The sequence below is a fragment of the Rodentibacter sp. Ppn85 genome (genome assembly GCF_001999335.1).
Taxonomy (GTDB): Bacteria; Pseudomonadota; Gammaproteobacteria; order Enterobacterales; family Pasteurellaceae; genus Rodentibacter.
Genome location: NZ_MLHS01000012.1, coordinates 1 through 57,671, shown reverse-complemented (window position 1 = coordinate 57,671; position 57,671 = coordinate 1). Strand labels below are relative to the sequence as shown.

Annotated in this window: 57 protein-coding genes, 1 tRNA gene and 2 pseudogenes (1 of these 60 running past the window's edge); 33 read left to right on the top strand and 27 right to left on the bottom strand. The window is 40.1% G+C overall.

All coding sequences use genetic code 11. The features are described 5' to 3' along the window. Positions 1-441: the 5' portion of a 16S rRNA (cytidine(1402)-2'-O)-methyltransferase gene (gene rsmI, locus BKL51_RS01995; RefSeq protein ID WP_077465077.1), read on the bottom strand. The gene continues 408 nt to the left of window position 1, outside the view; the window shows 441 of its 849 coding nt (coding positions 1-441); it begins with the start codon at positions 439-441; the stop codon falls past the left edge of the window. Positions 442-516: 75 nt separating this feature from the next. Between rsmI and BKL51_RS01990 the strand changes: the two genes are divergently transcribed. The 16 genes and pseudogenes from BKL51_RS01990 (at position 517) to BKL51_RS01930 (ending at position 13,921) form a co-directional block, all read left to right on the top strand. After that, positions 517-2,238, top strand: coding sequence for a penicillin-binding protein activator (locus BKL51_RS01990; protein WP_077465076.1), 1,722 nt, complete (start codon positions 517-519; stop codon positions 2,236-2,238). 1 nt (position 2,239) lies between these two features. Beyond that, positions 2,240-2,599, top strand: a complete 360-nt coding sequence (locus tag BKL51_RS01985; protein ID WP_077465075.1) for a YraN family protein — start codon at positions 2,240-2,242, stop codon at positions 2,597-2,599. Between the two features lie 14 nt (positions 2,600-2,613). After that, the gene (locus BKL51_RS01980) at positions 2,614-3,198 is read left to right on the top strand and encodes an SIS domain-containing protein (protein WP_077465074.1); all 585 of its coding nucleotides are present in this window, start codon (positions 2,614-2,616) and stop codon (positions 3,196-3,198) included. A gap of 92 nt (positions 3,199-3,290) precedes the next feature. Further along, positions 3,291-3,872: a division/outer membrane stress-associated lipid-binding lipoprotein gene (gene dolP, locus BKL51_RS01975; protein WP_077465073.1), complete on the top strand. Its 582-nt coding sequence runs from the start codon at positions 3,291-3,293 to the stop codon at positions 3,870-3,872. 274 nt (positions 3,873-4,146) lie between these two features. Beyond that, on the top strand, positions 4,147-6,417 hold the full coding sequence (gene nrdA, locus BKL51_RS01970) for a class 1a ribonucleoside-diphosphate reductase subunit alpha (protein ID WP_077465072.1): 2,271 nt from the start codon (positions 4,147-4,149) through the stop codon (positions 6,415-6,417). Positions 6,418-6,432: 15 nt separating this feature from the next. After that, a complete protein-coding gene (locus BKL51_RS01965; RefSeq protein ID WP_077465071.1) occupies positions 6,433-7,287 on the top strand; it encodes a toll/interleukin-1 receptor domain-containing protein in 855 nt (284 codons plus the stop codon). A gap of 11 nt (positions 7,288-7,298) precedes the next feature. Further along, complete coding sequence (gene nrdB / locus BKL51_RS01960) at positions 7,299-8,429, top strand: class Ia ribonucleoside-diphosphate reductase subunit beta (protein ID WP_059366632.1); 1,131 nt, start codon at positions 7,299-7,301, stop codon at positions 8,427-8,429. Between the two features lie 319 nt (positions 8,430-8,748). Further along, complete coding sequence (locus tag BKL51_RS01955; protein ID WP_077465070.1) at positions 8,749-9,471, top strand: pirin family protein; 723 nt, start codon at positions 8,749-8,751, stop codon at positions 9,469-9,471. A 335-nt stretch (positions 9,472-9,806) separates the two neighbouring features. Continuing rightward, positions 9,807-10,067 (top strand): hypothetical protein, encoded by a 261-nt coding sequence (locus BKL51_RS12315; protein WP_369801902.1) that lies wholly within the window; start codon positions 9,807-9,809, stop codon positions 10,065-10,067. Then, positions 10,021-10,449 (top strand): annotated as a pseudogene (locus BKL51_RS12045) (sorbosone dehydrogenase family protein); the annotation flags it as partial. The gene BKL51_RS12315 and the pseudogene BKL51_RS12045, both read left to right, overlap by 47 nt. Positions 10,450-10,584: 135 nt before the next feature. Further along, positions 10,585-11,052: a PQQ-dependent sugar dehydrogenase gene (locus tag BKL51_RS12040; RefSeq protein WP_369801904.1), complete on the top strand. Its 468-nt coding sequence runs from the start codon at positions 10,585-10,587 to the stop codon at positions 11,050-11,052. 88 nt (positions 11,053-11,140) lie between these two features. Continuing rightward, a complete protein-coding gene (locus BKL51_RS11730; protein ID WP_143530487.1) occupies positions 11,141-11,491 on the top strand; it encodes a TonB-dependent receptor in 351 nt (116 codons plus the stop codon). Next, a pseudogene (locus BKL51_RS01945) lies at positions 11,422-12,678 on the top strand (TonB-dependent receptor domain-containing protein). The gene BKL51_RS11730 and the pseudogene BKL51_RS01945 overlap by 70 nt, the downstream one beginning before the upstream one ends. Before the next feature lie 4 nt (positions 12,679-12,682). Next, a complete protein-coding gene (locus BKL51_RS12035; protein ID WP_233127072.1) occupies positions 12,683-12,796 on the top strand; it encodes a TonB-dependent receptor in 114 nt (37 codons plus the stop codon). 15 nt (positions 12,797-12,811) lie between these two features. Continuing rightward, on the top strand, positions 12,812-13,195 hold the full coding sequence (locus BKL51_RS01935) for a TonB-dependent receptor domain-containing protein (protein WP_077465067.1): 384 nt from the start codon (positions 12,812-12,814) through the stop codon (positions 13,193-13,195). A gap of 144 nt (positions 13,196-13,339) precedes the next feature. Beyond that, complete coding sequence (locus BKL51_RS01930; RefSeq protein WP_077465066.1) at positions 13,340-13,921, top strand: NAD(P)H-dependent oxidoreductase; 582 nt, start codon at positions 13,340-13,342, stop codon at positions 13,919-13,921. Positions 13,922-14,116: 195 nt separating this feature from the next. Here the strand turns inward: BKL51_RS01930 and BKL51_RS12250 are convergent, their stop codons facing one another. Continuing rightward, positions 14,117-14,272, bottom strand: a complete 156-nt coding sequence (locus tag BKL51_RS12250; protein ID WP_255372285.1) for a 50S ribosomal protein L19 — start codon at positions 14,270-14,272, stop codon at positions 14,117-14,119. A 316-nt stretch (positions 14,273-14,588) separates the two neighbouring features. On the opposite strand from BKL51_RS12250, the gene BKL51_RS01920 reads away from it, so the two are divergent. Continuing rightward, positions 14,589-15,971, top strand: a complete 1,383-nt coding sequence (locus BKL51_RS01920; protein ID WP_077465065.1) for a DASS family sodium-coupled anion symporter — start codon at positions 14,589-14,591, stop codon at positions 15,969-15,971. A 66-nt stretch (positions 15,972-16,037) separates the two neighbouring features. Here BKL51_RS01920 and folE read toward each other — a convergent pair whose 3' ends face one another. After that, positions 16,038-16,694 (bottom strand): GTP cyclohydrolase I FolE, encoded by a 657-nt coding sequence (gene folE, locus BKL51_RS01915; RefSeq protein WP_077465064.1) that lies wholly within the window; start codon positions 16,692-16,694, stop codon positions 16,038-16,040. Positions 16,695-16,876: 182 nt separating this feature from the next. Between folE and moeA the strand changes: the two genes are divergently transcribed. The 4 genes from moeA (at position 16,877) to BKL51_RS01895 (ending at position 20,620) form a co-directional block, all read left to right on the top strand. After that, positions 16,877-18,094, top strand: coding sequence for a molybdopterin molybdotransferase MoeA (gene moeA / locus BKL51_RS01910; RefSeq protein ID WP_077465063.1), 1,218 nt, complete (start codon positions 16,877-16,879; stop codon positions 18,092-18,094). Further along, positions 18,094-18,825, top strand: a complete 732-nt coding sequence (gene moeB, locus BKL51_RS01905; RefSeq protein WP_077465062.1) for a molybdopterin-synthase adenylyltransferase MoeB — start codon at positions 18,094-18,096, stop codon at positions 18,823-18,825. The genes moeA and moeB overlap by 1 nt, the downstream gene beginning before the upstream one ends. A gap of 230 nt (positions 18,826-19,055) precedes the next feature. Beyond that, complete coding sequence (locus tag BKL51_RS01900; protein ID WP_077465061.1) at positions 19,056-20,126, top strand: MFS transporter; 1,071 nt, start codon at positions 19,056-19,058, stop codon at positions 20,124-20,126. A gap of 5 nt (positions 20,127-20,131) precedes the next feature. Continuing rightward, positions 20,132-20,620 carry a hypothetical protein gene (locus tag BKL51_RS01895; RefSeq protein ID WP_077465060.1) on the top strand — a complete coding sequence of 163 codons (489 nt, stop codon included), beginning with the start codon at positions 20,132-20,134 and terminating at the stop codon, positions 20,618-20,620. A gap of 71 nt (positions 20,621-20,691) precedes the next feature. Here the strand turns inward: BKL51_RS01895 and hpt are convergent, their stop codons facing one another. Together hpt and pmbA are read right to left on the bottom strand one after the other, a co-directional pair. Then, entirely contained in the window at positions 20,692-21,231 is a 540-nt protein-coding gene (gene hpt / locus BKL51_RS01890) for a hypoxanthine phosphoribosyltransferase (protein WP_077465059.1), read from the bottom strand. A gap of 212 nt (positions 21,232-21,443) precedes the next feature. Continuing rightward, positions 21,444-22,799 carry a metalloprotease PmbA gene (gene pmbA / locus BKL51_RS01885; protein WP_077465058.1) on the bottom strand — a complete coding sequence of 452 codons (1,356 nt, stop codon included), beginning with the start codon at positions 22,797-22,799 and terminating at the stop codon, positions 21,444-21,446. Between the two features lie 88 nt (positions 22,800-22,887). On the opposite strand from pmbA, the gene yjgA reads away from it, so the two are divergent. From yjgA to rapZ, 6 genes are all read left to right on the top strand, one after another. Beyond that, positions 22,888-23,421, top strand: a complete 534-nt coding sequence (yjgA, locus tag BKL51_RS01880; protein WP_077465057.1) for a ribosome biogenesis factor YjgA — start codon at positions 22,888-22,890, stop codon at positions 23,419-23,421. 89 nt (positions 23,422-23,510) lie between these two features. Then, positions 23,511-24,116, top strand: a complete 606-nt coding sequence (lptC, locus tag BKL51_RS01875; RefSeq protein WP_077465056.1) for an LPS export ABC transporter periplasmic protein LptC — start codon at positions 23,511-23,513, stop codon at positions 24,114-24,116. Continuing rightward, positions 24,097-24,612, top strand: coding sequence for a lipopolysaccharide transport periplasmic protein LptA (lptA, locus tag BKL51_RS01870; protein WP_077465055.1), 516 nt, complete (start codon positions 24,097-24,099; stop codon positions 24,610-24,612). The genes lptC and lptA overlap by 20 nt, the downstream gene beginning before the upstream one ends. Before the next feature lie 3 nt (positions 24,613-24,615). Further along, complete coding sequence (lptB, locus tag BKL51_RS01865; protein ID WP_059366665.1) at positions 24,616-25,341, top strand: LPS export ABC transporter ATP-binding protein; 726 nt, start codon at positions 24,616-24,618, stop codon at positions 25,339-25,341. A gap of 2 nt (positions 25,342-25,343) precedes the next feature. Next, on the top strand, positions 25,344-25,847 hold the full coding sequence (gene ptsN, locus BKL51_RS01860) for a PTS IIA-like nitrogen regulatory protein PtsN (RefSeq protein ID WP_077465054.1): 504 nt from the start codon (positions 25,344-25,346) through the stop codon (positions 25,845-25,847). Between the two features lie 19 nt (positions 25,848-25,866). Then, on the top strand, positions 25,867-26,721 hold the full coding sequence (rapZ, locus tag BKL51_RS01855; protein ID WP_077465053.1) for an RNase adapter RapZ: 855 nt from the start codon (positions 25,867-25,869) through the stop codon (positions 26,719-26,721). A gap of 203 nt (positions 26,722-26,924) precedes the next feature. Here rapZ and BKL51_RS01850 read toward each other — a convergent pair whose 3' ends face one another. The 8 genes from BKL51_RS01850 to BKL51_RS01815 all read right to left on the bottom strand — a co-directional run bounded on the left by BKL51_RS01850 (position 26,925) and on the right by BKL51_RS01815 (position 34,198). After that, positions 26,925-27,605, bottom strand: coding sequence for a M15 family metallopeptidase (locus BKL51_RS01850; RefSeq protein ID WP_077465052.1), 681 nt, complete (start codon positions 27,603-27,605; stop codon positions 26,925-26,927). A 2-nt stretch (positions 27,606-27,607) separates the two neighbouring features. Further along, a complete protein-coding gene (gene dapE / locus BKL51_RS01845; protein WP_077465051.1) occupies positions 27,608-28,741 on the bottom strand; it encodes a succinyl-diaminopimelate desuccinylase in 1,134 nt (377 codons plus the stop codon). Positions 28,742-28,768: 27 nt separating this feature from the next. After that, complete coding sequence (locus BKL51_RS01840) at positions 28,769-29,113, bottom strand: ArsC family reductase (protein WP_077465050.1); 345 nt, start codon at positions 29,111-29,113, stop codon at positions 28,769-28,771. A 65-nt stretch (positions 29,114-29,178) separates the two neighbouring features. Further along, positions 29,179-31,059: a molecular chaperone HtpG gene (gene htpG / locus BKL51_RS01835; RefSeq protein ID WP_077465049.1), complete on the bottom strand. Its 1,881-nt coding sequence runs from the start codon at positions 31,057-31,059 to the stop codon at positions 29,179-29,181. Positions 31,060-31,184: 125 nt separating this feature from the next. Beyond that, positions 31,185-31,772 carry an opacity family porin gene (locus tag BKL51_RS01830; RefSeq protein WP_077465048.1) on the bottom strand — a complete coding sequence of 196 codons (588 nt, stop codon included), beginning with the start codon at positions 31,770-31,772 and terminating at the stop codon, positions 31,185-31,187. 57 nt (positions 31,773-31,829) lie between these two features. Next, positions 31,830-32,339 (bottom strand): SprT family zinc-dependent metalloprotease, encoded by a 510-nt coding sequence (locus tag BKL51_RS01825; RefSeq protein WP_077465116.1) that lies wholly within the window; start codon positions 32,337-32,339, stop codon positions 31,830-31,832. A 56-nt stretch (positions 32,340-32,395) separates the two neighbouring features. Beyond that, positions 32,396-33,550: a methionine adenosyltransferase gene (gene metK, locus BKL51_RS01820; RefSeq protein WP_077465047.1), complete on the bottom strand. Its 1,155-nt coding sequence runs from the start codon at positions 33,548-33,550 to the stop codon at positions 32,396-32,398. 78 nt (positions 33,551-33,628) lie between these two features. Continuing rightward, complete coding sequence (locus BKL51_RS01815) at positions 33,629-34,198, bottom strand: anthranilate synthase component II (protein WP_077465046.1); 570 nt, start codon at positions 34,196-34,198, stop codon at positions 33,629-33,631. A 41-nt stretch (positions 34,199-34,239) separates the two neighbouring features. Here BKL51_RS01815 and BKL51_RS01810 point away from each other — a divergent pair, with 41 nt between their 5' ends. Continuing rightward, positions 34,240-35,241 carry an aminodeoxychorismate synthase component I gene (locus BKL51_RS01810; protein WP_143530485.1) on the top strand — a complete coding sequence of 334 codons (1,002 nt, stop codon included), beginning with the start codon at positions 34,240-34,242 and terminating at the stop codon, positions 35,239-35,241. Then, positions 35,241-35,807 (top strand): aminotransferase class IV family protein, encoded by a 567-nt coding sequence (locus BKL51_RS01805; protein WP_077465044.1) that lies wholly within the window; start codon positions 35,241-35,243, stop codon positions 35,805-35,807. The genes BKL51_RS01810 and BKL51_RS01805 overlap by 1 nt, the downstream gene beginning before the upstream one ends. Positions 35,808-35,837: 30 nt before the next feature. Here the strand turns inward: BKL51_RS01805 and rlmKL are convergent, their stop codons facing one another. From rlmKL to mltA, 4 genes are all read right to left on the bottom strand, one after another. Next, positions 35,838-37,976 carry a bifunctional 23S rRNA (guanine(2069)-N(7))-methyltransferase RlmK/23S rRNA (guanine(2445)-N(2))-methyltransferase RlmL gene (gene rlmKL / locus BKL51_RS01800; protein ID WP_077465043.1) on the bottom strand — a complete coding sequence of 713 codons (2,139 nt, stop codon included), beginning with the start codon at positions 37,974-37,976 and terminating at the stop codon, positions 35,838-35,840. Between the two features lie 123 nt (positions 37,977-38,099). Beyond that, entirely contained in the window at positions 38,100-39,068 is a 969-nt protein-coding gene (gene znuA, locus BKL51_RS01795; RefSeq protein WP_077465042.1) for a zinc ABC transporter substrate-binding protein ZnuA, read from the bottom strand. 177 nt (positions 39,069-39,245) lie between these two features. Beyond that, positions 39,246-40,010 (bottom strand): tRNA cyclic N6-threonylcarbamoyladenosine(37) synthase TcdA, encoded by a 765-nt coding sequence (tcdA, locus tag BKL51_RS01790; RefSeq protein WP_077465041.1) that lies wholly within the window; start codon positions 40,008-40,010, stop codon positions 39,246-39,248. Continuing rightward, positions 40,010-41,131 (bottom strand): murein transglycosylase A, encoded by a 1,122-nt coding sequence (mltA, locus tag BKL51_RS01785; RefSeq protein WP_077465040.1) that lies wholly within the window; start codon positions 41,129-41,131, stop codon positions 40,010-40,012. The genes tcdA and mltA overlap by 1 nt, the downstream gene beginning before the upstream one ends. Positions 41,132-41,325: 194 nt before the next feature. On the opposite strand from mltA, the gene BKL51_RS01780 reads away from it, so the two are divergent. Beyond that, positions 41,326-41,402: transfer RNA gene (locus BKL51_RS01780), tRNA-Met, on the top strand. A 79-nt stretch (positions 41,403-41,481) separates the two neighbouring features. On the opposite strand, the gene rlmM is transcribed toward BKL51_RS01780, so the two are convergent. Next, the gene (gene rlmM / locus BKL51_RS01775) at positions 41,482-42,570 is read right to left on the bottom strand and encodes a 23S rRNA (cytidine(2498)-2'-O)-methyltransferase RlmM (protein WP_077465039.1); all 1,089 of its coding nucleotides are present in this window, start codon (positions 42,568-42,570) and stop codon (positions 41,482-41,484) included. Continuing rightward, entirely contained in the window at positions 42,563-43,456 is an 894-nt protein-coding gene (locus BKL51_RS01770; protein ID WP_077465038.1) for a transcriptional regulator GcvA, read from the bottom strand. The genes rlmM and BKL51_RS01770 overlap by 8 nt, the downstream gene beginning before the upstream one ends. A 475-nt stretch (positions 43,457-43,931) precedes the next feature. Here BKL51_RS01770 and BKL51_RS01765 point away from each other — a divergent pair, with 475 nt between their 5' ends. Then, positions 43,932-44,963 carry a branched-chain amino acid aminotransferase gene (locus BKL51_RS01765; protein ID WP_077465037.1) on the top strand — a complete coding sequence of 344 codons (1,032 nt, stop codon included), beginning with the start codon at positions 43,932-43,934 and terminating at the stop codon, positions 44,961-44,963. A 50-nt stretch (positions 44,964-45,013) separates the two neighbouring features. Here BKL51_RS01765 and purF read toward each other — a convergent pair whose 3' ends face one another. The 3 genes from purF to yfbV all read right to left on the bottom strand — a co-directional run bounded on the left by purF (position 45,014) and on the right by yfbV (position 47,574). Then, on the bottom strand, positions 45,014-46,531 hold the full coding sequence (purF, locus tag BKL51_RS01760; RefSeq protein WP_077465036.1) for an amidophosphoribosyltransferase: 1,518 nt from the start codon (positions 46,529-46,531) through the stop codon (positions 45,014-45,016). 10 nt (positions 46,532-46,541) lie between these two features. Further along, positions 46,542-47,033: a CvpA family protein gene (locus BKL51_RS01755; RefSeq protein WP_077465035.1), complete on the bottom strand. Its 492-nt coding sequence runs from the start codon at positions 47,031-47,033 to the stop codon at positions 46,542-46,544. 97 nt (positions 47,034-47,130) lie between these two features. Then, positions 47,131-47,574 (bottom strand): terminus macrodomain insulation protein YfbV, encoded by a 444-nt coding sequence (gene yfbV / locus BKL51_RS01750; protein WP_077465034.1) that lies wholly within the window; start codon positions 47,572-47,574, stop codon positions 47,131-47,133. A gap of 219 nt (positions 47,575-47,793) precedes the next feature. Here yfbV and BKL51_RS01745 point away from each other — a divergent pair, with 219 nt between their 5' ends. Both BKL51_RS01745 and pta read left to right on the top strand, forming a co-directional pair. Next, entirely contained in the window at positions 47,794-48,999 is a 1,206-nt protein-coding gene (locus BKL51_RS01745) for an acetate kinase (RefSeq protein WP_077465033.1), read from the top strand. A gap of 67 nt (positions 49,000-49,066) precedes the next feature. Continuing rightward, a complete protein-coding gene (gene pta, locus BKL51_RS01740) occupies positions 49,067-51,205 on the top strand; it encodes a phosphate acetyltransferase (RefSeq protein WP_077465032.1) in 2,139 nt (712 codons plus the stop codon). A gap of 59 nt (positions 51,206-51,264) precedes the next feature. Here the strand turns inward: pta and rnd are convergent, their stop codons facing one another. The 5 genes from rnd to BKL51_RS01715 form a co-directional block, all read right to left on the bottom strand. Beyond that, positions 51,265-52,419: a ribonuclease D gene (rnd, locus tag BKL51_RS01735; RefSeq protein ID WP_077465031.1), complete on the bottom strand. Its 1,155-nt coding sequence runs from the start codon at positions 52,417-52,419 to the stop codon at positions 51,265-51,267. Positions 52,420-52,485: 66 nt separating this feature from the next. Beyond that, a complete protein-coding gene (fadD, locus tag BKL51_RS01730; protein ID WP_077465030.1) occupies positions 52,486-54,174 on the bottom strand; it encodes a long-chain-fatty-acid--CoA ligase FadD in 1,689 nt (562 codons plus the stop codon). A gap of 43 nt (positions 54,175-54,217) precedes the next feature. Then, positions 54,218-54,760: a Slp family lipoprotein gene (locus tag BKL51_RS01725; RefSeq protein ID WP_077465029.1), complete on the bottom strand. Its 543-nt coding sequence runs from the start codon at positions 54,758-54,760 to the stop codon at positions 54,218-54,220. Positions 54,761-54,785: 25 nt separating this feature from the next. Continuing rightward, positions 54,786-55,496, bottom strand: coding sequence for a tRNA (adenosine(37)-N6)-threonylcarbamoyltransferase complex dimerization subunit type 1 TsaB (tsaB, locus tag BKL51_RS01720; RefSeq protein ID WP_077465028.1), 711 nt, complete (start codon positions 55,494-55,496; stop codon positions 54,786-54,788). Positions 55,497-55,508: 12 nt separating this feature from the next. Beyond that, the gene (locus BKL51_RS01715; protein ID WP_233127071.1) at positions 55,509-57,419 is read right to left on the bottom strand and encodes an ATP-dependent DNA helicase; all 1,911 of its coding nucleotides are present in this window, start codon (positions 57,417-57,419) and stop codon (positions 55,509-55,511) included. Positions 57,420-57,671 lie beyond the last annotated feature (252 nt).

Below are 57,671 nucleotides of genomic sequence, written 5' to 3'. Positions count from 1 at the left end.
CTTGCGCGCTTTCGTTTTCGCCGGTAAAAAGCCTTCAAAACAAAAACGATCCGAAGCAATACCGGAAGCGCAAAGTGCGGTAATCGCAGCACAGGCGCCCGGCAAAGGAACCACTTTGATCCCTGCATCACGGCATTGACGCACTAAATGAAAACCGGGATCGCTAATTAAAGGCGTACCGGCATCAGATATTAACGCAATACTGCTTCCTTGTTTTAACTTTTCTACCAAAACAACGGCTTTTTCCTGTTCGTTATGATCATGCAACGCAAAAAACGGCTTTTTAATCCCATAGTGACTAAGTAATAAACCGCTATGGCGCGTGTCTTCCGCCGCAATTAAATCCACTTGTGAAAAAATATCCAGAGCACGTTGAGTAATATCTTGCAGATTGCCTATCGGTGTTGCCACGATATATAAAATTCCGGTTACATTATTCATTTTGTTTGCTTTTAAGGTTTGAGATAAGTAAGATCACTTCATTATTGACGCATTCATAATGGAGCAAAAGCGAATATGTCTATTCTATTACAAGGCACAGGTTTTAAAAAACGTTTAATGCCAATTTTATTATCCGTAGCGTTAGCCGGTTGTTCCAATTTATTCGGCAGTAGCTTCACCGAAACACTTCAACGTGATGCTAACGCCAGTTCTGAATTTTATATGAACAAATTGGCACAAACCCAAAATGTTGAGGATAAGGAAACCTATAAATTACTCGCTGCACGCGCATTCATCACAGAGAATAAAATTGCCCAATCTGAGGCAATATTATATGAATTAGGCGAATTAAATGATGCACAAAAACTTGACCGTTCACTAATTGAAGCCCGTCTTTCTTCTGCGAAAGGTGCAAATGAAGTGGCGGAAAGCCAATTACGTTTAATTGATTTAAATAAGCTGAGTGCTTCTCAAAAAGCCCGTTATTATGAAACGCAAGCGGCCATTTTTGAAAACCGTAAAGATGTGATTGAAGCAGTAAAAGCTCGTATAAAAATGGATAACAATCTTACCGATGTACAACGCCGCCAAAGCAATGTAGATAAAATTTGGGCATTACTACGTTCGGCAAATACGGGTGTGATCAATAATGCACCGGATGACGGCAATGCGGCATTAGGCGGTTGGCTTACTTTAATTAAAATCTATAACGACAATATTCGTCAGCCTGTGCAGTTAAGCCAAGCCCTACAACAGTGGAAAACTGCATATCCAAACCATGCCGCAGCCACTCTCTTTCCAAAAGAATTACAAAGCTTGTTGAACTTTCAACAAACCAATCTTGCACAAATCGGTTTAATCTTGCCGATTAGCGGAGACGGGCAAATTTTAGGCAATACTATTCTATCCGGTTTTAATGATGCCAAAGGAAATTCGACCATTCCCGTACAAATTTTTGATTCATCTACTTATTCCATTGACGATATTATCGCACAAGCAAAACAAGCCGGTGTGAAAGCCTTGGTGGGGCCTCTTTTAAAACAAAATGTGGATGCGATCATTAATAATCCGGCGTCTCTACAAGGGATTGATGTATTAGCCTTAAACTCAACACAAAATACCCTTGCCATTAACCAGATGTGCTACTACGGTTTATCGCCGGAAGATGAAGCCGAATCGGCCGCAACCAAAATGTGGAATGACGGAGTACGCAACCCTGTTGTTGCGATGCCGCAAAATGAATTAGGTCAGCGTGTCGGCAATGCCTTTAATGTTCGTTGGCAGCAATTAGCCTCAACGGATGCCAACATTCGCTACTATAATTTACCGGCTGATGTGCCTTATTTCTTGCAAGAAAACGGTACAAATTCGACTGCACTTTATGCAGTCGCCAATCCTGAAGAATTGGCAGAAATCAAAGGTTATCTTGCAAATAGCGCACCAAATTTAAAAATCTACGCAAGTTCGCGTTCTAATTCGGCAAGCAATTCCGCTGAATATGTAACGCAAATGAACGGCGTACAATTTAGCGATATTCCGTTTTTCAAAGAATCTACATCCGCGCAATATCAAAAAGTGGCGGGTTCAACCGGTGGTGAATATCAGCTAATGCGTTTGTATGCAATGGGTGCGGATGCTTGGTTATTAATCAATCATTTCAATGAATTACGACAAGTACCGGGCTATCAATTAAGCGGTTTAACAGGCATCTTAAGCGCAGGGCCAAACTGCAATGTAGAACGCGATATGACTTGGTTCCAATACCAAAACGGTCAAGTGGTACCGGTGGCTAACTAATATGTTTTCGTTAAAACGCCAACAAGGAGCGGGCTTTGAGCATCAAGCCCGCCTTTTTTTGGAATCAAAAGGATTGCATTTTATTGCAGCAAATCAGTATTTTAAATGTGGCGAATTAGATCTCATTATGCAAGACGGACAAACTATTGTGTTTGTGGAAGTACGCCAACGTTCAAATACACGCTTTGGCTCGGCTATTGATAGCGTTGATTGGAATAAACAGCAAAAATGGCTTGATGCCGCCAATCTGTGGCTTGCCAATCACAATCTTAGCTTAGAAGATGCTGATTGCCGTTTTGATCTCATCGCTTTCGGCAAAAACACACAAGATATTCAATGGATTCCTAATTTTCTCGACTAATTTTATTTTCAATTATGTTACAACAAGTTAAAGACATTTATAGCGAAAGTATTCAAATTCAAATTTCCGCTTCCAGTTTACTGACGGAAAATATAGCTAATGCAAGTCAAAAAGTTATTCAATGCTTACTTGGCGGCAATAAAGTGATTGCTTGCGGTATCGCGCGCTCTTACGCCAATGCACAATTTTTAGTTTCCAATCTGCTTAACCGCTATGATATTGAACGCCCAAGCTTTCCTTCTGTCCTGCTCAGCCTAGAAAGTGCGGTCGGATCCTCACTAGTTTTTGATCATTCTCCGGAAAATCTCTATCAACATCAATTTAACGCAATGGCAAAACCCGGCGATTTACTTATTGCGTTTGCTCCGCTTGGTGTGGAGAAAGCCGTACTAAACACCATTGCCAATGCGGTGAGTAAAGAAATTAATGTCATTGCGTTAACCGGTTCAAATAACGATACTATTCAAGGTCTATTAGCAGAACAAGATTTGGAAATTTCCATTCCTACCAATAAAGAAAGTCGTATTTTAGAAAATCATTTATTTGTGATTAATGCAGTTTGCGAATTAATTGATCAAACATTATTTCCAAGAGTTTGATAGAATACCCATCATCATTGGGAGCCGGCCCCTAAACTATTTCACTATTTATTTGACTAACTAACTGATTCATTTAAATAAAGGAGAAAGAAATGAAACTAACTTCATTAAAAAAATTGGTATTTATTATGAGTGTCTCCGTTCTACTACAAGGCTGTGTCGCCGCAGTACTCGGCGGAGCCGCAGCAGGCACAAAAGTAGCAACAGATCCGCGCACAATGGGTACACAAGTAGATGATGAAACCCTGGAATTTAAGGTAGAAAATGCCTTAGACAAAGATGAACAAATCAAATCCGAAGCACGTGTAAATGCCGTCTCTTACAGTGCGCGCGTATTATTAATCGGTCAAGTACCGAGTGAAAGTACAAAGGAAACCGCCACCGGCCTGGCAAAAGGTGTAGATGGCGTAGCCGATGTCTATAATGAGTTACGAGTGGGCTCTAAAATTACTATCGGGCAAATTAGCAAAGACAGTTGGATCACAACGCAAGTAAAATCCAAAATGTTAATAGATAATCGTGTAAAATCAACGGACGTAAAAGTCATCACTGAAAACGGTGAAGTATTCCTATTAGGTAATGTAACCCAAGCTCAAGCTGATGCGGCGGCAGAAATTGCCAGCAAAATTAACGGTGTGCAAAAAGTCGTTAAGGTATTCAAATATTTAAACTAATCTTCCTAAAATAAATCGTTTTACCCCTAAAAGTGCGGTCGAAAACAATGTAATTTTCGACCGCACTTTTTGTATTTTTTCAAGTAAAAATTCATATTTTTACCAATTATCAGAAAAGTATTTGTTTTTTAATAACAAATTTTTTGTCAATCGTTTTCAAGAAAAATTTATTGCTTGATCTGACCTAAGAAACACATTATCTTGTGCATCATTCTTTTTACAACACTATATATTGTGTTCAAAAAATATCATAGCAATTGCAGGGATCGTATTCATGAACAAGAGTTTAAAGGTTACCAAGCGTGACGGTTCGCAAGAACAAATCAATCTTGATAAAATTCACCGAGTGATTACTTGGGCGGCAGAAGGATTAGAAAATGTTTCCGTCTCTCAAGTGGAGTTACGTTCACATATTCAGTTTTACGAAGGCATTCGTACTTCCGATATTCACGAAACCATTATCAAAGCAGCAGCGGATTTAATCAGCAAGGATACGCCGGATTATCAATATCTTGCTGCTCGTTTAGCGATTTTCCATTTACGCAAAAAAGCTTACGGTCATTTCGATCCGCCCCGTTTATATGATCACGTCAAAAAACTCGTGCGTATGGGCAAATATGATCATGCCCTTTTAGACGATTACACCCGTGAAGAATGGGATGAAATGGACGGTTTTATCGATCACTGGCGTGATATGACCTTTTCTTATGCGGCAGTAAAACAACTGGAAGGGAAATATTTAGTGCAAAACCGTGTAACCGGTGAGATTTACGAATCGGCACAATTCCTTTATTTATTGGTCGCCGCGAGTTTGTTTTCAAAATATCCGCAAGAAACCCGCTTGGACTATATCAAGCGTTTCTACGATGCGACTTCTACATTCAAAATTTCCTTGCCAACCCCAATTATGGCGGGGGTGAGAACGCCAACCCGTCAGTTTAGTTCTTGCGTATTAATTGAATGTGGCGACAGCTTGGATTCCATTAATGCCACCGCTTCTGCCATTGTGAAATATGTTTCCCAACGGGCGGGAATCGGGATTAATGCCGGTGCAATTCGTGCCCTGGGCAGTGAAATTCGTGGCGGTGAGGCTTTCCATACCGGTTGTATTCCGTTCTATAAGTATTTTCAAACGGCGGTGAAATCTTGTTCTCAAGGCGGTGTACGTGGCGGTGCGGCAACGGTTTACTACCCGTTATGGCACTTAGAGGCTGAAAGCCTACTGGTATTGAAAAATAACCGTGGTGTGGAAGATAACCGTGTGCGCCACATGGACTACGGTGTGCAATTAAATAAATTAATGTATCAACGCTTAATTAAGGGTGGTGATATTACCTTATTCAGTCCTTCCGATGTACCGGGACTTTACGAAGCTTTCTTTGCCGATCAAGAGAAATTTGAGGAACTTTACCTCAAATACGAACAAGATCCGAACATTCGTAAGCGTTCCGTTAAAGCGGTTGAAATTTTCTCTTTGCTAATGCAAGAACGCGCCTCAACCGGTCGTATCTATATTCAAAATGTAGATCACTGTAATACGCATTCACCGTTTGATCCGCAAGTGGCACCGGTACGCCAATCTAACTTATGCTTAGAAATTGCCTTACCAACCAAACCATTAAATCATATTCATGATGAAAACGGTGAGATTGCCCTTTGTACTCTTTCCGCATTTAACTTAGGCAAAATTGAAAATCTTGATGAATTGGAAGAATTAGCGAATCTTGCCGTTCGTGCATTAGACGCCTTATTAGATTATCAAGACTACCCTGTCGCCGCAGCAAAACGCAGCTCCCTTGCCCGCCGTTCTCTCGGTATTGGTGTAATTAACTATGCCTATTACTTAGCGAAAAACGGCGTGCGTTATTCTGATGGCAGTGCCAATGATTTAACCCACCGCACTTTTGAAGCGATTCAATATTATTTATTAAAAGCCTCAATGAATTTAGCCAAAGAACAAGGTGCCTGCGAATATTTCAATCAAACCACCTACTCACAAGGTATTTTACCGATTGATACCTATAAAAAAGATTTGGATTCGCTCACACAAGAACCATTGCACTACGATTGGGAAAGTTTGCGTAAAGACATTCAAGAATTCGGCTTACGTAACTCGACCCTCACTGCATTAATGCCGTCAGAAACTTCATCACAGATTTCTAACGCAACCAATGGTATTGAACCACCGCGCGGTCATGTCAGTGTGAAAGCCTCAAAAGACGGGATCTTAAAACAAGTGGTGCCGGATTACGAAAACTTAAGCGACAATTACGAATTGCTGTGGGATATTCCAAACAATGATGGCTATCTCCACTTAGTCGGCATTATGCAAAAATTCGTGGATCAAGCAATTTCCGCTAACACTAACTACGATCCAAAACGTTTTGAAGACGGTAAAGTACCAATGAAAGTGCTATTAAAAGATTTATTAACCGCTTACAAATACGGCTTAAAAACTCTTTACTACCAAAACACCCGCGACGGCGCCGAAGATGCTCAAGAAGATCTTGATGACGGCTGTGCTGGTGGGGCGTGTAAGATTTAATGAGGAATAATACTAATGAACATTAATAGTATTCTAGAAAATTCTGTCAGTAGATATAAAGATCCCGAAGGTAATATTATGTGGAGCGATGTAATCCTAGATATCTATCAACAGAAAATTAAAGATCTGTATCCACACTATGTCCGTAAATGGCCCATAATTAATGGTATTAGTAGAGTTCAATCATTTGATCTACCTGGAGAATATATTGCTTTTTTATATGTAAATTCACCAATGGCTAATATATGTTTTAGTGGGGGAGGAACATTAACTTCGGACGATCTTGAACTAGACATAGTACAATCCAATAATCTAAATAAGGTAAGAGAATACTTCTATAACAATTTAAACTTAAATGAAGGTGATGGATTATTTATTGTAAATAAAAATTTAAGTAATTTACTTTCAGAAATAGAATTAAACATTGAAAAACATAAATTCTTTTTAGGATTAACACCAATGAAAATATTCCTAAGTCATAAAACAGCTGATAAGCCAAAAGTTAGAGAATTCAAAAGAATTCTAGACCAAATAGGATTTGATAGTTGGCTTGATGAAGAAGAGTTGACTGCAGGTGCTCACTTGGAAAAATCATTATTTAACGGTATGAAAAATTCATGTGCTGCCGTATTTTTCTTAACTGAAAATTATAGAGATACTAATTACTTAGAAAGTGAGATAACTTATGCAATAAAAAGGAAAAGAGAAGATCCAAAATTTGCTCTTATTGCATTAAAGTTAAGCCCTAATGCAACTGTTCCAGATTTGCTAACACCATATGTATATAAAGAACCAACTTCAGATTTAGAAGCATTATCTCAGATCATAAAAGCTATTCCAGCTAAAATTGGAAAAATAATATATCAGTAAAAGGACAAAAAATGGCATATACAACCTTCTCACAAACCAAAAACGACCAACTCAAAGAACCGATGTTCTTTGGTCAAAATGTAAACGTGGCACGTTACGATCAACAAAAATATGAGACTTTTGAAAAGCTCATTGAAAAACAACTTTCTTTCTTCTGGCGTCCGGAAGAAGTGGATGTGTCGCAAGATCGTATCGACTACGCTGCATTGCCGGAACATGAAAAACATATTTTCATCAGTAACTTAAAATATCAAACCTTGCTTGATTCTATTCAAGGAAGAAGCCCTAATGTGGCATTGTTGCCGTTGGTATCTATTCCGGAATTGGAAACTTGGATTGAAACTTGGACGTTTTCCGAAACCATTCACAGCCGTTCTTACACCCATATTATTCGTAATATTGTGAACGATCCCTCTATCGTCTTTGATGACATCGTCACCAACGAAGAAATTATCAAACGTGCGCGCGATATTTCCTCTTATTACGATGATTTAATCCGTGATAGCCAACTTTATAGTTTATACGGGGAAGGAACTTACACCGTAGATGGTAAAGAATGTGTCGTTACCTTACGCAACCTCAAAAGACAACTTTATCTTTGCTTAATGAGCGTGAATGCCCTTGAAGCCATTCGTTTTTATGTGTCTTTTGCCTGCTCTTTCGCCTTTGCGGAACGCCAATTAATGGAAGGTAACGCAAAAATTATTAAATTTATCGCCCGTGATGAAGCGCTACACCTAACCGGTACACAGCATATTTTAAACATTATGGCGGCGGGTCAGGACGATCCTGAAATGGCGGAAATTGCTGAAGAATGCAAACAGGAAGCCTATGATTTATTCCTTGCTGCGGCGGAACAGGAAAAAGAATGGGCGGATTATTTGTTTAAAGACGGTTCAATGATCGGCTTAAACAAAGATATTTTGGTGCAATATGTGGAATACATCACCAATATCCGTATGCAAGCCGTTGGCTTACCGTTACCGTTCCAAGCGCGTTCCAACCCAATCCCTTGGATTAATGCTTGGTTGGTTTCCGATAACGTACAAGTAGCGCCACAAGAAGTAGAAGTGAGTTCTTATCTTGTGGGTCAGATTGATTCTAAAGTGGATACCAAAGATTTTGGCGATTTCGATCTTTAATTAACTCAGTAGTTAAACATAAAAATTGCGAGGAATTATTTATTTTCTCATAGCAAAATAAAATCCATGCTTAAAATTCTGCCGAATTTCTCGCACACTTTTGAATTTAAGATGATAGATAAAAGAGCCGGTTTTGCCGGCTCTTTTTATATTCTAAATAATCGTAATCATTAAAAGACTAAAACCCTTCAATTATTCACTATTAGTAAATAATCTTTTAACAAAAATCGTCTTTTTCTTTTTTTAGGCGGATGTAATATACGCCACATCAAGAACGCACAGTAATGTGCAATTCATTGTAAAAAGTTAAGGAATATCTATGAAAACTGTATTTCATTCCGCAAATTCTCGTGGCAATGCAGATCACGGCTGGTTGAAAAGTCGTCATATTTTTAGTTTCGCCAATTATTACGCTCCTGATCGTATTCACTTCGGTGCATTACGAGTGATCAATGATGACTTTGTGGAAGGCGGACGCGGTTTCGGTACGCATCCACACGATAATATGGAAATTATTTCCATTCCGTTAAGCGGTGATTTAGCCCACCGTGACAGTATGGGTAACGGCAGTGTGATTCGCCACGGCGATATTCAAGTGATGTCGGCCGGTACAGGTATTACCCATAGCGAAATGAACCCGAACACGGATATACCGGTGAAATTTTTACAGATTTGGGTGTTCCCAAATAAACGTAATGTGACACCGCGTTATCAACAAATAAGTATTGCGGAGGGCGCAAAACCAAACGATTTCCAACAAATTTTATCGCCAAATGCGGATGATGAAGGGGTATGGATTCACCAAAATGCCTGGTTCAACTTGGCAAAATTTGACAAAGGTACGACGAAAGAATACCGCTTAAACGACACGAAAAATGCTGTATATATATTTGTGATTAAAGGTTCGGCAAAAGTAGCCGGTTTCGATCTTTCCGAGCGTGACGGCTTAGGCGTTTGGCATGTCGAGAACTTCAATGTGGAAGCAACGGATGATGCTGAAATTTTGTTGATGGAAGTACCGATGGAACTTGCCATGGAGTAAGACGGCAAAGCAGTAATGAGCGGTGATTGCCGCTCATTTTCAGTGCCTCTTGCCAACTACTTTAAAATCACTAAAATAACGTTTTTCATTTTAGTCGGTCGGTAAATTCAATATCCAAAATCCGTTGGATTTTCCGACCGCACTTTTACTCGACGATTTTATTAACCATAATCTTATTAGGAGATTTTTTTAATGAAAAAACAACACTTGCCCTTGCATTAGGCATATTATCGGTTACTAGTAGCAATCTTTATGCAAAAGCCGGCAATAAAGTAGATATTGCCGAACCGTTTAACGAAACAGTATTAATCGATGGCTTGGAAAGCCCTTGGGAAATGCTTTGGGGTAAGGATAACCAACTTTGGATTACCGAGCGTCAAGGCAAAAATATTGTTAAAATCGATCCAAAAAGCGGAAAACGTACCGTTTTATATCATTTTGAAAACACCTTCTCCGCTCCTCCACATCAAGGTGTATTAGGGTTAGCGCTTGCGCCGGAATTTTTATCCGGTAAAGGGGAAAACTATCTTTATACCGCCTATAAGTATAATGAAGGCGAAAAAATTCGCGCGCATTGTTCGTTTAACTTACGATGAAAAAGCCAATAAATTGGCAAATGAAACCATTGTGATGGATAAATTGCCGGCAAGTGGCGACCATAACTCCGGGCGTTTACGTTTTGGGTCGAACGGCAAATTATTCTACACCATTGGCGATCAGGGCTTCGGATAAGGTAAGCATGTTAATAAAGAAATCCAATCACAACACTTACCAACAGCTGAGCAGGTTGCAAACAAAGATTATTCACTTTATCCGGGTAAAATTCTACGCTTAAATGTGGACGGTTCGATTCCAGCGGATAACCCGGGATTAAACGGCGTAAAAAGCCACGTTTACGCTTACGGTTTCCGTAACTCACAAGGTTTAGCCTTTGTCGGTGATAAATTATTTGCAGTAGAACACGGCCCGTCTAGCGACGATGAATTAAACCGCATTGAAAAAGGCGATAACTATGGCTGGCCGAATGTTGCAGGTTATAAAGACAACGAAGCTTATGTTTACGCCGAATGGTTCAAAGCACCGAAAGAATTACAAGCGAAATTTGATTCTAATGTGATCCCTGAGGGCGTGCCGGTTCACCAAGAAAGCGAATTTAACGCACCAAACTTTAAAGCACCACAAAAAACCTTCTTTACCGTGCCGACAGGTTATAACTACTCCGATGAAAATTGCGGTAAGTTAGCATTTTTATGCTGGCCGACCATTGCTCCGTCAAGCATTATTTACTATCCGAAAGACGGTGCGATCAAAGAGTGGCAAAATTCCTTGTTAATCACTACCTTAAAAACCGGGGCGATTTACCACGTGAAATTAGACGGCAAATCAGAACAAATGCAAGACGATTTCAGCAAACACTTCAAAACCGATAACCGTTACCGTAATGCGGTGATCAGTCTTGATACGCGTAAAATCTACGTAGCGACCGATGCGGTCGGTTACGGTTTAGGCAAAAATGGTAAACCGAACACCGAAATGCAAAACAAAGGCGCAATTATCGTGTTCGAATACACCGGTAAATAACCCTAACTCTCACAAGCAATCGAATATCGACCAAAATTGTAAATATTTCAAGGCATCTTTAAAGATGCCTTTCTTTTAAAGGATGCAAATGAAGAAAACGGTTATCGCAACATTGATTGCCTCTAGTGCGGTCAATAGTTTTGCCAACAATGAAACAATATTAGATGAAATTACCGTAACCGCTATTTGCGCAAAAATAACCCCTTTTAGTACCCCGGCTTCCATTGATGTAATCGAAGGAAAGGATATACGCCAAAAAAGCGGAATGAATGTCAGCTTAAGCGAAGCCTTGCAAGGCATTGCCGGTTTGGTAGCCTTGGATCGGCACAATTATGCTCAGATATTAATCTTTCCACGCGCGGTTCTCGTATGGGAGTGCGTGGCGTGCGATTATATGTGGACGGCATTCCCGCCACAATGCCGAATGGTCAAGGGGTAACCAGTCATATTGATCTTAATTACCTCGGGCGTATTGAAATGCTCAAAGACCCTTTTTCATCGCTTTACGGCAATTCTTCGGCAGGCACGATTTTAGTACACAACCCAAAAGGGCAAAACCCACCGAGTATTGAAACCAGCGTGGACGGCGGGAGTAACGGTACATGGCATTACGGCTTCAAGGCGCAAGGCGGCAGCGACAATAAATATGTGCCAGCGTATATGTTGAGCGTCAATCGGTTCACTACCAAAGGCAAACGAGATCACAGCGCTGCACGCAAAAATCAGGTGAATTTCAAAGCGGATTGGACCATGGAAAATCAAGCGGAAGTGGGCATTACCTTCAACCATAGCGATATTAAAGCGCAAGATCCGGGAGCATTAAGCTACGAACAATGGAAAGCAAACCGCAATCAAGTTGCGACTAATCTTGAAATGTTTAACGCACGTAAAAACGTACGTCAAACTCAACTTGGCTTGAGTTATCGCCAAAAACTGGATGAAAAAAACCGTCTGAATTTGACTGCTTACCTTGGCGAACGCCGTCTTGAACAGTATTTGCCTATTCCCCGCATTACCCAAATCCGTAACGCCGGGCATGCCGGCGGCGTGATTGACTTCACTCGCTATTATGCCGGTACGGATATGCATTTACAGCACGATTTTGCCGACAACTTTAATGTGATCGCAGGTATTGCATTCGACTATATGCAAGACAAACGTAAAGGGTATGAGAATTTTAACGGTACGATCAATGGCGTGAAAGGTGCGTTACGCCGCGATGAAACCAACAAAATCTACAACCTTGATCCTTACCTTCAAACACAATGGACATTCCTGCCGGATTGGACAGTTCACGGCGGCTTGCGATACAGCACAACTACGTTTAAATCGAAGGATCACTATCTGCGTAACGGCGATGACAGCGGTCGTAAAAAAGATGAAAAATGGCTTCCAAGTATCGGGCTAAGTTGACAAGGGTTGGCAGATACCAATCTCTACGCCTCGTATAGCCGTGGCTTTGAAACAGGCACATTCTTAGAATTAAGCTACCGCCCAGACGGGCAATCCGGCTTGAATTTCGACCTTAAACCGCTTACCACGGATAATTATGAAATCGGGCTGAAACGAGGCTTAGGTGACAGTATGCTAACTATGGCACTATACCGTACCGACAAGCAAAGATGACATTGTGTCCGCCGGCACAATGGGCTGTCGGGCAACCTTCCGCAATGCCGGCAAAACCCGCCGACAAGGTGCTGAATTGGCTTGGAACGGTACGCTTTGGCAAGATTTTAAAATGTAATTAAGCTATACCTTTGTGGACGCGCGCTTCCGCCAAACTGTCGGAGCGAATATTACCCAAGGCAATCGTATTGCCGGCGTAGCAAAACATAACGCCTACGCAAGCCTCGGCTGGCACGATCAAAAAGGCTGGCGCATAGGTGCGGATGCACGCTATCAAGGCAAAGTAGCGGTCAATAACGCAAACAGCGAATACGCCCCAAGCTACACAGTAGTGGGCGCTTATGCAGGCTACTTGTGGGAAAAAGGCAACTGGCAGATTGATCACCACTTGCGCGTCAATAATCTATTTGATAAAGATTATGCCAATGTGGTCATCAATGACGCCAACGGTCGCTATTACGAGCCGGCGTTAAAACGCAATTTTAATATTGGAATGAATGTAAAATATGCATTCTAGCAACTAAAAGAGCGGTTAGTTTTGGAGAGGTTTTGGCACCATGTCGGAGATACACAAAATTGGCTATCTTAGGTATTGTGCCAACGCCAAACAATCGAAAAATCTAACCACTTAATCTATTATTAAACCTATCAGGAGAGCAAAATGAACATTTTATTATTAGACGGTGGAAAAACCTTTGGTCATTCTAACGGGCAATTAAACCATACCCTGCACGCCACGGCGCGAGAAGTGTTAACAGGCTTGGGGCATCAGGTGCAAGAAACTGTCATTGAGCAGGGCTATGATATTACGGCGGAAATCGAAAAATTTTTATGGATGGACGCGGTAATTTGGCAAATGCCCGGCTGGTGGATGGGCGAACCTTGGACGGTAAAAAAATACATTGACGAAGTGTTCACCGCAGGGCACGGCAAATTATATCAAAGCGACGGTCGTCACCGTGTTAATCCGACAGAAGGATACGGCACGGGCGGTTTATTGGGCGGTAAAAAACATATGCTTTCACTCACTTGGAATGCGCCGATTGAAGCCTTTACCCGTGAAGGCGATTTCTTTGAAGCACAAGGTGTGGACGGCGTTTATTTACATTTCCATAAAGCCAATGAGTTTATCGGCATTACCGAGCGATTACCGACATTTATATGTAATGATGTGATTAAATCGCCTGATGTGCCGAAATATATTGCAGATTACAAAGCACATTTAAATCGCGTGTTTGGTTAATTTAGTAAATATTTTGAACCGTTATTAAAGCCGACTGACAAAAAGTCGTTTTTGGGTATCGGTTAATATCGGTGTTCATCACTAAATCCAGACTTAACATCAAAAACTAAAAGGCTCGGGATCCCCCAAGCCTTTTTTACTTGATAAAAATTAACCGTCTAAACGTGCTTTGATACGAGCGGATTTATCCTAACATTAGCCTAAGTAATAAAATTTTGCTTTGTAAACCAAACCGTTACGTTTAACGACAATACTGTCGATTATCGGGCAGCATGCTTGGAATATGCACTCAGCACCTAGATTTTGTATCAGTTTTTGTTTTGTAAGTTTGCTACATAATGCCCAATCAATTTTACAAATTCATATAAAAATTTGACCGCTCTTTTTTGTTAAATATTTCCTCCTCTAAAAGACTATATCATCTGCAAATATTGTTTTTCTCTTATCATTTCGCCTAACTTACATTCTTCATTAACAAATTACATTTTCATCAATTAAACTTTTTATAAGATTATCCACAATATCAAAAAATTTTCGTTTTTTTACCTAACCTTTTAACCATCCATTATTTATTAAAATAATTTGATCTAAATTGTAGACTCTGTTAAAAGCCTAATTGTGAAAAATACAATTTAATAACAAAAAGCTTCATTTTGGAGGTTCTACAATGCAAAAAACAACATATTTTTCCAAATATAAGGGTTTAATTATACTCGCCTTAGATTTTATGCTAATGCTTGTTTTAATTAAGATTCTACCTTTCTCCTCACAAGAAAATCGTGGTCTTGCTTTACTGGTTTTTGTCGGGATTTTATGGCTAACCGAAGCATTTAATATTACTGTAACATCCCTTATGGTGCCGATCGTTGCCATTGGTTTAGGGTTGATTAATACACAAAAAGCATTAGCACCTTTTTCCACACCGATTATTTATATGTTTTTTGGCGGATTTGTTGTTGCCGCAGTTCTACAAATCCAAAATCTCGACAAAATTATCGCTAACTACATTATCCGCTTGGCGAAAGGTAATTTAAAGTTATCCGTCGCCTATCTGTTCGGCGTAACAATTTTTCTTTCTATGTGGATAAATAATACCGCCGTTGCCGCTATGATGTTGCCTCTAACTATGGGTATGTTAAAAGGCATTAATGCTCGGAAAAATTATCGCCTCTATTGTTTCGTATTACTCGGAATGGCATTTAGTGCGAATATCGGCGGCATCGGAACACTTGTCGGCAGTGCTCCTAACGCAATTTTAGCCTCTCAAATTCAGGTTACTTTTACAGAATGGTTATCCTATGGATTTCCTGTGATGCTACTCTTAATTCCGTCTATGATTTTTGCATTATGGGTTGTTTTACGTCCCGACTTTTCTGTCGATTTTTCACCGTCAATCGAAAAAGTTGAACTCAATCGGAAAAATATACTTACCCTTAGCATTTTTATTTTTATGACCGTTTTATTATTATTTGGATCGGTGATTAACCCATTGATCAGTCAATTCTTAGAACTACCGAAAAACATTGAAAATTTCGATACGGTAATTGCTCTTCTCGTCGTTATTTTAATTTGCGTTTCCGGTGTTGCCCGCTGGAAAGAAATTCAAGAACGTGTGGAATGGGGCGTGCTTTTACTATTTGGCGGCGGCTTAACGCTCAGCATTGTGATGAAAAATTCGGGGGCGAGTAAAATTATGGCGGATACTATCGTACAATTTGTACAGGAAAAACCGCTTTGGGTACTATGCTTTGCAATTGCCGGTTTTATTATCTTCTTAACGGAATTCACCTCTAACACGGCAAGTGCCGCATTAATTATTCCTATTGTTATTTCCGTTGCGCAATCTATGGAACTACCACCGATTGCACTTGCGGCAATTATTGCCTGCGGTGCCAGCTGTGCCTTTATGCTTCCTATCGCAACACCGCCTAATGCCATTGTTTTCTCGACAGGACATGTTAAACAAATTGATATGGCAAAAGTCGGCTTAATCCTGAATTTATTCTGTATCGCAGTGATTGGAGGATTCACCTATTTTATGTGGCTCTAAAATAAAATCACAAAAAATGACCGCACTTTGAGCGATTAAAGTGCGGTCATTTGTTTTCACATTCTTTTATTTTTGGATTGAGGCTAAAAACTCTTTACGGGTTTCACGATCTTCCAAAAATACACCGCCGTAAGCGGACGTCACCGTATAACTATTGGTATCTTTGACCCCACGGGCTTTTACACAAAAATGGGTCGCTTTCACATAAACGGCAACATCGTCAGTTTCCAAAATAGTTTGAAAAGCCGTTAAAAGTTGCTCGGTTAAACGTTCCTGTACTTGTGGGCGCTGTGCAAAAAAAGTAACGATTCGATTAATTTTAGAAAGCCCGATTACCCAATCTTTCGGGTAGTAAGCAACGGCAACGCTGCCATCAATAGTGACAAAATGATGTTCGCAAGTACTGGTGAGGGTAATATCATTAACTTGCACCATTTCACTGACTTTCATTTGATTTTTAATTTTTGTCATTTTAGGGAAGTTGGCATAATCCATTCCGCTAAAAATTTCATCAATGAACATTTTTGCCAAACGATTCGGCGTTTCTTCCAAACTATCATCCCCTAAATCCAGCCCGATCAGCTTCATCACTTCTCGCATATGGCCGGCAATACCGGAACGGCGTTCGTCTTTATTTTGGTTAGGGGTAATCATTGGAGTCTCAATGCCCTTAGCAATCAGGGCCTCATGCACATTTAGCGCATCTTGTGAAATATTACTCATTTACTTTCCGTTCCTAAAAAATAATGCGGCATTCTAGCAAAATATAAGTACATCGTAAAATGAGAAAAATCACCGATATTTATTGATCTCATTCATCATTTCAGAATTTAATCCTTAAATTAGAAACGATTTCACGATAAAATACCCGACAAATTTTCTCAACCGTTTACCCAGGATTTTTTATGCTTCCGTTAGATCAAGCTTTGAACCAAATGCTTAGCCAACTTCCTTTCCCGACACAACATGAAACGCTTTCTTTAACCGAAGCAATAAACCGTGTATGTGCCGAAGATGTAGTATCACCAATCAATGTTCCTTCCTTTGATAATTCGGCGATGGATGGCTATGCCGTGCGTCTGGCGGATTTGGCGCAATCATTAACCCTCTCCGTTGCCGGCAAGTCTTTTGCGGGCAATCCTTTCAAAGGTGAATGGATAGCACAAAGTGCAGTACGTATTATGACCGGCGCGATGATCTCTGAAGGTGCGGATGCGGTAGTTATGCAGGAACAAGTTGCCGTCAATGAGGACGGTACGATCACACTCAACGAATACCCGAAAGCCGGCCAAAACATTCGCCGTATTGGAGAGGATATAAAAAAAGGCGATATTGTCTTACAACAAGGGGATGTGCTGAATGCGGTATCCTTACCGTTACTTGCCTCACTCGGCATTGCTGAAGTAAAAGTTTATCCTCGTTTAAAAGTCGCAGTGCTTTCTACCGGAGATGAATTGGTCCAGGTCGGACAACCGTTAAAAGAGGGGCAAATCTACGATACAAACCGTTTCACCATAAAACTTATGCTGCAACAATTAAATTGCGAAGTATTGGATTTGGGTTTATTACCCGATAACGAAGTCGAATTTGAAAAGGCATTTATAGAAGCCCAACGCCACGCGGATCTACTCATTACCAGCGGTGGGGTTTCTGTGGGCGAAGCGGATTTCACCAAAGCCGTGTTAGAAAAAGTCGGTACGGTTAATTTCTGGAAAATAGCCATGAAACCGGGCAAACCTTTTGCCTTTGGAAAATTGTACAATGCTTGGTTCTGCGGATTGCCGGGCAATCCCGTTTCCGCTTTAGTCACGTTCTATCAGCTCGTACAACCGGCAATTTTGCAATTAAGCGGTCAAAAATATCCGAAAAAACAACCGCACTTTACCGCCATTGCAACAACCGACTTAAAAAAAACGCCGGGGCGTTTAGATTTCCAACGGGGTTACTATCAAATGAATGAGAACGGACAGATCGAAGTTCAATCGGTCGGGTTCCAAGGCTCTCATTTATTCAGTTCTTTTGTGAAAAGTAATTGTTTCATCGTATTAGAAAAAGATCGCGGTAATGTTACTGCCGGTGAAACCGTTACTATTGAACCGTTTAATTATCTATTGGGGCAATAATGTCAACACTAAGCTATGAAGAAGAATTACGTTATAACCGCCAAATTATTATGAAATCCATTGATTTTGACGGGCAAGAAAAACTAAAAGACAGCAAAATGTTGATTGTCGGCTTAGGCGGTTTGGGTTGTGCCGCCGCACAATATCTTGCGGCTGCCGGTGTGGGACACTTAACCCTGTTGGATTTTGATCAAGTTTCGCTTTCTAACCTCCAGCGTCAAATATTACATTGTGATGCAAGACTTAATATGCCAAAGGTTGATTCTGCCAAAATCGCGTTGCAACAAATTAATCCGCATATTGAGATTGAAACAATCAACGATAAATTGAACGAAGAAAAACTCGGTAAAATTATACCGCACTTTCAGGTTATTCTTGATTGTACCGATAATGTCGATATCCGTAATCAGCTTGATCGCCAATGTAAGAAAAATCATGTTCCGCTAATTTCCGGCGCAGCAATTCGTATGGAAGGACAAGTTTCGGTCTTTACTTATGAACCTAACACCCCGACTTACCGTGATCTCAGCCAACTTTTCGGGCAAAACGCGTTAAGTTGCGTAGAAGCCGGCATACTCGCACCAATCGTAGGGATTGTGGGTTCGATTCAAGCATTAGAGGCGATTAAGGTTCGATTAAACATTGGTGAGACTTTATCCGGTCGCTTGTTAATGATCGATGGGATGACAATGAAAATAAGAGAAATTAGATTACCGATAAAAACGGCTTAAATATTTTTTATTTCGGCTCGGTGTTTGTAACGAAAATACTCAAAATCACCGGGCATAACTTGTAACATTAATCTTTTAATTACCCTTATCATATCAATAATGGGGCGTTTATATATCGCTCCATTGCCAGACAGAATCGGCTTTCTCTTTGATTTATTCACTGAACTTCTAAGTGAAAATTCTCCATAATTTGGTATGATTCGTCGGTTAATTTCGGAAAGTATCTAAAAATGAATATTCAAAATGTAATTTTATGGCGGCGTTTTTTCTCCGGTATCGCTTATACCGCCATGCAAAGTGTCTTTTTCATCTACTTACAAGGCAATAAAGGTTTCGATACCGCTCAAATTACCACTGCATTTTCCTTATTGGTATTTGCCAGCCAAGTCTTCTCTTTATTCGCCGGATATTGGGGCGATCATTTCGGTCGTTCAAAAATGATGTTGTTCGGCTGCTTAATGGATGCGATTGCCTATATTTTACTTATCACCACGGATTACTACCCGCTCTTACTCTTAACCACCTTCTTTTTTGGTTTGGGTAGTACGCTGTTTGGTACAAATGCTCGTGCCCTACTCCTTTCCAGCGCAGCAAATAATTACCACGATAAAGCGAAAGCCCAGGGTAAATTTTTACGTATTCAAAGCCTAGCCTCAATGTTTGCCCCGTTACTTGCTTTACCTTTTTTACAATTTCAACTACCTGAAATGTTGATTTGGGTTAGTTGTGGTATTGAAGTGGCAATGCTCATTTTTATGTTGCTAACGGTAAAAGAAACATCATGCAAAGTGCGGGCAACCCGATTTCGGCTAAGTCATATCCGACAAGTATTAAGCAAGCGCTTTGTTTTTGCTCATTTGTTATTATTTATTCCATTGGCAATGGGAACTTCGTTTTATATTATTTTCCCCTATATTTTCAGCAATCTATTAGATAATCCGGAATCGATCCCTATTGCTTTTTTTATTAATAACCTAATTGCCGTGCTATTTCAGAGCCATTTTTCTCGAAAATTAAATTTTGGCGTTGTAAAACTAACTTATATTGCCCCACTCTTAGTCATTACGCTCATTGTGCCATGGTTCTATGTCATTGATTTTCTGTCATTTATAACAGCATATATTTATTTGATTATCTTCGCCTTTGTAGGATTATTCGCCAATACCGCCCTGGCAAATATGTTAGTAAAATTAGATAAGGGAGTTAATCAAGGTCTGATGTTCGGTACATCAAAGCTTATCTTAGCCGGTACAACAGCCCTTGTGATGAATATTATTCCTGTCGTTTTTTTAATTTGGTAAATAAAATGAAGTTACGTCATATTTTCTTTTCGCTATTGCTATCACTTACCATCAGTATAATCGCAATTGCTCCCGCCCTTTATGATCTGCAAAATCGGGAAGCCGAACAGGCTGAATTGGCTGATTTATACTCACAACTTGTCACGGCGCTTGAAAAGGGAAATTACATTGAGCTGGATAAATTACTCTCTGACGATTTTGTCCTAACCGTGATTCGCGACTCGAAACGGAAACGTTTTGCGAAAACCGACTGGATAAACAATTTAAAAGACGGCACGATATACTACGATATGCTAATGGCAATTAAAGTATTACCGATTGGTAAAAACCGATTAACCGCTACCTATGATTTAACCGCCTCTTTTCTAGGTGAAAAAATAGAGGCAATGAAAATAAAAATGTATTTTCGTACGAAAATGCAAGACGGGGAACATAAAATCCAGAGAATGTGGATTGATTGGGATAAAAATGCCGAACGTTCACTCAGCCGGTAAAAACAATGTGCGGTCAAAAAACAAAGTGTCATAACTTCATTAAAATTGACCGCACTTTCTATGCTGAAAACTTACTCTTCCAACACAACCTTACCAATATAGCCTAAGTTGCGATATTGTTGGGCATAATCAATACCGTAACCTACGACAAATTCATCAGGAATTTCAAAGCCGACCCATTCCACCGGAACACTGACTTCCCTTCTCGAAGGTTTATCTAATAACGTGCAAATAGCCAAACTCGCCGGATGACGTAAATTCAAAATTTCACGAACTTTCTCAAGCGTATAACCGGTATCAATAATGTCTTCGACAATAAGCACGTGTTCGCCTCGAATATCGCCCTCTAAATCTTTACTGATTTTTACATCATGGTTGGTTGTCATCCCACTGCCGTAACTTGATGTTGTCATAAACTCAATTTCCATCGGCAATGCTAATTCACGTACTAAATCAGCCATAAAAATAAATGAACCGCGTAATAAACCAACAACAATAAGTTTATTGACCCGTTTTTGTTGATAAAAAGCCGTAATTTCTTCTCCCAGTGACGCAATACGCGCTTTTACATCGGATTCAGAAATTAATACATCAACATGATGTTTTTTCATTTTTTGTCCTTAAATTAAATAATGAGCTCAACTTGTTCGCCCTATTATACAAAGAAAAACAAAAAAAAGCTGAAGTTTAAACCTTCAGCTTTTTAACACTAATGAATTTACTTTCTACTCTACCTGTTGGAGCAATCTGCAATCGCATCTAAACAGATGTCTACATAGTAACAGAATCAACCATCTTGTAAATAAGAATTATTCTCAAATAATCAATTACCCGAGACTTTCATTTTACCTAACAAAATTGAGCCGGTTTGAATATTAGAACGATGCTCCACATCATCACTAATCGCCACTATATTTTTCAGCATATCCGGCAATTGCCCGGCAATTGTAATCTCGGATACCGGATATTGAATTTCTCCGTTTTCCACCCAAAAGCCTGAGGCGCCACGAGAATAATCACCAGTCACAATATTCACACCTTGTCCCATAACATCCGTGACTAATAATCCCGTTCCCATTTCACCTAAAAGTGCGGTCAATCCACCGGTTAAATTGGGCCGAACCAACCAGTTATGGATACCACCGGCATGACCGGTACTTTTTATTCCCATTTTTTTACCACTGTAATGGGTCAATAAATAAGTCTGTAAAACACCGCCTTGTACTATTTCTAAATCTTGCGTGCGCACGCCTTCGCTGTCAAAAGGGGTTGAGGCCAAACGACCCAACAAATGCGGACGTTCACTGATATTAAACCATATCGGTAGCACTTGTTTCCCTAAATGATCTAACAAGAAACTTGATTTACGGTATAAACTTCCCCCACTAATAGCTGCGGCGAAGTGTGAAATAATGCCTGTCGCCACATCATTTAAAAAGATCACCGGCACTTCTCGGGTGGTGAGTTTTTGCGGATTCAAACGGGCAACTACTTTTTTTGCACAATTTTTCCCGACCCATTCTGCCGACTCCAACTTGTCAAAATTGCGTGAAATCGTATATTCATAATCATTTTCCAGCGCATCTTCTATACCACCGATGACTGAACAAGATAAAGAATAACGGCTTGATAAATAACTTTGTAACATTCCGTGCGTATTGCCATATACACGTACGCCCGTATGGGAGTTAAAACTCGCTCCGTTACTATTAATGATTCGTTTATCTGCATCCAATGCGGCCTTTTCTGCTTGTAACGCAAGTGCCGTTGCCTTCTCAACATCAATATCGGCAGCGTGATAAAGGGCTAAATCCGGCACCTCAAATGCCATCAATTCTTTTTCGGCTAAACCGGTACAATCATCCGGAGAGGTATATTTAGCAATTGCCAACGCCGCTTCAACGGTATTTTTAATCGCCTGTTCGCTTAAATCGGAAGTTGAAGCATTGCCTTTTTGTTGTCCTAGATAGACTGAGATACCAAGTGCGCCGTCATTGGTAAATTCCACGTTTTCAATTTCTTGTAAACGGGTGGAAACGGATAAACCGCTCACTTTCGTTACGCCGACCTCGGCGGTCGCACCGGCTTTTTGGGCGACTGCAAGAGCGAACCCCACCGCTTGACGTAATTCTTGCTCTTGTTGTTTCAAAAGTGCGGTCTGATTTTCTGCTGTTTTCATTCTGTTTTTCCGTTAAAAATTTTTCGCATTTTATCTTATTTTCAAAGTTTATGCTAAAATGCGCACTAAATTTCTAAGAAGGAATAACATGGCAAAACGTAAAAAAAAAGAAGTATTTGATTGGGAAGAAGAGCAAGAAGAAATCATTTGGGTAAGTAAAAGTGAAATCAAACGTGATGCAGAGGAATTAAAACAACTCGGTGAAAAGTTGGTGAACTTAACCAAAACCAATCTGACTAAAGTGCCGCTTGATGATTCATTATTAGAAGCCATTGAGTTGGCTCAGCGTTTGCAAAAAGAAGCTCGTCGCCGCCAATTACAGTATATCGGTAAATTATTGCGTAGTATTGATGTTGAACCGATTCGCGAATCCTTAGATAAAATTGAGAATAAACATAATCGACAACAGGCTATACTGCAAAAATTGGAAATATTGCGTGATAAGTTAATCGAACAAGGGGATACGGCACTCAGCGATTTATTAAATGAATATCCAACGACTGATCGCCAGCAATTACGCAACTTAATTCGAGCGGCCCAAAAAGAAAAAGCACAAAATAAACCCTTGAAAGCTTATCGTGAAATTTATCAGGTATTGAAAAACATTGTTTTGCCGGATTAAAAAAATTATTTTTGACCGTACTTGGTTTTAGAACAGTCTTAAAATTATGGTATGATTCGCCTCCGTTTTAAACAGGACAAACTATTTTTATGAATATTCGTTGGAATATTATTCTCGGTATTATGGCACTTTGCCTACTCGGTTGGTATTATTCACTAAACCAAGATAATAGTGATTTACAAAGTTTGGTAAAAGCACCGGATAGCCCCGATTATGTCGGGCAAAAAATGGAAACAACCATATTTGCTCCGGACGGCAAAAAACAATATTTTGCAATTTCAGACAAAGTAGAACATTTTAGTCACGATGGAAAAACAAATTTTACCGCACCGCTCGTTTATCTTTTTGATACCACCGACGATAATCAAAAACAGAAAAACGAAACGGCAAAATTACTGGAATCGCAAAGTTGGAAGTTAAGCGCACAAAAAGCGGTTTTAACAAAAGATGAAATCCTTTATTTAAAGGGAAATGTCGTAGCAGAAAGCCTGGAACCGACATCTCGGCTCCAACGCGTAGAAACACAATCGGCCGTCGTTAATTTAAAAACACAAGATATTACATCTGACACAATGGTAAAAATTAACGGGCAAAATTTTAATTCCACCGGCTTAAAAATGGTGGGTAACTTGCGCCAACAAGTGGCAACTCTAAAGGAACAGGTAAAAACATATTATGAAATTAGTAACCAGTAAGATTCTACTCACCACAACATTGGCGACGGTCTCTCTTTCAGCCTTAGCCTTAAAAGATGACACAAATCAGCCGATTAACATCGTCTCCGATAACCAATCTTTGGATATGGAAAACAGTGTGGTTACTTTCAGCGATAATGTGGTAATTACACAAGGTTCAATTCTGATTAAAGCGAATAAAGTGATCATCACTCGTCCGCCTGAAAATTCCGGTAAAAAAGAAACCGTAGAAGCTTTCGGCACGCCGGTGACTTTTCACCAATTATTAGACGATGGTAAACCGGTGGACGGCAAAGCAAACAAAGTACATTATGATCTCGGTGCGGAATTTTTAACGCTTACAGACAATGCGGAACTAAAACAACTTGATAGTAAAATAAACGGCGAACGCATTACTTATGATGTAAAAAAACAGCAGTTAAAAGCAAATGGTGGCAAATCGCGTGTTAAAACCGTATTAATTCCGACCCAATTACAACAAAAAGGTAAAAAGTAACTGATGTCCGTATTACATGCTGAATTTTTGGCTAAAAGTTATAAAAATCGTAAAGTTGTTTCCGATGTCAGCCTTACGGTTAATTCTAATGAAATCGTCGGGCTATTAGGTCCGAACGGTGCCGGTAAAACCACCACATTCTATATGGTCGTAGGACTTGTGCGCCAAGATCAGGGTAAAATTACTATTGATGGTGAAGACATCAGTCTATTACCCATGCATAACCGTGCACAACGCGGTATAGGCTATCTTCCGCAAGAAGCGTCAATTTTTCGCCGTTTAAGCGTTTACGATAACTTAATGGCCGTATTGGAAATTCGCAAAGATCTCACACCCGAACAACGCCGGGAAAGAGCGGACGAATTGATTGAAGAATTTAATATCGGGCATATTCGTAATAGCCTTGGTCAATCCCTTTCCGGTGGTGAACGTCGTCGCGTAGAAATAGCACGTGCACTTGCTGCCAATCCAAAATTTATTTTATTAGACGAACCTTTTGCAGGGGTTGATCCGATTTCCGTTACGGATATTAAAAAGATTATTACCGATTTACGTAACCGCGGTTTAGGCGTTTTAATCACCGATCATAATGTGCGTGAAACTCTCGATGTCTGTGAACGGGCTTATATTGTTGGGAAAGGTCAAATTATCGCCACCGGTACGCCGGAAGAAGTGATGAATGATGAACACGTTAAACGCGTATACCTTGGCGAAGAATTTAAGTTATAAAGATGAAATTAACAGAACTTTTTCACCCTGAAAATATTCGTCAAGGTGTTTGCTTTTCAAGTAAAAAGCGATTATTTGAATCCATTGCTCATTTTATCGTAGAACAATTACACTGTGAAAAAGGCGAGCAAGCTTGCATTGAATGCCTACTTGAACGTGAAAAATTGGGGAACTCGGGATTAGGCAACGGTGTGGCTATGCCAAAAGCAAAATTACCTGCGAAAGCAATCGATAAAGCTCTTGCCGTATTTCTTCAATTAGAAACGCCGATTGATTACGACGCACAGGATGGTAAACCGATAGATCTCGTTTTCGCCGTGCTTGTACCAGAAAATCAGTGCCAAACCTATATTCCGGTACTTTCTCATTTAACGGAAAAAATCACAGATAAAAATTTTCTTAAACAATTGCGTTCTGCAAAAAGTGCGGATGAGATCTGGCATGTTTTTGAGATGACGGATCAAACAACAGAAGAAACTCATTCTTTGACCGAAAGTGAAACATAATATTATAGGGAGGAACTGTATGGAAATTATCATTATCAGCGGTCGCTCCGGGGCGGGAAAATCAGTGGCGTTACGTGCGCTTGAAGATATGGGCTACTATTGTGTTGATAACCTCCCACTAGATTTATTACCCCAACTCACGAAGATTTTAGCCAAAAATCAAACCGCTGTCGCAATCAGCCTTGATATTCGTAATTTACCCGAATCGGCACAATCTCTTGAGCAAATTCTAACGGACATTCAACATCATTATGCAACCCAAATTATTTTTTTAGATTCCGATCGTAGCACTCTCATTCGCCGATATAGCGACTCTCGCCGACTTCATCCTCTTTCATCAGCCAACGATCTCTCCCTTGAGGCCGCCATTGATGCCGAACACCAACAATTAGAACCATTGTTACAACACGCAAATTTCGTTATCGATACAACATATATTTCTACACATACTTTAGCAGAAAAATTACGTGAATTTTTATGGGGAAAAACGGAAAAAGAGCTAAAAATTATTGTAGAGTCCTTCGGTTTTAAATACGGTATTCCTCTTGATGCGGACTACGTATTTGACGTTCGTTTTTTACCCAATCCGCACTGGGATCCCGAACTTCGCCCAATGACGGGGTTGGATAAACCTGTCGCCCGTTTTTTAAACAGCCATGATGATGTCAATAATTTCATATATCTCACCCGTAATTACATTGAAACATGGTTACCAATGTTAGAGCAAAACAACCGCAACTACCTAACTATTGCAATCGGTTGTACCGGAGGGAAACATCGCTCGGTTTATATTGCCCAACAACTTGGCGAATATTTTCAAGCTAAAGGGAAAAATGTCAAAATTCAACATAAATCCTTAGAAAAGAATAAATAGACAAAAGTGCGGTCAAATTTCGGCATTATGTAGTAAATATACAATTTAAAGAAAAATGTAGGGACGCCACGCTGGCGTCCGTAAAGAATTAAACGATTTTAAAAAGTTGTATGGCGGACGCCAGCGTGGCGTCCCTACCTATGAGATAAAATTTAAGTTTATACAACTGCTACATAATACCGTCAAATTTCACCGCACTTTTGCTATACCATAAATTGTTCAAAGATTTGCTCTATATGTTTCCGCAAAATATCCTTTCCACCAATTTCTTCATTTTGCCAAGAATGTAATAAAATCTCAGCTGAAAATTGCTCCCTCGCCTGCTCCGCTAAGGGTAAATAGCTAATATGCCAAGGTTCATGACCAATTTTTTTGCCTATGGGTTGTTGCATAAACGGAAGCGCAAAATCAAAGTGCAGTAAATTTTCAACAAGAAATTCACTTAACTCGCAAAAATAACCCCCTTTTTCATATTCCCAAGGTTCAAGCTGTAAGGATTGCCCTTGCGGTAACAGATCCGGATCGAAAATATCAATTTCCGTTCCCCAATGATGCCGACTCCCGCCCGGCAAAGCTGACCAACGTAAAATAGCTTGGCATTTTTGCCAATCCTCCAATAACGTTAGATCCAAGCTATGACCTTCGTCATCATGCACTTTACGTTTACCGCTAAATTTGCCGTTCCAAATCAACTGTTGGCGTTGAAAATCTCGAAAACTACTTGCCGGCTGTAAATTAAAGTTATTTTTGACCGCACATTGCTGCAAACTTTGAAATGCTTTTACGACTTGCGCCTGCAAAAAATGGTTTGTTGAATGCGGAGTGGGTAAATTCACTAAATGTTCGCACGATTTTCCCGTGAGCATTTCCGAAGTTAATTTCATTTTTACTTATCCAATAAATTCACTAACATTTGGTGATAAATTTGACCGCACTTGCCGAGATCTTCTACGCTCACACATTCATTCACTTTATGAATAGTGGCATTAAGCGGCCCAAACTCTACCACTTCCGCCCCCATTAAAGCGATAAAGCGTCCGTCGGATGTGCCTCCTCCTGTTTCAAGTTTCGGCGTAATACCGGTTATTCCTTGAATGCTATCCACCAACGCATTCACCAATTTACCCGGTTTGGTTAAAAACGGTTTACCGGAAAGATTCCATTCAATACTATGTTTTAAACCGTGTTTTTCAAGCATTTGGGTAACTTTTTGCTTAATGATGTCGTCAGTCACTTCCGTGCAATAACGCAAATTAAACTGCACATAAAGCTCCCCCGGAATCACATTATTACTCCCCGTGCCGGCATGAATATTCGCAATCTGCAGACTGGTCGGTGGAAAAAATGCGTTGCCGTTATCCCATTGATAAGTGGTCAGCTCTTGCAAGAATGGCATCGCTTTGTGAATAGGATTTTCCGCTAAATGCGGATAAGCAACGTGTCCTTGCACACCTTGAATATAGAGGTTTCCCGTAATAGAGCCTCGTCGACCGTTTTTCACCACATCACCTAAAGTTTGCGAGCTTGACGGCTCACCCACCATACAATAAGTAATTTTTTCTCCACGTTCCATCAAGGTCTCCACCACGCGAACCGTACCGTCTTTGGCAGCAGCTTCTTCGTCAGAAGTGATTAATAACGCAATGGTGCCGGCATGATTGGGGTTCGCTTTCACATATTCTTCCGCGGCCACAATCATTGCCGCCAACGAACCTTTCATATCCGCAGCTCCCCGTCCATAAATCATATCATCGACAATTTCCGCAGAAAAAGGAGGATAATTCCATTGATGTTCGTCACCAACCGGCACTACATCCGTATGACCTGCAAAGGCAATCACCGGCTCGCCTACACCGTGTTTCGCCCAAAGATTTAAGGTTTCATTAAAAGGAAGCCATTCAATTTCAAATTCAAGTTTTTCCAAACGCTCCGTAATTAGCTTCTGACAGCCTTCATCGTTCGGGCTGATGGAAGGATAACGGATTAATTCTTGGGCTAATTGCACAATCTTTTCTTTCATAAAAACACCTCAAATTTTAACCGCACTTTAGGCAAACGCTTTTTCGTATTCTTTCTCATCAAACCCAATTAATGCCTTATTATCCTGCATAATGATAGGGCGTTTGATTAATGTCGGGTTATCCATAAGCACGGAAAGTGCGGTCGTTTTTGACAAGTTTTTTTTAATTTCCTCATCAAGGTTTCGCCACGTCGTACTCCGTTTATTCACCAGATTTTCCCAACCGAATTGTTCTTCTACCTGTTGTAAAAATACCGTATCCAAACCGTCAATACGATAATCATGCAGTTTGTACTCAATATTGTAATCCGCGAGCCATTTCAACGCTTTTTTCACAGTATCGCAGTTTTTAATGCCGTAAACGGTAATCATAATTTCTCCTCAAATAAAAAATCCTCAACCTAGCAGATTGAGGATTTTAACCTAAATGAAAGCAATTAATCTAACAACTTATTAATCCGTTTAATAAATGCCACCGGATTTTCCAACGATCCGCGTTCGGCAAGCATTGCCTGTTCAAGCAACAATTCGATCCAGTCGGCAAATTGTGTTTCGTCAGCAATATCGGCGACTTTTTTTACTAAATGATGTTCCGGATTGAGTTCAAAGGTATATTTCACTTCCGGTACAGGTTGACCGGCTGCGGCAAAGAGTTTTGCCATTTGGGTGGTCATTTGATCGTTACCGGTAGAAACTACCGCTGGGGTATCCGTTAAGCGATGGGTTAAACGAACCTCTTTCACACGATCGCCTAGCAAGGTTTTTACACGTTCGACAAAACTTTCAAAGGCTTTATCCTGCTCTTTTTGTTCCGCTTCGTCTTTATCCGCTAAATCGCCTAAATCCAAATCTGCTTTGCTGATAGTTTGTAACGGTTTGCCGTCAAACTCCGTTAAGTAGCTTAGCATCCATTCATCAATACGATCGGACAATAGTAAAACTTCAATGCCTTTTTTGTTGAATAATTCTAAATGCGGACTGTTTTTCGCCGCTACATAACTATCTGCCGTGATGTAATAAACGGCTTTTTGCCCTTCTTTCATCCGAGAAACATAGTCTTCTAAAGAAACGGTTTGCTCGCTGCTGTCATTATGAGTAGAAGCAAAACGTAACAATTTGGCAATACTTTCTTTATTGCCGAAATCTTCTGCCGGTCCTTCTTTTAAGACTAAGCCAAATTCTTTCCAAAATTGTTGGTATTTTTCCACATCGTCTTTTGCCAATTTTTCCAACATTTGTAGGGAACGTTTAGTTAAGGCTTTGCGTAATGCTGCGGTAACTTTATTGTCTTGTAAAATTTCACGGGAAACATTTAGCGGCAAATCGTTGCTATCAATTAAACCACGCATAAAACGCAGGTAATTCGGCATAAATTGTTCCGCATCATCCATAATGAATACACGTTGAACGTAGAGTTTCAAACCGTGTTTATGCTCGCGATTAAATAAATCCCAAGGAGCTTTGGACGGCACATAAAGCAAGCTGGTGTATTCCTGATTACCTTCTACTTTGTTGTGCGCCCATAAAAGCGGATCGGCAAAATCGTGGCTTAAATGTTTATAAAATTCTTTGTATTCCTCATCGGAAATCTCATTTTTACTGCGAGTCCAAAGAGCATCGGATTTATTGATTTTTTCCCATTTTTCGCCAGTTTCTTTGCCTTCATCATCATATTCTTTCGTCAGCATTTCCACCGGAAGACCGATATGATCGGAATATTTACCGATGACATCACGCAAGCGCCATTCGTTTAAGAATTCTTTTTCATCCTCGCGTAAATGTAAAATCACATCCGTACCACGGGATTTTTTCTCAATGTCTGCAATTGAGTATTCCCCCTCACCTGCAGACTCCCAAAGTACCGCTTTATCGGCCTCTTCGCCTGCCGCCCGGGTTTTCACCGTCACTTTATCCGCAACAATAAAGGCAGAATAAAAACCGACACCGAATTGACCGATAAGTTGGCTATCTTTGGCTTGATCACTACCGAGAGCATTCAAAAAATCTTTTGTTCCGGATTTCGCAATAGTGCCTAAATGATCGATAACCTGATCACGGGTCATACCGATACCATTATCGCTGATAGTTAATGTGCCTTTCTCGCTATCAAAGCTAATACGCACACGTAACTCCCCGTCATTTTCATAAAGAGCCGGATTCGAAAGCGCTTTAAAACGGAGTTTATCCGCCGCATCGGAAGCGTTAGAAATTAATTCGCGTAAAAAAATCTCTTTATTGGAATAAAGAGAATGAATCATTAATTGTAATAATTGTTTGACTTCCGATTGGAAACCACGAGTTTCTTTGTTTTGAGACATAGATTTTCCTCATAAAATGAAATAAGTAAAAATTGAATGTCACAGATATAAGAATGAAAACGGAATTTTCAAGGGGGAAAAGAAAAAAGAGCGGTTGATTTTACCGCTCTTTTAAGGAAGACAAATTAGAATTCGTAACGAATACCAACTTTTGCACCGTATTGGTTAATTTTCACATCGTCAAATTTACCTAAACGGTTATACTCAATACCACCATTTACCGCCCAGTTTGGTGTAAAGTTGTAAGATACGCCTGCTAACACACCATAACCAAATTTATTTTCTTTGTTACTAATATTCTCTCTTGTTGTAACACCATTCATCGTACTAGAGGAATCATGTTTTGCATCAAAGAAATTTTGTGATAAACGCACGCCTACATAAGGTTTAAACGCTGAGTTTACATCAATATCATAAATAGCAGACAAACCCAAACCGTAAATTTTAAGCTTCTCTGTGCTAACTTCATACCGATTGGCATAGCTTTCTTCAATTTTACCGTAATTCGTGTAATCTAAAGCAAAACGCCAATCACCATGTTTATAACCCACAGCTAAGCTCGGTGTAAATTTACTTTTGCTAAAATCACCAAGATCACCAAGCGATGATTTCACTTTTGAATAACCTAAATCACCCTGTACATACCAGTTTGCACTTGCGCTGGAAGCTACAACTAATGTACCGATAGCTAATGCTAATAATGATTTTTTCATTGGATAACTCCTATATTATTGAGGGTAAAAACCGATTGGAGTGTAACATAATCTAAATTAGTTATCATCCATCAAAACCAATTTTCCTTTGCATTTTCGACACAAATATTCTACCCCCTCTTTTAAAATTCGATTATGGCGGCGAATACTCAAAAAATGTGTTTGGCAAACACAACGATATTCAAAGGTTTTCCCTTGAACATTTTGCACATCAAATTGATGGCAAGTCTCTGCGGGCAAATGGAAAATCCCGTTCATCACCCCTTGCCATTCTTTGCCATGGGGCTTAACACGTCCGAATACTTGATACACAATTAAATGCGCCAATTCATGGGGAACCACTTGGTGAATAAATTCATGCGTATTTTCAAGCAATAAAGTGCGGTTAAATTTAATTTCGTTTTTTTGCAAATACGCCACGCCGGCTTTCACACCCCGTAAATCATAATTTATCGTCGGCATTGGAAATTCACGTTTAAAATAAGTTTCTGCAAGCAGTAAAGATTCCGCAAGTTTGCGCTGAACCTGCATTTTCAAATGACGAAACCAAGTTTGTGATGACTGCATAAAATTCAGAAAAATAAAAACCGCCAAAATAGCGGTTTTAATCATTTATGACGGCGTTATTTTAAACCTGCCGCCGCACGTAATTCTTCCGCACGATCCACTTTTTCCCATGGGAATTGTTCACGACCAAAGTGACCATAAGCTGCGGTTTCACGATAAATCGGTTGAATTAAATCAAGCATTTTGATTAATCCGTAAGGGCGCAAATCAAAAAATTCACGTACTAATGCCACCAATAATTCATTTGCCACTTTGCCTGTACCGAAAGTTTCCACCATAATTGAGGTCGGCTCCGCCACACCAATAGCATAAGAAAGTTGAATTTCACAACGCTCCGCCAAACCGGCAGCCACAATATTTTTCGCCACATAACGTGCCGCATAAGCCGCCGAACGATCCACTTTTGACGGATCTTTACCAGAGAATGCACCGCCGCCATGGCGTGCCGCGCCACCATAGGTATCCACAATAATTTTACGGCCGGTTAAACCGCAATCCCCCATCGGACCGCCGATAACAAAACGCCCTGTTGGATTGATAAAGAATTTAGTGTCTTTTGAAAGCCATTCACTTGGTAATACCGGTTTGATGATTTCTTCCATCACCCCTTCGTGAAGATCTTTTTGGTTAATGTCCTCCGCATGTTGGGTTGATAGAACGACTGCATCCACTCCTACAATTTTGTTATCTTCGTATTTTAACGTTACTTGGCTTTTGGCATCCGGGCGTAACCAAGATAACTTACCGTTTTTACGTACTTCCGCCTGTTTTTGCATTAAACGGTGAGCATAAGTAATGGCTGCAGGCATTAATACATCGGTTTCATTCGTGGCATAACCAAACATAATACCTTGGTCGCCTGCCCCTTGATCCAATGGGTTTTCACGGTCAACACCTTGATTAATATCCGCAGACTGTTTACCAATGGCATTTAATACGGCACAAGAATGACCGTCAAAGCCCATATCGGAATGTTCGTAACCAATATCACAAATCACTTTTCGGGTGAGGTTTTCAATATCCACCCACGCCGATGTGGTGATTTCTCCCCCCACTAACGCCATACCGGTTTTTACGTAAGTTTCGCAAGCGACGCGGGCTTTTGGATCTTGTTTTAAAATTTCATCAAGTACCGCATCAGAGATCTGATCGGCAATTTTATCCGGATGCCCTTCAGACACGGATTCCGAGGTAAATAAATAACTAGACATAGTTTCTCTCTTTTTAATTTGGATGTATTGACGTATAGACGGCTATAATACGAATTTTAGATGAATAATCAAGCACTATTACGGGGTAATATTTAACCAATTTCGTAAAATTTGCTCGCCGTATTCGGACATATAAGATTCCGGATGAAACTGTACCCCATAAATCGGTAAACATTTATGTTGCATCGCCATCACCACATTTTCATTACATACGGCGGTAATCTCTAATTCGTGAGGAAAATGTTCAGCCCGTACCGCCCAAGAATGGTATAAGCCAATATCAAATTCCAGCGGCAAACCTAAAAACAACGGCGAATTTGACCGCACTTTTAACCTCCGTTTTTGCCCGTGGCGAACTTGACCGAGGTTATAAAGCGTTCCGCCAAAAAACTCACATAATGTTTGATGCCCTAAGCATACCCCAAGAATTGATTTTTGCCGATGATACCGTTCTAACATTGCAAAAAGTTGAGGATAAGCCCGCGGCACATCAGGCCCGGGAGAAATTAAAATATGGCTATAGGATTCGGGCGTATTTTCTTGTAAATCTTCTACATTGAGTACATCAAAAGGCACACCAAGGCGACGAATCAGTTCGACTAAATTGAAAGTAAAAGAATCGTGATTATTAATGATGAGTAATTTCATAACTGTTCGGCTTTCGTTATAATCGGGCAATTTTACTCGAAATTAGAAATAGCACAATGCAACATTTTATCCGACAAGCCAATCATTACGGGGCAAAATCCGCCCCTTTCTTTTTTTTGATTGATTTTGAACAACAAAAACCGTTAATTTTTCCTTTAGAAGAAGCAATTCAACAAGGTATTCTTTTTGATATTTTAGGGAAAACCAATATCACCGAGCAAAAAGACTTCTCCACAGATATTCATTTTGAAAAACACCCGATTCCCCTTTCTCATTATCAACAAGGTTTTGAAGTTGTGCAGAAAGAGATTCAAAAGGGCAATTCTTATTTGTTAAATCTCACTTCACCCACTGAAATTTCGGGCAATTTTTCCCTTGAGCAGATTTTTTATCAAGCCGCCGCCCCTTATAAGTTATGGTTAAAAAATCGATTTGTTTGTTTTTCACCGGAATGTTTTATCAATACTTTGGATAACAAAATTTTTACTTACCCCATGAAAGGCACAATAAATGCGACTTTGCCTGATGCGGAAAATCAGTTGTTAAATGATGAAAAAGAGCTGCGCGAACATTACACCATTGTGGATTTAATGCGTAATGATTTAGCTATGGTGGCGCACAATATTCAGGTCACAAAATTTCGTTACGTCGATCGTATTGCGACACAAAAAGGCGAAATTTTGCAGACAAGTTCGGAAATCTGCGGTGAATTGAATGAAAATTGGCAAAAAACTATTGGTAATCTGCTTGCCACATTATTGCCGGCAGGCTCAATCAGCGGTGCCCCCAAGGAAAAAACCGTACAAATTATTCAACAAGCGGAACGCCGACTCCGTGGTTATTACACCGGTATTTTCGGTATTTTTGACGGCGAAAATCTACAAAGTGCAGTGGCAATTCGTTTTATCTCTCAAGTGGGTGACAAATATTATTTTCACAGCGGCGGCGGTGTTACGATCCAAAGCCGTTTGGAAGATGAATATCAAGAATTACTCGAAAAAGTCTATTTGCCGTCTTTTTGTCGAACCAAGGAGACAAAATAATGTTTCCCTTATTTGAAACCATTGCCATTGAAAGGGGGAAAATTCAAAATATTGAATACCATCAAGCACGTTATGAGCGGAGCTTACGACAATTCTACGGCAAAAGTGCGGTCAATATTTTTAATCTTTTTGAACTAATCCAAGTACCGCTCCACTTACAAAATCAACTGGTGCGTTGTCGTATTGATTACAATGCCGAAAGCACCCAAATTCAGTACTTTGAATACACACGAAAAATCTACCGCACTTTTCAGCCGATAGTCTGTAATGAAATTGATTATAGCCTGAAATATGCCAATCGGGATTTGCTTAATTCCCTTTTAGCTCAGCGGGGAAAGTACGATGAGATTATGATTATTAAAAACGGAAAAGTAACGGATTGTTCTATTGGCAATTTAATTTTCCGTCAAGGCAACCAATGGTTTACACCTGATACGCCATTATTAGCCGGCACACAACGGGAAAAATTATTGCAGGAAGGCAAAATTAAAGAAGCGACAATTTATGCGCAAGATATTGAAAAATTTGATGAGATTCGTTTGATTAATGCGATGAACGGGTTATAAAAAGGATTTCACTCGAAATCCCTTTTCTTTTTATTTAAATGTAATAAGCCAACAATTATGAATTTGTTTATTCCGTTCAAAATCCGGCGGTAAGGTTTTGTGCGAAATTTCTAGCGCGCTTAGCCCTAATTCTTCCAACTCGGCAAAATCCATTTTGAATCCCCGTTTATTGTTGGAAAAGACGATTGTGCCACCTTGGCGTAAAATACGTTTTAAATTTGCCATTAATTTAACGTGATCACGCTGAACATCCCAACTTACCTCCATTCGTTTTGAATTGGAAAAGGTGGGTGGATCCACAAAAATCAAATCAAACTGACGATCACATTTTTCCAACCATTGCAAACAATCCGCTTGAATCAATTTATGTTGCTTACCTTCAAGATCATTCAAAATAAGATTTTGTTCCGCCCAATTAAGATAGGTGTTTGACATATCCACTGTTGTAGTCGATTTGGCTCCCCCCAATGCTGCGTGAATGGTAGCGGAGCCCGTGTAAGCAAACAAATTCAAAAAATCCTTACCTTTCGCTAACTCTCCAACCATTTTTCGGGTGAGGCGATGATCCAAAAATAAACCGGTATCCAAATAATCCGTTAAATTCACCCAAAGCTGTGCGCCGTATTCATTCACATAAAAATACTCGCCTTTGTTGGCCAATTTCTCATATTGGTTCGTACCTTTTTGTTTTTGGCGAACTTTTAAAATCAGTTTATTGGTTTCCACACCTGTTACTTGCAAGGTTGCCGTTACCGCATCCAATAAACGTTGGCGTGCTTTATTTTCATCAATATTTTTAGGTGCGGCATATTCCTGCACCACAATATGATCGGCATAACGATCCACTGCCAAATTATATTCCGGCAAATCCGCATCATAGAGGCGGTACGCATCCAAGCCTTGTTGTTTCGCCCATTTTTCAATTTTCTTAATATTTTTTTGTAGCCGATTGGCAAAATCTACCACCACAGTGGGAGAAGAGCGGTTAACTTCAAGGGAAGTTTCGAGCGAACTGTCATCCGCCTTATGTAGTGAAATTTGATAATTTTTTTGCACGCAATCTAACGGCCCGTTTTTCGCTTTGAATTGGCGGTTTGCACGCATTCTTAAACAATCCAGCAAGGTGGATTCACTGCTAAAAATTGAGGCATTCCAACCGCCAAATTCTTTTTTCAAACGTTGCCCGAACACAGAGTAAAGAGCAATCAATGCAGGCGTGGTACCTAAACGTTCCCCATAAGGCGGGTTACAAATCACCGTTCCCGGCTCGTTTGAAGTTGGATTGGTGAGCGCGGCCACATCACCTTGCTGCCATTTTATCAAGTGGGTGACACCGGCATTTTGCGCATTGCGTCGGGCTTTTTTTAAGACACGGTGATCGAGATCAAAACCATAAAAGTGCGGTTGAATTTCAGCTTGTTTTTCTTGTGCCGAAATAATGGCTTCATTCTTCACTTTTTCCCATGCCTGTTGGTTGTGTCCTTTCCAAAAATCAAAACCCCAATGTAAACGATATAATTGAGGCGCAATATTGGCTTCCATTTGTGCGGCTTCAATAAGCAAGGTGCCCGAACCACACATAGGATCCACCAACGGTGTGCCTGGTTTCCAACCGGAACGCAATACAATAGCTGCCGCCAAAGTTTCACGTAAGGGGGCTTGTCCCGTTTCTTCACGGTAACCGCGCAAATGCAGGGCTTCTCCGCTCAAGTCCAAAGAAATGATCAATTCTTCTCGGTTTAAATAGGCATGGATACGTACATCCGGTTGGGCTTTATCTACATTCGGACGTATTTTTCCCTTGCGTTCGAAATAATCCACAATACCGTCTTTCACCCGCATTGCGCCAAACTGAGTATGACGAATTTCTTGATTGGTACCGTTGAAATCTACAAAAAAAGTGATGCGCTCATCAAAATAATCCAACCAATTAAAGCCGGAAACAGCCGCATATAAATCTAAATCGCTATAAATTTTGGTTTCGATCAAGGGCAATAAAATGCGTGATGCCAAACGCGACCAAAGCAACGTTCGGTAAAGCGTTTCATCATCGGCATAGAAATGCACGCCGCCTTGTACGACTTTTACATCAAGCGCGCCAAGCTCGGTTAGTTCAACTTTTAACAGTTCTTCAAAGCCGCGAGAAGTTGTGGCGAATAGGTGTTTCATTCAGGATCTCTATAAAAAAATTTGGCGAATTATAGCATAACTTGAAGTATTGAATTCAAATCACATCTTTCCTTTCACAAAAAATGGCGGGATTCCCCACCACTTTCTTTAAATTAACGTAATTTATTTACTCAAACATTGTGTATAACTATCCGCCGTTGCTTGCAGAAAATCGGCATAGGAATTCGCTCCTAATCGTACGCCATCACCAATCGGATCCAAACGTCCTACGTTCACCGCTGTGCTTTTTGCTAAAGATTCAATCACTTTTGGGGTAAATTGCGGTTCGGCGAACAAACAATTAACGCGATGTTCTGCGATCTCTTGTTTGATATGCGCAAGGGTTTTCGCACCCGGTGCAACTAATGGATTAATAGTGAAATAACCGCTTTGTTTTAAGCCGTAAGCATCATTGAAATAACCATAAGCATCGTGGAAAACAAAGAAACCTTTTTCTTTAAAAGGAGCAAGCTGTGCCTTGATTTTATCGCTTTGTTCCGCCAAAGTGCGGTTAAAATCGGCAAGGTTTTTTGCAATCAGCTCTTTTTTATCCGGAAATTGCACGGTCAGTTTATCCGCCACTTTTTGCGCCACAATTTGGCTAATTGCCGGTGAATACCAAATGTGCCAGTTGGTCGTTAATCCTTCGTGATTTCCATGCTCATGATTGTGTCCGTGTCCACTTTTATGTTCGTGTTTATGCTCATGTTTGTGATCGTGATCGCCATCCTCATGGAAATATTCGTGATGTGCTTGGCTTAACAAAGGTTCAATCTCAGCGAGATCGGCAATGGTAATGACCTTTTTACGGTCAATTTGACTCACTGGTTTTTCTAAAAACGAATCGATGTCCTCACCTACCCATAACACTAAATCGGCTGATTTCACTTTTTGAATATCCGACAATTTTAAACTGTAATCATGCGGCGATGCCCCTGTAGGGACAAGAATCTGCGTATTAGTTACGCCGTTCGCAATAGACGATGCAATAAACCCGAGAGGTTTGACCGAAGCCAATACATCCGCATTTGCCATTATTGGCTGGGCGAAAAGTGCGGTTGAAATTACACTCATTTTTAATGTAGTTTTCATTTTGTCTCCTCAATTGTTAATAATGATTCTCAAATAGGCGTAAAAGGCTACACTTTTTAAAACAAATTGCAATGGTTTTACATAAAAATTTGATGAGATTTTTGCTTGAAATAAAAATTGAACATTACATAAAAGCGAAAGGCAACTTTTGTTGCCTTCAATGAGGTATTGAGTTTTTTATTTTTTCAGCAATTTATCAATCACCCGTGAAACCGCAAAAAAGCCAAATGTGGCGGTAATCATGGTCGCCGCACCAAAACCGTTTGCACAATTCATCGTTGCGGATACGCTGCACCCCTCGCCCATTTGAGGAAAAATAAGCGGTTGTGTGGAAAATACCGCATCCACGCCAAATTTGCGTTGTGGATTTTGGCTAAAGTTAAAATCCTTACGTAGAACCGAGCGCACTTTTGCCAATAGGGGGTCTTGAATGGTTTTGCTTAAATCGGCAATTTGAATTTGTGTGGGATCCGTTTGTCCCCCTGCACCACCCACGGTGATAATTTTAATTTTATTGCGTTTACAATAGGCAATCATCGCCGCCTTAGTTTTAACATTATCAATGGCATCAATCACATAATCATAACCACGATTGAGATAATCGGCCTGATTATCGGGCGAGATAAAGTCATCAATAATATTGACGAGACATTCGGGATTAATCAGTTTTACCCGTTCCGCCATTACTTCCGTTTTAAGTTTACCGATATTACCGCTTAACGCCGGAAGTTGGCGATTGATATTGGTAACACAAATATCGTCCATATCAATCAGGGTAAGCTGACCGATTCCGGAACGGGCTAACGCTTCCACCACCCATGAACCGACTCCGCCAATTCCAATAACACAAATATGAGAGTGACTGAGACGTGCCAATCCCTCCGGGCTATAAAGCCGTCCAATCCCGCCAAAACGTTGTTCGTAATTATCTATACGCGCCATTATTGTAATATCCAAACACGTCCGTAGTGTTTTGAAAGACCGGCAATATGCCCTGCCTGATCGCCAATGCCACGATATAAATCAAAATGATGACCGTTTACCGCACCACCGACATCCAAAGCGACCATAAGGTGTAATTTATGTGTGCCTTTCCAATTGCCGCTATTGTCAATATCCGGTACTTCCACCAGTAAAACCGAACCTGACGGGATCACATTACGATCCGAGGCGACTGCGGCCATTGGTACAAGCGGTACGCCTGCCGAACCTTTTACTTTGCCGCTCGGATCATTTTTGAAGAATACATAGGACGGATTACGCTCAAGTAAGCCCTGTACACGTGACGGATTCGCGTTTCCCCAATCACGAATAGCTTGAATCGACATTTTCTCTTTCGGAATTTCACCGTCTTCCACCAGCAAGCGTCCCACCGCTTGATATTTAAAACCATTCTGTCCGGCATAAGCGAAGTAAGTTAAGTTGCCATTACCAAAATCGACGTAACCGCTTCCCTGTACACCGAGTAAAAAGTTATCAATCATAGAATCGCTATAAGCCAATTCTAAACCTTGTCCTTCCAATGCGCCGGCATAAATTTGTTCACGAGATAAACGTTTGTAGGTCGGCATAGCATAAATTGGGTGTTGAAATTTTCCTTGCGGAGAGCGACGGGCATGAATAACAGGGGAATAATAGCCCGTCATCAATACGTTTTGATAGCCGTCAAAGCCTTTCATTATCTGTGAGGAAATGCCATATTGCGATAATTCTCTGACATCCGCACCGGCAAGCACCCAGTTCGTAATTTTTTGGTAATTACCATAAAAACGATCGGACAATCTAGCGGAATAGGCTTTGACATTAGAAAGCTGTGTTAAAAAATCGCCCTGATTAACGACCGCACTTTGGTTTTCTACACGAGCGACAGGCGATAAAATACTTTGTTGATAGTGGCGACCACTATATTTTGCGCCAAATTTTTGAGGATCATCGCCAGTCGGCGTCAACACCGGAGAAGTATTTTTTGACGAGGTTTTGCTTGGTGAACCGCAAGCCGCCAAAATTGAAGTAACAGCTAAAATAGAGAAAACTTTTATACCGAGATTTGAGCAAAATTTCATACCTTATTCCTAAACAAAAACGAATTTTTATTAAGGTTGCATACGCTATCAAAAATTGCCTAAAACCACTAGCACTATTTCCTCAATAGCGTTTAATTTATATTCATTTTGATTATTTTATTAACAAACACAACATAAACTTTTGTTTAAGACTTGCAAAATATCTTGAAAGGCGTATAGTACGCCCCATCAGACGCGGGGTGGAGCAGCTTGGTAGCTCGTCGGGCTCATAACCCGAAGGCCGTCGGTTCAAATCCGGCCCCCGCAACCAGATTTCAAAGCATCGATTTTATCGGTGCTTTTTTGTTATAAAAAAGGCATTTCCTAAGTTGGGAAAATGCCTTTATTTTTTATTTAATCACAATGTGTACGGTGATTTCTTCCCTATCATGATATAAATGCTTTGCCTGAATCTTGAATGTTAAACCTTTTTGATTCAACATATCGGCGAGGTTACCGAGGCATTGCACCACCTCTTGATAGCGTTTCTTCATCGGTAATTTTAAATTAAAAATAGTTTCACGGCACCAGCCGTTCAGCAACCATTTGCCAACCAAATTTGTGATTCGGCTCGGCTGTTCCACCATATCGCACACCAACCAATCGATTTTTTTACGTTTTGGCGGCTGAAATTTAAAACCGTCTTCCGCACAATGCTCAATTCGACCAGTCTCGTGCAGGCTCTCCGCCATTTTCCCATGGTCCACCGCATAAACAAATAAACCCCGTTTGACCAACTGATATGTCCATCCTCCCGGGCAAGCCCCCAAATCCACCCCTATCATGTTGCCATTTAAACGTTTTTTTTCTTCCTTACAGGGAATAAATGTCAAAATTGCTTCTTCTAATTTCAAGGTAGAGCGACTTGGCGCATCAAACGGAAATTTCAAACGAGGAATCCCCATAAAATGCTCAGAATGGTTATCGGTGTAGGAATAGCCCACACAACAGCAATTCGGCTTAACAAAAAAACAATGCAAAAAACGACCGCTCTTTGGATTCGGTTTATCCGCTAACCAACCTTGTTTTTTTAATGCCTGACGTAGCGGCACAGTAAATTTACGGCAGAAAGTGGAAAGTTCTTTTGATTCATTTGTATCGGCGGTTTCTACAAAAAGTTCTGCAGATCGCCGAATATCTACTTGTGCCGAAATCTTCTCAAATACCTTCATAATCGGACTAATGCGATCAGTTGGATAGAGATTCTCCAATAAATCGGACACGACTAACATTTGACGGGCAAAAATAAGCCCATTAAATGGAATTTCACGTGCCAGACGATCGGCATCATCCGGTTGGTAACACTCAAAAATCACATATCCTGAATATTCTTGCACACGGGCAAAGCCAAATATGCCTACAGCTGCGGCTTGATCGGTTATTTCCGCTGCCATTTCTTTTTCAAAACCGGGACGGCAATATAATGCGAGTTTATTCATATTCTTCTTTTTTTATTGCATTAATAATCCATTGACGAAAAGCCTGAATTTGTTCGTCATCAAGACGATCGAGATGATTCACGACATAAAAAGATTTAGGATCAGGTACATTTGTCGGTAATACGACCTGAAGCGCACCCTGTTCCATTTCCTGTAAAGCGATCAAACGATTAGCCAACGCAATACCTTGTCCGTGGCTTGCTGCCTGTAACGCCATAAACGTATGGCTAAATAAAGGCCCTTGTTGAATATTCAAATCTTCAAGTTTTAAATAATCCGCCATAATTCGCCAGTTATCGCGCGTGTGCGTATGAAGCAGCGTATGTTGTTTTAAATCCCGTTTGTCACGAACCGGTTTTTTGGCAAGCAATTCTGGTGAGGCTAAAATCAGCAAGTTTCCCTTACCTAAACGATCAACCTGTAAATTCTGCCAATTTCCCTTTCCATAATAAATAGCAAGATCGATTTCTTTATTTAATAAGCCCTCATCTTGATCCACTCCTTTTAAACGAACTTCAATTTCGGGATGAATCCGGTTAAATTCGCTTAAATGCGGTACAAGCCATTGAAGACCAAAGGTTTGAGGGACACTAATGCTTAAATGAGGATCATCTTTTAATGCTAATAATCGCTCTGTCGCTTCATTCAGTTTACGTAAAATTTTATTAATATCGATAAAATAGGCTTTGCCGAACTCCGTTAATTCTAAGGCTCTATTTTTACGTTTAAATAACTCGACGCCTAAAAAATCTTCTAACAGTTTGATTTGATGACTAACAGCCGCCTGCGTAACAAAAAGCTCATCGGCCGCTTTTGTAAAACTTAAATGTCGTGATGCGGATTCAAAAGACTTCAATGAATTCAAGGGTGGCAAACGTTTATACATAGTTATTCCAAAATATAATTTTTTCGTCTATACTTAGGCGGATTTGGTTCAGATTAATTTTTCTAATCCCTCAAATAAAAAAACGTCATTTGTTCTTCTAGTTTTCAATTCTTACAATATCCCCCATACTTAACCGTTGGTAATTCTTTACGAGTTAATGAGTTTCGGACTTAAGTATGATGTTGTGTTTGCATATAGTTCAGGCAACTGAACTTGGGTAACAATAAGTTACTCGTTTACTTCCTATAATTTGAACCTTTTGGTTAAACGCCACCCGTTTTAAGTGGCGTTTTTTTTCGTGTCGGGATTCTAGCACAGTTCTCTTTTCTTTTCTTGTTTTACTTGATTAGGTTTAAAATAACTGAGTAAATTTTGAGAAATCACAAAAAAATTTAGGTTTTAAGGTTCAAATGCTCAAAATAATGATGTAGATTAAATAACAGTTCATTAACAACATCATATTGAAGGAAGCAAAATGAAAAATTTAGACTGGGATAACCTTGGTTTCAATTATATTAAAACCGACTATCGCTTTATCGCCCATTGGAAGAATGGTAAATGGGATGAAGGAAAGCTCACTACAGATAATACTTTACATATTCATGAAGGTTCGACCGCACTTCACTACGGTCAACAGTGTTTTGAAGGCTTAAAAGCCTATCGTTGTAAAGACGGTTCCATCAACTTATTTCGCCCGCAAGAAAATGCGAAACGTATGCAACGCACGGCGGATCGTCTATTAATGCCACAAGTTCCCACCGAATTATTTGTTCATGCTTGTAAAGAAGTCGTCAAGGCGAATGAAGAATGGGTTGGTCCTTACGGTTCGGGCGCAACCTTATATTTACGTCCATTCCTCATCGGTGTTGGTGAAAATATCGGTGTAAAGGCCGCACCGGAGTTTATTTTCTCCGTATTTTGCTGTCCGGTAGGGGCATATTTTAAAGGCGGGCTAACCCCCTCTAATTTCATCACCACTGAATACGACCGAGCCGCCCCCATGGGAACAGGCGGTGTAAAAGTGGGCGGTAATTATGCGCCAAGCTTGCTCCCCCATAAGTTAGCTGTTGCGCAAGGTTCGCAAGAACGAAAATTTGCGGATGCTATTTATCTTGATCCGAAAACCCATACTAAGATTGAAGAAGTCGGTGCAGCAAACTTCTTTGGTATCACCAAAGATAATAAATTTATTACTCCGATATCAGAATCCATTTTACCGAGTATTACTAAATATTCCCTACTTTATATTGCTAAAGAACGTTTAGGCATGGAGGCGATTGAGGGGGATGTCTATATTGATCAGCTTGATCAATTTGCCGAAGCCGGCGCTTGCGGTACGGCAGCGGTCATTTCTCCGGTAGGCGGCATTCAGCATAAAGATAAATTCCACGTGTTTTATTCCGAAACGGAAGTCGGGCCGGTTACACGCAGACTTTACGAAGAACTCACCGGAATTCAATTTGGTGATATTGAAGCTCCGGAAGGCTGGATTGTGAAAGTTGAATAATTAAGGGATATATCCCAACAAAAAGTGCGGTTAAAATTAACCGCACTTTTTTATCGCTCATTATGAATTTCTAAATTTGTCGCATCTTTTTCCCGTTTCTTCTTTGCCGTATCATTACGTTGCGAGGCAATTCCATCCAAATATTCATCGGTAATATCACCCGTGATATATTCGCCGGTAAAAACCGAACAATCAAACCCTTGAATAGTTGGGTTTTCTTGCTGAATAGATTCCGTTAATGCGCTAAGATCTTGGAAAATTAATTTATCCACACCAATCAATTTCGCAATTTCATCCACACTACGACCATAAGCAATCAGCTCATTTTTCGTTGGCATATCAATACCATACACATTTGGGTAACGAATTTCCGGTGCAGCGGAGGCAAAATAGATTCTTTTCGCTCCGGCTGCGCGCGCTATTTCTACAATTTGCTCTGATGTTGTACCACGTACGATGGAATCATCCACTAATAAGACGTTTTTATCTTTAAATTCCGATTTAATCGTATTGAGTTTACGACGAACGGAACTAATACGCTGTGCTTGCCCCGGCATAATGAAGGTACGCCCGACATAACGGTTTTTCACAAAACCTTGGCGGTAAGGTTTATTCAGCACGTTAGAAATTTGTAATGCGATATCCGTTGATGTTTCCGGCACGGGAATAACCACGTCAATATTATCTAATTCATCTTTCCATTCATGGGCTATTTTTTGTCCTAAAAGCTCCCCCATATGAACACGAGCCGCATATACCGATACGCCATCCATAATGGAATCAGGGCGGGCAAAATAAACATACTCAAAAATACACGGATTTAAGACCGCACTTTCAGCACATTGTTGTGCGTAAAGTCTGCCCTCAAAGGTCACATAAATCGCTTCACCCGGCGCCACATCACGAACAAAATCATACCCTGCCACATCCAACGCAACGGTTTCCGAAGCAAACATATATTCCGTTTTACCATTCTCTTCACGCTGTCCCATCACTAAAGGGCGGATACCAAAAGGATCACGAAACACTACCATACCATGCCCGATAATCATCGCCAAACAAGCATAAGCACCACGTACATCTTTGTGGGTTTTCCCTACCGCATAGAAAATATCCTGCGGATCAAGATGATCTTGCGGAATATTGTCAAGGTGATTAGCAAAAATATTTAGAAGCAGTTCGGAATCAGAATTGGTATTTACATGGCGGCGCGCAGTTTTAAACACTTTTTGTTTTAACTCGGTCGAATTGGTTAAATTGCCATTATGTACCAAAGTTACCCCATAGGGTGAATTCACATAAAACGGTTGGGCTTCCGACACGCTAGAGCTGCCGGCGGTAGGATAACGTACATGTCCCATCCCGGCATGACCTTGTAAACGCAACATATGCTCATGTCTAAAAACATCGCTGACTAATCCATTCGCTTTACGCAGGCGGAAACGATTTTCATCGTCAACAGTAACAATCCCCGCCGCATCTTGCCCTCTGTGCTGTAACAGCGTTAACGCAGCATAAATAGATTCATTAACAGGACTTTGGCTAACAATACCGACAATACCACACATTTCATGATCCTTATTGATTAAGTGTTGAATTTAAGAAACTGGAACTCGCTTGAAGTTGTTGGAAAAACCATTCAATAATGAAGCCAAAATGCGGAATAAGTTTTGATTCTTTCCACCAATCGGTTTGTTCAAAGTTTGTGAAGGTATCCAAGAAAAATAAGATCGCCGCAACAATTAGTGCACCGCGTAATAAACCAAAGGCTGCCCCTAATACACGATCAGTACCGCTTAATCCGGTTTTATCAACTAACTGTGCAATTACAAAATTGATGATCCCGCCAACAATTAACGTTAGAACAAACAAAATCCCAATTGCAGTACCGTTCCGTACATAAACGGATTCGATTTGAGTTAAATAAGTTGCGAGGTAAGGATAAAACTGGCTTGCCACTATAAATGCAACTACCCAGCTGGCAAGCGATAACACTTCGCGTACAAAACCACGTAGTAAACTGACAAGAATAGAAAAAGCGATAATGCCAATAATAATGTAATCGATCATTAAAAAATCTCTCAATAAAAAAGAGCTGCATAAAGCAGCCTGCGTATTCTACAAAAAATAAAGTAAAAAGGAAAACGTTTGCGTCATATAAATTTCACTAAATTTCTTCCCAAAAAGTACGATTCAACCGCTGCTCCGCTTTTCTTAAAACCTCGGCTAAATGTTGATAGGTGGGTTTACCTTGTAAGGGCGGAACGGATTCGTGGATATTTCTCAAACGCTCACAAATATCGTAAAACCATGTTGCACTTTGCGCTTCCAAAGGCGATATTGCACGTTTACCTAACCAATACAGCCCTTGTAGGGGGATAAATAGGGCAAAAAGTGCGGTTAAAATCGCTGCAGAAAAAGCCATAACATCGTGTTTAGCATAAAGCTGTTGCCAAACAATAGCGAATACTGCAATTAACGGCATCGTATTTTGGGCAAAACGCGTGCTTTTTATGACACGGTGTTCAGGGAAAATGATCCCTAATTTAGCCTCTTTCGGCCAAGTGTTAAGATAAATCTGTCCTTGCTTAAAAACGGAAAAAAATGACATAAAAACACCCTCAAAAATAACCGCACTTATAATACTCCAGTTCATCTGGAATTTCTATCTTATCAAATTAATGCAAATTACATTTTTCTTTGACCGAAGTTAGATTTTTCTTTCTTGATTAATTTATTTTATTGCATAAAAGGTGTATCCTATGCACGACTTTGCAGTCCAATCTCTCTGATTGGATTTTTATTAACTTTAATCAAATATAAGGTTCCTATGTCAAAACTTGTTCTTATCCTTAACTGTGGTAGCTCTTCGTTAAAATTTGCAATTCTTGATCCTGCTACAGGAGAAGAAAAATTATCCGGTTTGGCTGAAGCTTTTTTCCTTCCTGAATCTCGTATTAAATGGAAACTTAACGGCGAAAAGGGTAATACTGATTTAGGTGCTGGCGCAGCACACACAGAGGCACTTGATTTTATCGCTTCAAACATTATGACGGACGAGCTTAAAAACGCTATCGTCGCGATTGGTCACCGCATCGTACACGGTGGTGAAAAATATACCAAGTCTGTTTTAATCAATGATGATGTAATTAAAAATATTGAAGATGCGGCACAATTCGCCCCGCTTCATAACCCAGCACACTTAATCGGTATTCGTGAAGCATTTAAAGCATTCCCACACTTAAAAGATAAAAACGTTGCGGTATTTGATACGGCCTTCCATCAAACGATGCCGGAAGAAGCGTATTTATACGCATTACCGTATTCTTTATATGAAGATAACGGCGTTCGTCGCTATGGTGCGCACGGTACCAGCCATTTCTTTATTTCTCGTGAAGTGGCAAAATATGTGGGCAAACCTGTTGAACAAGTTAATACCATTATTTGCCACTTAGGTAACGGAGGATCCGTGTCTGTTGTTCGTCATGGTCAATGTATCGACACGTCTATGGGGTTAACACCATTAGAAGGTTTAGTAATGGGAACCCGTTGCGGTGATATTGACCCTGCAATTATCTTCTATCTTTACAAGAACTTAGGCATGTCTATGGATCAAATCGAAGAGACTCTGGTGAAAAAATCAGGTCTTTTAGGTTTAACCGGAGTAACTAGCGACTGCCGTTATTCAGAAGATAACTACGAAAATCCATCCCATCCGGAAGCCAAACGTGCATTAGATGTTTATAGCTATCGATTAGCAAAATATATCGGTGCTTATATGGCTATATTGGGTGATGACTACTTAGATGCGATTGCATTTACCGGTGGTATTGGTGAAAACTCAGCCCAAGTACGCAAATTAACATTAAATCACTTAAAGTTATTCGGCATTAAAATTGATGAAGAACGCAACCTTGCTGCCCGTTTTGGTAACGAAGGTGTCATTACCGCCGATGACTCTAAATTTAAAGCTATCGTTCTTCCTACTAACGAAGAATTAGTGATTGCACAAGATACTGCAAAACTCAGTTTCTAATCACCTCGACAAACTGCCGAAAAACTCGGCAGTTTTCATTTTAAATCAAAGATAAATAAGGGTTATTATGTCTCGTACTATTATTTTAATTCCGGTCAGCGCTGGAGTTGGACTTACCAGTATTAGTCTCGGTCTGATTCAATCTTTAGAACAAAAAGGCGCAAAAGTCGGCTTTATGAAACCGATTTCTCAACCGAGTTCAGGCGAAGATAAATTAGATCGCACCACTTCAATCGTTCGTACCAGTACTAACCTCGACACTGCCGAACCGTTTATGCTAAGTGTTGCCGAATCCTTAATCGGAAAAAATCAATCCGATGTATTACTGGAAAAAATTGTCGCCAATCATCAACAACTAACCAAAAACAATGAAATTGTCATTGTTGAAGGCTTAATTCCAACCCGTAAACACGGTTATGCCAATAGCATTAACTATGAAATTGCTCAAGCACTTGATGCTGAAATTATTTTAGTTGCCGCACCGGTAACGGAAACACCGGAGCAACTTAAAGAACGCGTTGAGGCGGCGGCATCATTATTCGGCGGAAAAAACAACCCGAATATTCTTGGTGTTGTGGTCAATAAATTCAATGCACCTGTCGATGAATCCGGTCGTACCCGCCCTGATTTAACCGAAATTTTTGATTCTTTCCAACATAGCCATAACAGCGAGGCGGAAATCAATAAACTGTTCACAAACAGCCCGATTAAATTATTGGCTTGCGTGCCTTGGTCAGCGGAATTAATTGCAACTCGTGCATTAGATATTATTAAACATCTTGGCGCAGCCATTATTAACGAAGGCGATATCAACCGCCGTATTCGCGGCATCACTTTCTGCGCTAGAAGCTTGCCAAATATGATAGAGCATTTCCGTACCGGTAGTTTATTAGTGGTTTCGGCGGATCGCCCCGATGTTTTAGTCGCAGCCGCCCTTGCAGCAATGAACGGTGTCGAAATCGGTGGTATTTTATTAACCGGCGGCTATAAAATTGATGCACAAATCAAAAAATTATGTCAACACGCTTTTGAAAGCACTAAATTACCGATTTTCCGTATTGAAGGTAACACTTGGCAAACCGCACTCGTTTTACAGAGCTTTAATCTTGAAGTACCGAGTGATGATAAAGAACGCATTGAAAATATCAAACGTTATACCAGCGAACAATTCGACAATATCTTTATAGACAATTTAGTTGCCGCTTCAACACGTTTACGTCGTCTTTCACCGCCGGCATTCCGTTACCAATTAACCGAACTTGCTCGAGCAGCAAAAAAACGCATCGTTCTTCCTGAAGGTGACGAGCCTCGCACAATTAAAGCTGCCGCACTTTGTGCTGAGCGCGGTATTGCAGAATGTGTATTATTAGCCAACCCTGATGATGTTAAACGTGTTGCCGAAGCGCAAGACGTGGTATTGGGTCAAGGTATTACGATCATCAATCCTGCCGACGTTCGTGAAAAGTATGTAGATCGTCTTGTCGAGTTACGCAAAGCAAAAGGAATGACTGAAGCCTCCGCACGTGAACAGTTAGAAGATACCGTTGTTCTGGGAACAATGATGTTGGAAGCAAACGAAGTAGACGGTTTAGTTTCCGGCGCAGTTCACACCACTGCAAACACGATCAGACCGCCAATGCAAATTATCAAAACCGCACCGGGCAGCTCAATCGTGTCTTCCATTTTCTTTATGTTGCTACCGGATCAAGTTTTAGTTTACGGCGACTGTGCGGTCAATCCTGATCCAACTGCTGAACAACTGGCCGAAATTGCAATTCAATCCGCCGATTCGGCAAAAGCCTTTGGTATTGATCCGAAAGTGGCGATGATCTCCTACTCTACCGGCACATCAGGTAGCGGTGCAGATGTGGAAAAAGTGAAAGAAGCAACAAGAATTGCTAAGGAAAAACGCCCTGACTTACTGATCGACGGCCCATTACAATACGATGCGGCGGTGATGGAAGATGTGGCTCGCTCTAAAGCACCGAATTCACCTGTTGCGGGTAAAGCGACCGTATTCGTATTCCCTGATTTAAACACCGGTAATACGACTTACAAAGCGGTACAACGTTCTGCAGATTTAGTCTCTATCGGCCCAATGTTGCAAGGTATGCGTAAACCGGTGAATGATTTATCGCGTGGTGCGTTGGTGGACGATATTGTTTACACCATTGCATTAACTGCAATCCAAGCTACCCAGAGTTAATCCAAAACTTATATAAAAATGACCGCACTTACGGAAGTGCGGTCATTTTTTTCATATTTTCAAATTTCTATTGATTTCAACAAAGCTAAAAGTTGTAATCCTATTTCTCTACGCCAACCAACCAATAAATCCGGCAATTTATCCGGTGATTCATTGTATCGCCAAACCCATTTGATTAACTCTTCTAAACTTCGTTTACTGGCTAAAATTTCTAATGTTAGTCCTTGAGGCGTTAGCTCATACGCTTTTTCTTGTAAGAGACGAATTGTCTTTTTATAACGGGGATCATCGGCAATGCGCACGATCCGCTTCGGATAATCATAAGGTGATACCCGACGCGCCTTTGCCAAGAGCTGTAAAATCCGCTTACCCCGTACTCTTACTTCATTATTGGAAAGCCCCATTTCCAGCATTTCCGAGGTATTACGCGGATTATATTTTGCTACTTTCCATAAATTTTCTGACTTAACCACATAAGAAAGCGCCAAATCGCGTTCTATTGCCACCTCTTGTCGCCATTGCGCTAAAATTTTTAGTCGGGCAAGTTCCAATGGATTAAGTTTCCACGAATTTGGAATATCTAAATAAGCGCTTTCCGCATCACGTGTTTGCATTTTATTGATTTTTGATAACGCAAGTTCACAGTCTGCTTGCACAGCATTTTGCCAAGGTGTTGCCGAGAGTTCTTTTTGTAAACAATAGTAAATCGGTAACAAATACCACACATCGCCTGCCGCATAATGCAGTTGGGTTTCCGATAAAGGGCGTTTAATCCAATTTGTTCTAGTCGCGCCTTTATCCACTTTGATGTTTAAATAATTTAGCGCTAGTTTTGCCAACCCCACTGAATTTCCTAATCCAAGGAAACGTGCCATTATTTGCGTATCAATCATTGGTTGGGGTAATTGATCAAACTCCTGCAAGAAAACAACCAAATCCTCGCTACAAGAATGAAGCACTTTAAGCACATCCGGGTTAGCCAATAATTCCACAAAAGGCGAAAAATCGCTGATACTTAAAGGGTCAATCAGAGAAACTTTTTCCCCGTCATAAAGTTGAATCAGGCCAAGTTTCGGAAAATAAGTCGATACCCTCACAAATTCAGTGTCTAAAGCAACCGCTCTTTTTTGGCGTGCTAATTGACAAATTTCACTCAGAGCCTGATTTGTTGTGATCAATGAAAAATGCAATGGCTCTTGGCATTCTTTTATCATGACATTATCTCTTAGATTAAAAAAACAAAAATGGGATATTGCTATCCCATGGTTAGATTATAAAACTTAATGCGTTAGTCGGTTAGTAATTTCTTCATCTCGTAATATACGGCGTAATATTTTTCCAACATTTGTTTTAGGTAATTCATCTCGAAACTCAATTTCTTTCGGTACTTTATAGCCTGTCAAATGCTGACGGCAATGCTGACGAAGTTCATTACGCGTAAGACTTTCATCTTTTTTCACTACAAAAATTTTAATGGTTTCGCCTGAAATCTCGTTCGGTACGCCAATCGCCACAGCCTCCGCAACTTTATAATTAAGCATTACAACATCTTCAATTTCATTCGGATAAACATTAAAACCGGAAACCAAGATCATATCTTTTTTGCGATCCACAATACGCAAACTGTAGCTTTCATCCATAACTACAATATCGCCGGTTGCCATCCAGCCATCTTTCAATACTTCATTCGTTGCTTCAGAACGCTGCCAGTAACCTTGCATCACTTGCTCACCTTTTACCCACAATTCTCCTGCTTCGCCGATATTCGCTTCTGTGCCATCATCTTTGATAATTTTTATATCCGTATTTGGCACAGGTACACCGATAGTCCCGTTATGCTTCACTACATTTACCGGACACGCAGCAATAAGGGGGGAGCATTCCGTCATACCATAGCCTTCAATAATGTTACAACCGGTTAAATCGTGCCAACGAGTAGCGACAGATTGCTGAATAGCCATACCACCACCAACAGAAAGTTTTAATGCCGAAAAATCAACTTCTTTGAAATTTTCATTATTTAATAGCGCATTAAATAGCGTATTCACTCCTGTAATAGCTTCAAAACGATATTTTTTTAACTCTTTAACAAAACCATCAATATCACGCGGATTTGTAATCAAAATAGCCGTGACACCGAGTTCAAGGAAAAGTAAACAGTTCACGGTTAAAGCAAAAACATGATAAAGCGGTAATGCAAGAATAGCCGAACGGGCATGAGCATGATCACCGATGAAAGGCTCTGCGATCCATTTTGCCTGGAAAACATTGGTAATAATATTTCCATGGGAAAGCATCGCTCCTTTAGCTACACCTGTTGTTCCGCCTGTATATTGCAGGAACGCAAGATCATTGCGTGACACTTCAGGTTGAATATATTGACGGTGTTTACCAATACTTAATACCTCACGGAAGGTAACGGCATCAGGTAATTTATACTTTGGTACTAATTTTTTGATGTATTTCACTACAAAATTAACCAATGTACGCTTACCAAAGGAAAGTTGATCGCCCATTCGGGTTAAAATGACGTGTTTTATATCAGTATTAAAAACGACTTTCTCAAGTGTAGAAGCAAAATTTGAAACAACAACTATTGCCACCGCACCGCTATCTTGTAATTGATGTTCAAGTTCACGCGGAGTATAAAGCGGGTTGACATTCACGGCGATTAAACCGGCCCGTAAAATACCGAAGAGTGCGATAGGATATTGCAACAAATTCGGCATCATTAATGCTACACGATCACCGCGTTTTAATTTAAATTCATTTTGCAAATAAGCTGCAAAAGCCCGACTACGCTCTTCTAATTTACGAAAAGTAAGAACCTGCCCCATATTAATATATGCCGGTCGATCAGGATGTTCACGAATCGCTTTATTAAATATATCTAAAATTGATTCATATTTTGAAGTATCCAGATATTTTTCAGCACCTTCTGGATAATTTTGAAACCAAATTTTTTCCATTTATTGACCTTATAGTTGGAAAATCGACGGCAGATTCTATCACTTAATTTAAATAATAGCGAATTTCCGGCTCGTTATGCCATGGACGATAGCGCCAATCCCCAAAAAACCAATCATTCCAATTATCCGGCGGGTAATAATAGTGTCTAGTCAATGTCCAAAGGCGATAATTTTCAATTTGAACAACCGGATAAGAGTAATTAGCCAGCTCAATTTTGCCCTCTTCTTTTCCAGATAAAACGCCACCCAGAGTAATATAGCCATCTTTCAGATTCTCCGGATCAACAAAACCGTCAAAATAAGCAATAAAACGTCCTTGGGATTGTGACTCTAAGATAGGTTTACCCGAATAATTAGAAATCGGTAAGCTTAATACTTCAATTTTCGTTTTATTCGGTAAAATTTCCGATTGAATAATTTTCCCGCCTAAACGCACGGTTTTACAGCGACAATTCAGATCTTGCGGAGAGATAACACGATAATCCGTAATAGAAAATCTATTTTTCTCTAAGCCTTGAGGTGATGTAATGCAACCTGTTAATAAGAAAGAAAATGCAATTAAAAATAGTGTTACTTTTACTCTCATAAGCGCCTCCTACCATTTAAGAAAATTACTTGCGTCCCGGCAATTTTTTCCAGGTAACCTCATTACGTAAATAAATAGGTTCAATCTCTAATGCTGAAATTACTTCTTTTTGCAACCAATTCACACGAGCTAATTCCAGCATGTAGAAAGCATTGGGCAATTCAATATCCGTACCGATAAAATTTTTTTCAGAAAACTGCGGATAAGCATTCCAACCTGTTCCTACCCGAAAAGCCGTCTCATCGGTAAATTGAGCCATAACCTGATCAGGCGAACAAACCTGTTCTGCAATCACTTCGTGCCACTGAAAAAATTCGCCGAAATCTGACCGCACTTTTTCTCGTTTAAGTTGAGAAAAATAAACTTCACTCATTCTCGCATCAATAGCTGCTGCAACATTTTCCATTTGATGTAATTCGAAAGCTGCCTGAGCCATTGCTGTTAAATTTGAAATAGGAATAACCGGTAGATTTGCCCCAAAAGCCAATCCTTGTGCAATTCCTGCGCCTACCCTAACTCCGGTAAAACTCCCGGGGCCGCGACCAAAGGCAAGGGCATCAACTTGAGCCAAGCGAATTCCGGAATTTGCCAAAATTTCATCTATCATCGGTAAAATACGTTTTGTATGACTACGTTGAGCCAATTCACTTAGATATGTTTTTTCCCCCTTGTTTAGCAATGCGACAGAGCATGCTTCAGTAGAAGTATCTAATGCTAATAAAGTTAAATTTGTCATTATTTTTCTCAATTATTTATTTTGTAGGAATTGTATCACTTTGTTGAGATCCCGGGTACGGCTTAAATTTGGCAAACTTTTTAAAAACGTTTCACCATACTGACGCATCACAAGGCGATTATCACAAATAATCACGACACCACGATCCGTAATATCACGAACTAAACGCCCTACACCTTGCTTTAATGTAATTACGGCTTCAGGAATTTGAATATCATTAAACGGATTTCCACTTTGTAAACGGCAATCCTCAATACGCGCTTTAAGTAAGGGTTCATCAGGTGACATAAAGGGAAGCTTATCAATAATAACCAAAGAAAGTGCATCACCACGCACATCAATCCCCTCCCAAAAGCTTGATGTTGCAACTAACACTGTATTTTGATTAGCTGTAAATTGTTCCAATAAGGTCGTTTTTGGCATTTCACCTTGTAGCAGTATTGATAATCGGCTATTTGAACGAAAATATCCTGCTAAATTACGCATCATTTCATAGGAAGTACAAAGAACAAAACACCGCCCTTGATTGGCTTCAATAACCGGTAACAACATTTTACCCAACTCGGCTTGTGTATTGACTTGGTTTGTATTTGGCAAATAGCGTGGCACACACAATAATGCTTGTTCAGCATAATTAAACGGACTTTGTAAAATAAGCTGGCGTGCACTTTCAATTCCTAAACGATGACAAAAATGGTCAAATGTCCCACCGACTTCTAAAGTAGCGGATGTAAAAATCCAAGCTGCTTGCTTCGTTTTCAGCTGTTCACCAAATTTATCCGAAACCGTTAAAGGAGTGATATGCAAAGCAAATTGGCGAGCAAAAGTTTCATACCAATAACAATAACCAATGCGATCCGTTTCAAGTAAACGCTGTAAATAGTCTTTTAAATTCTCAACCCGCTCAAAAATATTATCTAGTGTTTGTGAACGTCCTAAAGCTAATTTAATGACTTCGGACAAAAAAGATAATTTCTCAATGAGAATTTTAAATGATTTTTTGACCGCACTTTGCCTCAATATTTCACGCCAATTACCACGTAGATTTCCTTCTCCTAATAATAAACGAAAATCTTGTACTGTTTTTTGTAAAGTATCCGCCGCACTGCTTAGCTGTTTCAGATCTTTTAATTCCGTATGGTAAACAATGTTAATATCTTTACAAAGTTCAAAAAATTGTCGAGAACTCACAGATTGCCCAAAATATTGACTGGCAATATCAGGTAATTGATGAGCTTCATCAAAAATAATATTTTCTACTTGTGGGATGAGCTCACCAAAACCACTTTCTTTTACTGCCATATCTGCAAAAAACAAATGATGATTGATTACTACAATATCTGCATTGAGGGCTCTTTTTCGTGCCAGTGCAACGTAACAATCCGAATAATTCGGGCAATCAGAGCCAAGACAATTTTCTGCCGTACTGGTTAATTGGGATAAAATCGGGCTATCTTCTGCAAGATCGGTACACTCGGCCAAATCCCCTGTTTTGCTTGAAGTGCTCCACTGACGAACTTTAAATAAATCTTCCAGTACCGATTTATCTCCTAACACTCCCCGGGCAATTAAACCTTCCAAACGTTCTAAACACAAATAATTAGATCGACCTTTAAGTAAAGCTGTTTTTCCTGTGTAACTTAAGGCTTTTTTTATTGCCGGTAAATCACGATTAAATAATTGATCTTGGAGATTTTTAGAGCCGGTAGAAATAATAGTTTTCTTACCGGAAAGTAATGCCGGAGCTAAATAAGCAAAAGTTTTTCCGGTGCCAGTGCCGGCTTCTACCACTAATATGCTTTTTTCAGAAAGAACGGTTTCGATAGCTTGCGCCATTTCCAGCTGCTCAACACGTGGGTGAAAACCTTTAATATGTTGGCTTAATGCACCGCTTTCAGCAAAAACTTTTGTAACTTTACTCATAAAAAAGGAATCTAACCACATTACCGCTAAAATTAGTCGCTAGTGTAACAAATTTCATAAATGAATAAAAATGCAGTAAAAATAAACTTATAATTGATTAAACCTTGAAAAAGTTGATAGCAGGAAAAATAATCTTTGAAATGGTGGGATATTGTTTAGTATTTTATATCAAAAATAAATGGAAAATTTCCTAATTTTCCACCGGATTTTACATTTTTCTTTTACCAGAATAAATCCTCGTGCTAAACGTAA

Bases quoted from the DNA above. Each gene is read 5' to 3' on its own strand.
- BKL51_RS01990 (WP_077465076.1), top strand. From the start codon at position 517: ATGTCTATTCTATTACAAGGCACAGGTTTTAAAAAACGTTTAATGCCA.
- BKL51_RS01985 (WP_077465075.1), top strand. From the start codon at position 2,240: ATGTTTTCGTTAAAACGCCAACAAGGAGCGGGCTTTGAGCATCAAGCC.
- BKL51_RS01980 (WP_077465074.1), top strand. From the start codon at position 2,614: ATGTTACAACAAGTTAAAGACATTTATAGCGAAAGTATTCAAATTCAA.
- dolP (WP_077465073.1), top strand. From the start codon at position 3,291: ATGAAACTAACTTCATTAAAAAAATTGGTATTTATTATGAGTGTCTCC.
- nrdA (WP_077465072.1), top strand. From the start codon at position 4,147: ATGAACAAGAGTTTAAAGGTTACCAAGCGTGACGGTTCGCAAGAACAA.
- BKL51_RS01965 (WP_077465071.1), top strand. From the start codon at position 6,433: ATGAACATTAATAGTATTCTAGAAAATTCTGTCAGTAGATATAAAGAT.
- nrdB (WP_059366632.1), top strand. From the start codon at position 7,299: ATGGCATATACAACCTTCTCACAAACCAAAAACGACCAACTCAAAGAA.
- BKL51_RS01955 (WP_077465070.1), top strand. From the start codon at position 8,749: ATGAAAACTGTATTTCATTCCGCAAATTCTCGTGGCAATGCAGATCAC.
- BKL51_RS12315 (WP_369801902.1), top strand. From the start codon at position 9,807: ATGCTTTGGGGTAAGGATAACCAACTTTGGATTACCGAGCGTCAAGGC.
- BKL51_RS11730 (WP_143530487.1), top strand. From the start codon at position 11,141: ATGAAGAAAACGGTTATCGCAACATTGATTGCCTCTAGTGCGGTCAAT.
- BKL51_RS01930 (WP_077465066.1), top strand. From the start codon at position 13,340: ATGAACATTTTATTATTAGACGGTGGAAAAACCTTTGGTCATTCTAAC.
- BKL51_RS01920 (WP_077465065.1), top strand. From the start codon at position 14,589: ATGCAAAAAACAACATATTTTTCCAAATATAAGGGTTTAATTATACTC.
- folE (WP_077465064.1), bottom strand. From the start codon at position 16,694: ATGAGTAATATTTCACAAGATGCGCTAAATGTGCATGAGGCCCTGATT.
- moeA (WP_077465063.1), top strand. From the start codon at position 16,877: ATGCTTCCGTTAGATCAAGCTTTGAACCAAATGCTTAGCCAACTTCCT.
- moeB (WP_077465062.1), top strand. From the start codon at position 18,094: ATGTCAACACTAAGCTATGAAGAAGAATTACGTTATAACCGCCAAATT.
- BKL51_RS01900 (WP_077465061.1), top strand. From the start codon at position 19,056: ATGAATATTCAAAATGTAATTTTATGGCGGCGTTTTTTCTCCGGTATC.
- BKL51_RS01895 (WP_077465060.1), top strand. From the start codon at position 20,132: ATGAAGTTACGTCATATTTTCTTTTCGCTATTGCTATCACTTACCATC.
- hpt (WP_077465059.1), bottom strand. From the start codon at position 21,231: ATGAAAAAACATCATGTTGATGTATTAATTTCTGAATCCGATGTAAAA.
- pmbA (WP_077465058.1), bottom strand. From the start codon at position 22,799: ATGAAAACAGCAGAAAATCAGACCGCACTTTTGAAACAACAAGAGCAA.
- yjgA (WP_077465057.1), top strand. From the start codon at position 22,888: ATGGCAAAACGTAAAAAAAAAGAAGTATTTGATTGGGAAGAAGAGCAA.
- lptC (WP_077465056.1), top strand. From the start codon at position 23,511: ATGAATATTCGTTGGAATATTATTCTCGGTATTATGGCACTTTGCCTA.
- lptA (WP_077465055.1), top strand. From the start codon at position 24,097: ATGAAATTAGTAACCAGTAAGATTCTACTCACCACAACATTGGCGACG.
- lptB (WP_059366665.1), top strand. From the start codon at position 24,616: ATGTCCGTATTACATGCTGAATTTTTGGCTAAAAGTTATAAAAATCGT.
- ptsN (WP_077465054.1), top strand. From the start codon at position 25,344: ATGAAATTAACAGAACTTTTTCACCCTGAAAATATTCGTCAAGGTGTT.
- rapZ (WP_077465053.1), top strand. From the start codon at position 25,867: ATGGAAATTATCATTATCAGCGGTCGCTCCGGGGCGGGAAAATCAGTG.
- BKL51_RS01850 (WP_077465052.1), bottom strand. From the start codon at position 27,605: ATGAAATTAACTTCGGAAATGCTCACGGGAAAATCGTGCGAACATTTA.
- dapE (WP_077465051.1), bottom strand. From the start codon at position 28,741: ATGAAAGAAAAGATTGTGCAATTAGCCCAAGAATTAATCCGTTATCCT.
- BKL51_RS01840 (WP_077465050.1), bottom strand. From the start codon at position 29,113: ATGATTACCGTTTACGGCATTAAAAACTGCGATACTGTGAAAAAAGCG.
- htpG (WP_077465049.1), bottom strand. From the start codon at position 31,059: ATGTCTCAAAACAAAGAAACTCGTGGTTTCCAATCGGAAGTCAAACAA.
- BKL51_RS01830 (WP_077465048.1), bottom strand. From the start codon at position 31,772: ATGAAAAAATCATTATTAGCATTAGCTATCGGTACATTAGTTGTAGCT.
- BKL51_RS01825 (WP_077465116.1), bottom strand. From the start codon at position 32,339: ATGCAGTCATCACAAACTTGGTTTCGTCATTTGAAAATGCAGGTTCAG.
- metK (WP_077465047.1), bottom strand. From the start codon at position 33,550: ATGTCTAGTTATTTATTTACCTCGGAATCCGTGTCTGAAGGGCATCCG.
- BKL51_RS01815 (WP_077465046.1), bottom strand. From the start codon at position 34,198: ATGAAATTACTCATCATTAATAATCACGATTCTTTTACTTTCAATTTA.
- BKL51_RS01805 (WP_077465044.1), top strand. From the start codon at position 35,241: ATGTTTCCCTTATTTGAAACCATTGCCATTGAAAGGGGGAAAATTCAA.
- rlmKL (WP_077465043.1), bottom strand. From the start codon at position 37,976: ATGAAACACCTATTCGCCACAACTTCTCGCGGCTTTGAAGAACTGTTA.
- znuA (WP_077465042.1), bottom strand. From the start codon at position 39,068: ATGAAAACTACATTAAAAATGAGTGTAATTTCAACCGCACTTTTCGCC.
- tcdA (WP_077465041.1), bottom strand. From the start codon at position 40,010: ATGGCGCGTATAGATAATTACGAACAACGTTTTGGCGGGATTGGACGG.
- mltA (WP_077465040.1), bottom strand. From the start codon at position 41,131: ATGAAATTTTGCTCAAATCTCGGTATAAAAGTTTTCTCTATTTTAGCT.
- rlmM (WP_077465039.1), bottom strand. From the start codon at position 42,570: ATGAATAAACTCGCATTATATTGCCGTCCCGGTTTTGAAAAAGAAATG.
- BKL51_RS01770 (WP_077465038.1), bottom strand. From the start codon at position 43,456: ATGTATAAACGTTTGCCACCCTTGAATTCATTGAAGTCTTTTGAATCC.
- BKL51_RS01765 (WP_077465037.1), top strand. From the start codon at position 43,932: ATGAAAAATTTAGACTGGGATAACCTTGGTTTCAATTATATTAAAACC.
- purF (WP_077465036.1), bottom strand. From the start codon at position 46,531: ATGTGTGGTATTGTCGGTATTGTTAGCCAAAGTCCTGTTAATGAATCT.
- BKL51_RS01755 (WP_077465035.1), bottom strand. From the start codon at position 47,033: ATGATCGATTACATTATTATTGGCATTATCGCTTTTTCTATTCTTGTC.
- yfbV (WP_077465034.1), bottom strand. From the start codon at position 47,574: ATGTCATTTTTTTCCGTTTTTAAGCAAGGACAGATTTATCTTAACACT.
- BKL51_RS01745 (WP_077465033.1), top strand. From the start codon at position 47,794: ATGTCAAAACTTGTTCTTATCCTTAACTGTGGTAGCTCTTCGTTAAAA.
- pta (WP_077465032.1), top strand. From the start codon at position 49,067: ATGTCTCGTACTATTATTTTAATTCCGGTCAGCGCTGGAGTTGGACTT.
- rnd (WP_077465031.1), bottom strand. From the start codon at position 52,419: ATGATAAAAGAATGCCAAGAGCCATTGCATTTTTCATTGATCACAACA.
- fadD (WP_077465030.1), bottom strand. From the start codon at position 54,174: ATGGAAAAAATTTGGTTTCAAAATTATCCAGAAGGTGCTGAAAAATAT.
- BKL51_RS01725 (WP_077465029.1), bottom strand. From the start codon at position 54,760: ATGAGAGTAAAAGTAACACTATTTTTAATTGCATTTTCTTTCTTATTA.
- tsaB (WP_077465028.1), bottom strand. From the start codon at position 55,496: ATGACAAATTTAACTTTATTAGCATTAGATACTTCTACTGAAGCATGC.
- BKL51_RS01715 (WP_233127071.1), bottom strand. From the start codon at position 57,419: ATGAGTAAAGTTACAAAAGTTTTTGCTGAAAGCGGTGCATTAAGCCAA.